The 57,671-nt window shown below is 36.7% G+C and carries 59 protein-coding genes and 1 pseudogene (2 of these 60 only partly in view); 23 read left to right on the top strand and 37 right to left on the bottom strand.

Annotated elements, in window-relative coordinates:
• The 9 genes from CUN60_RS03170 to CUN60_RS13295 form a co-directional block, all read left to right on the top strand.
• On the top strand, positions 1-485 hold the 3' portion of the coding sequence (locus tag CUN60_RS03170) for an SDR family NAD(P)-dependent oxidoreductase (protein ID WP_222593290.1). 244 nt of this gene lie to the left of the window's left edge; only the last 485 of its 729 coding nucleotides appear in the window; its start codon lies off the left edge, out of view; it ends in the stop codon at positions 483-485.
• 6 nt (positions 486-491) lie between these two features.
• Positions 492-1,730, top strand: coding sequence for an NAD(P)/FAD-dependent oxidoreductase (locus CUN60_RS03165; protein WP_102950639.1), 1,239 nt, complete (start codon positions 492-494; stop codon positions 1,728-1,730).
• The gene (locus tag CUN60_RS03160; protein ID WP_102950638.1) at positions 1,720-2,454 is read left to right on the top strand and encodes a DUF1365 domain-containing protein; all 735 of its coding nucleotides are present in this window, start codon (positions 1,720-1,722) and stop codon (positions 2,452-2,454) included. The genes CUN60_RS03165 and CUN60_RS03160 overlap by 11 nt, the downstream gene beginning before the upstream one ends.
• 172 nt (positions 2,455-2,626) lie before the next feature.
• On the top strand, positions 2,627-3,799 hold the full coding sequence (locus CUN60_RS03155) for an SAM-dependent methyltransferase (RefSeq protein WP_102950637.1): 1,173 nt from the start codon (positions 2,627-2,629) through the stop codon (positions 3,797-3,799).
• Complete coding sequence (locus tag CUN60_RS03150) at positions 3,780-4,337, top strand: chalcone isomerase family protein (RefSeq protein WP_102950636.1); 558 nt, start codon at positions 3,780-3,782, stop codon at positions 4,335-4,337. The genes CUN60_RS03155 and CUN60_RS03150 overlap by 20 nt, the downstream gene beginning before the upstream one ends.
• On the top strand, positions 4,338-4,862 hold the full coding sequence (locus tag CUN60_RS03145) for a DUF3833 domain-containing protein (RefSeq protein WP_102950635.1): 525 nt from the start codon (positions 4,338-4,340) through the stop codon (positions 4,860-4,862).
• 219 nt (positions 4,863-5,081) lie between these two features.
• Positions 5,082-6,452 (top strand): cytochrome ubiquinol oxidase subunit I, encoded by a 1,371-nt coding sequence (locus CUN60_RS03140; protein ID WP_102950634.1) that lies wholly within the window; start codon positions 5,082-5,084, stop codon positions 6,450-6,452.
• Positions 6,452-7,447: a cytochrome d ubiquinol oxidase subunit II gene (gene cydB, locus CUN60_RS03135; protein ID WP_102950633.1), complete on the top strand. Its 996-nt coding sequence runs from the start codon at positions 6,452-6,454 to the stop codon at positions 7,445-7,447. The genes CUN60_RS03140 and cydB overlap by 1 nt, the downstream gene beginning before the upstream one ends.
• A complete protein-coding gene (locus CUN60_RS13295; RefSeq protein ID WP_279639055.1) occupies positions 7,428-7,559 on the top strand; it encodes a hypothetical protein in 132 nt (43 codons plus the stop codon). The genes cydB and CUN60_RS13295 overlap by 20 nt, the downstream gene beginning before the upstream one ends.
• A gap of 81 nt (positions 7,560-7,640) precedes the next feature.
• Here CUN60_RS13295 and CUN60_RS03130 read toward each other — a convergent pair whose 3' ends face one another.
• Both CUN60_RS03130 and CUN60_RS03125 read right to left on the bottom strand, forming a co-directional pair.
• Positions 7,641-8,822: a patatin-like phospholipase family protein gene (locus CUN60_RS03130; protein ID WP_102950632.1), complete on the bottom strand. Its 1,182-nt coding sequence runs from the start codon at positions 8,820-8,822 to the stop codon at positions 7,641-7,643.
• A 67-nt stretch (positions 8,823-8,889) separates the two neighbouring features.
• Entirely contained in the window at positions 8,890-9,819 is a 930-nt protein-coding gene (locus CUN60_RS03125) for a S49 family peptidase (RefSeq protein WP_102950631.1), read from the bottom strand.
• 289 nt (positions 9,820-10,108) lie between these two features.
• Between CUN60_RS03125 and CUN60_RS03120 the strand changes: the two genes are divergently transcribed.
• On the top strand, positions 10,109-10,648 hold the full coding sequence (locus tag CUN60_RS03120; protein WP_158649268.1) for an acyloxyacyl hydrolase: 540 nt from the start codon (positions 10,109-10,111) through the stop codon (positions 10,646-10,648).
• A gap of 14 nt (positions 10,649-10,662) precedes the next feature.
• Positions 10,663-11,127 (top strand): hypothetical protein, encoded by a 465-nt coding sequence (locus CUN60_RS03115; RefSeq protein ID WP_102950629.1) that lies wholly within the window; start codon positions 10,663-10,665, stop codon positions 11,125-11,127.
• A gap of 2 nt (positions 11,128-11,129) precedes the next feature.
• Here the strand turns inward: CUN60_RS03115 and CUN60_RS03110 are convergent, their stop codons facing one another.
• The 18 genes and pseudogenes from CUN60_RS03110 to CUN60_RS03025 all read right to left on the bottom strand — a co-directional run bounded on the left by CUN60_RS03110 (position 11,130) and on the right by CUN60_RS03025 (position 30,461).
• Positions 11,130-11,654: a hypothetical protein gene (locus CUN60_RS03110; protein WP_102950628.1), complete on the bottom strand. Its 525-nt coding sequence runs from the start codon at positions 11,652-11,654 to the stop codon at positions 11,130-11,132.
• A gap of 270 nt (positions 11,655-11,924) precedes the next feature.
• Positions 11,925-12,119 (bottom strand): hypothetical protein, encoded by a 195-nt coding sequence (locus CUN60_RS03105; protein WP_102950627.1) that lies wholly within the window; start codon positions 12,117-12,119, stop codon positions 11,925-11,927.
• A gap of 11 nt (positions 12,120-12,130) precedes the next feature.
• A complete protein-coding gene (locus CUN60_RS03100; protein ID WP_102950626.1) occupies positions 12,131-12,346 on the bottom strand; it encodes a hypothetical protein in 216 nt (71 codons plus the stop codon).
• 74 nt (positions 12,347-12,420) lie between these two features.
• Positions 12,421-15,008 (bottom strand): annotated as a pseudogene (gene leuS / locus CUN60_RS03095) (leucine--tRNA ligase).
• A gap of 66 nt (positions 15,009-15,074) precedes the next feature.
• Positions 15,075-15,809 (bottom strand): type IV pilin protein, encoded by a 735-nt coding sequence (locus CUN60_RS03090; RefSeq protein ID WP_102950625.1) that lies wholly within the window; start codon positions 15,807-15,809, stop codon positions 15,075-15,077.
• Between the two features lie 15 nt (positions 15,810-15,824).
• Complete coding sequence (locus tag CUN60_RS03085; protein WP_158649267.1) at positions 15,825-16,307, bottom strand: type IV pilin protein; 483 nt, start codon at positions 16,305-16,307, stop codon at positions 15,825-15,827.
• Between the two features lie 28 nt (positions 16,308-16,335).
• Entirely contained in the window at positions 16,336-17,073 is a 738-nt protein-coding gene (locus CUN60_RS03080; RefSeq protein WP_158649266.1) for a type IV pilin protein, read from the bottom strand.
• 11 nt (positions 17,074-17,084) lie between these two features.
• The gene (locus tag CUN60_RS03075) at positions 17,085-17,855 is read right to left on the bottom strand and encodes a pilus assembly protein (protein ID WP_102950623.1); all 771 of its coding nucleotides are present in this window, start codon (positions 17,853-17,855) and stop codon (positions 17,085-17,087) included.
• The gene (locus tag CUN60_RS03070) at positions 17,852-18,877 is read right to left on the bottom strand and encodes a prepilin-type N-terminal cleavage/methylation domain-containing protein (protein ID WP_102950622.1); all 1,026 of its coding nucleotides are present in this window, start codon (positions 18,875-18,877) and stop codon (positions 17,852-17,854) included. Before CUN60_RS03070 ends, CUN60_RS03075 begins: the two co-directional genes overlap by 4 nt.
• Entirely contained in the window at positions 18,874-19,446 is a 573-nt protein-coding gene (locus CUN60_RS03065; protein WP_102950621.1) for a type II secretion system protein, read from the bottom strand. The genes CUN60_RS03070 and CUN60_RS03065 overlap by 4 nt, the downstream gene beginning before the upstream one ends.
• Positions 19,437-20,042, bottom strand: coding sequence for a GspH/FimT family pseudopilin (locus CUN60_RS03060; RefSeq protein WP_102952431.1), 606 nt, complete (start codon positions 20,040-20,042; stop codon positions 19,437-19,439). Before CUN60_RS03060 ends, CUN60_RS03065 begins: the two co-directional genes overlap by 10 nt.
• Before the next feature lie 161 nt (positions 20,043-20,203).
• A complete protein-coding gene (locus tag CUN60_RS03055) occupies positions 20,204-20,998 on the bottom strand; it encodes a peptidylprolyl isomerase (RefSeq protein WP_158649265.1) in 795 nt (264 codons plus the stop codon).
• Between the two features lie 87 nt (positions 20,999-21,085).
• Positions 21,086-22,423 (bottom strand): ATP-dependent protease ATPase subunit HslU, encoded by a 1,338-nt coding sequence (gene hslU / locus CUN60_RS03050; RefSeq protein WP_102950619.1) that lies wholly within the window; start codon positions 22,421-22,423, stop codon positions 21,086-21,088.
• A 128-nt stretch (positions 22,424-22,551) separates the two neighbouring features.
• Positions 22,552-25,938, bottom strand: a complete 3,387-nt coding sequence (locus CUN60_RS13055; protein WP_102950618.1) for a glycosyl hydrolase family 18 protein — start codon at positions 25,936-25,938, stop codon at positions 22,552-22,554.
• A gap of 402 nt (positions 25,939-26,340) precedes the next feature.
• Positions 26,341-27,471: an N-acetylglucosamine-6-phosphate deacetylase gene (nagA, locus tag CUN60_RS03040; RefSeq protein WP_102950617.1), complete on the bottom strand. Its 1,131-nt coding sequence runs from the start codon at positions 27,469-27,471 to the stop codon at positions 26,341-26,343.
• 62 nt (positions 27,472-27,533) lie between these two features.
• Positions 27,534-29,003, bottom strand: coding sequence for a C69 family dipeptidase (locus CUN60_RS03035; protein ID WP_102950616.1), 1,470 nt, complete (start codon positions 29,001-29,003; stop codon positions 27,534-27,536).
• A gap of 278 nt (positions 29,004-29,281) precedes the next feature.
• Positions 29,282-30,040, bottom strand: a complete 759-nt coding sequence (locus tag CUN60_RS03030; protein WP_102950615.1) for an alpha/beta fold hydrolase — start codon at positions 30,038-30,040, stop codon at positions 29,282-29,284.
• Between the two features lie 31 nt (positions 30,041-30,071).
• Positions 30,072-30,461, bottom strand: coding sequence for a YchJ family protein (locus CUN60_RS03025; protein WP_102950614.1), 390 nt, complete (start codon positions 30,459-30,461; stop codon positions 30,072-30,074).
• Positions 30,462-30,665: 204 nt separating this feature from the next.
• Here CUN60_RS03025 and CUN60_RS03020 point away from each other — a divergent pair, with 204 nt between their 5' ends.
• Together CUN60_RS03020 and CUN60_RS03015 are read left to right on the top strand one after the other, a co-directional pair.
• Positions 30,666-31,202, top strand: coding sequence for a hypothetical protein (locus CUN60_RS03020; protein WP_102950613.1), 537 nt, complete (start codon positions 30,666-30,668; stop codon positions 31,200-31,202).
• 336 nt (positions 31,203-31,538) lie between these two features.
• Positions 31,539-32,189 (top strand): disulfide bond formation protein B, encoded by a 651-nt coding sequence (locus CUN60_RS03015; protein ID WP_102950612.1) that lies wholly within the window; start codon positions 31,539-31,541, stop codon positions 32,187-32,189.
• A 171-nt stretch (positions 32,190-32,360) separates the two neighbouring features.
• On the opposite strand, the gene CUN60_RS03010 is transcribed toward CUN60_RS03015, so the two are convergent.
• From CUN60_RS03010 to ubiA, 9 genes are all read right to left on the bottom strand, one after another.
• Positions 32,361-33,296 (bottom strand): DUF4116 domain-containing protein, encoded by a 936-nt coding sequence (locus tag CUN60_RS03010; RefSeq protein ID WP_102950611.1) that lies wholly within the window; start codon positions 33,294-33,296, stop codon positions 32,361-32,363.
• 49 nt (positions 33,297-33,345) lie between these two features.
• Positions 33,346-33,768 (bottom strand): hypothetical protein, encoded by a 423-nt coding sequence (locus CUN60_RS03005; protein ID WP_102950610.1) that lies wholly within the window; start codon positions 33,766-33,768, stop codon positions 33,346-33,348.
• Positions 33,769-33,844: 76 nt separating this feature from the next.
• On the bottom strand, positions 33,845-34,699 hold the full coding sequence (locus tag CUN60_RS03000) for a bifunctional methionine sulfoxide reductase B/A protein (RefSeq protein WP_102950609.1): 855 nt from the start codon (positions 34,697-34,699) through the stop codon (positions 33,845-33,847).
• A gap of 41 nt (positions 34,700-34,740) precedes the next feature.
• Positions 34,741-36,165 carry a protein adenylyltransferase SelO gene (locus tag CUN60_RS02995; protein WP_102950608.1) on the bottom strand — a complete coding sequence of 475 codons (1,425 nt, stop codon included), beginning with the start codon at positions 36,163-36,165 and terminating at the stop codon, positions 34,741-34,743.
• Positions 36,158-36,514: a DUF2237 family protein gene (locus CUN60_RS02990; RefSeq protein ID WP_222593289.1), complete on the bottom strand. Its 357-nt coding sequence runs from the start codon at positions 36,512-36,514 to the stop codon at positions 36,158-36,160. The genes CUN60_RS02995 and CUN60_RS02990 overlap by 8 nt, the downstream gene beginning before the upstream one ends.
• 124 nt (positions 36,515-36,638) lie before the next feature.
• On the bottom strand, positions 36,639-38,765 hold the full coding sequence (rpoD, locus tag CUN60_RS02985; RefSeq protein ID WP_245866367.1) for an RNA polymerase sigma factor RpoD: 2,127 nt from the start codon (positions 38,763-38,765) through the stop codon (positions 36,639-36,641).
• Positions 38,765-39,331 carry a CDP-diacylglycerol--glycerol-3-phosphate 3-phosphatidyltransferase gene (gene pgsA / locus CUN60_RS02980; RefSeq protein WP_245866366.1) on the bottom strand — a complete coding sequence of 189 codons (567 nt, stop codon included), beginning with the start codon at positions 39,329-39,331 and terminating at the stop codon, positions 38,765-38,767. The genes rpoD and pgsA overlap by 1 nt, the downstream gene beginning before the upstream one ends.
• A gap of 35 nt (positions 39,332-39,366) precedes the next feature.
• Complete coding sequence (gene uvrC, locus CUN60_RS02975; protein WP_102950606.1) at positions 39,367-41,151, bottom strand: excinuclease ABC subunit UvrC; 1,785 nt, start codon at positions 41,149-41,151, stop codon at positions 39,367-39,369.
• Positions 41,148-42,017, bottom strand: a complete 870-nt coding sequence (ubiA, locus tag CUN60_RS02970) for a 4-hydroxybenzoate octaprenyltransferase (protein ID WP_102950605.1) — start codon at positions 42,015-42,017, stop codon at positions 41,148-41,150. The genes uvrC and ubiA overlap by 4 nt, the downstream gene beginning before the upstream one ends.
• Positions 42,018-42,310: 293 nt before the next feature.
• Between ubiA and CUN60_RS02965 the strand changes: the two genes are divergently transcribed.
• From CUN60_RS02965 to CUN60_RS02940, 6 genes are read left to right on the top strand one after another with little or no spacing between them, the layout of a single operon-like run.
• A complete protein-coding gene (locus CUN60_RS02965; protein WP_102950604.1) occupies positions 42,311-43,114 on the top strand; it encodes an ABC transporter ATP-binding protein in 804 nt (267 codons plus the stop codon).
• Positions 43,114-43,896, top strand: a complete 783-nt coding sequence (gene mlaE / locus CUN60_RS02960; protein ID WP_102950603.1) for a lipid asymmetry maintenance ABC transporter permease subunit MlaE — start codon at positions 43,114-43,116, stop codon at positions 43,894-43,896. Before CUN60_RS02965 ends, mlaE begins: the two co-directional genes overlap by 1 nt.
• A gap of 23 nt (positions 43,897-43,919) precedes the next feature.
• Positions 43,920-44,369, top strand: coding sequence for an outer membrane lipid asymmetry maintenance protein MlaD (mlaD, locus tag CUN60_RS02955; RefSeq protein ID WP_102950602.1), 450 nt, complete (start codon positions 43,920-43,922; stop codon positions 44,367-44,369).
• 13 nt (positions 44,370-44,382) lie between these two features.
• Positions 44,383-45,090 carry an MlaC/ttg2D family ABC transporter substrate-binding protein gene (locus CUN60_RS02950; RefSeq protein WP_102950601.1) on the top strand — a complete coding sequence of 236 codons (708 nt, stop codon included), beginning with the start codon at positions 44,383-44,385 and terminating at the stop codon, positions 45,088-45,090.
• Positions 45,091-45,095: 5 nt separating this feature from the next.
• Positions 45,096-45,329, top strand: a complete 234-nt coding sequence (locus CUN60_RS02945) for an STAS domain-containing protein (RefSeq protein WP_102950600.1) — start codon at positions 45,096-45,098, stop codon at positions 45,327-45,329.
• Positions 45,330-45,360: 31 nt separating this feature from the next.
• Positions 45,361-46,296 carry an MlaA family lipoprotein gene (locus CUN60_RS02940; RefSeq protein ID WP_102950599.1) on the top strand — a complete coding sequence of 312 codons (936 nt, stop codon included), beginning with the start codon at positions 45,361-45,363 and terminating at the stop codon, positions 46,294-46,296.
• Positions 46,297-46,303: 7 nt separating this feature from the next.
• On the opposite strand, the gene rph is transcribed toward CUN60_RS02940, so the two are convergent.
• The 5 genes from rph to CUN60_RS12865 form a co-directional block, all read right to left on the bottom strand.
• A complete protein-coding gene (rph, locus tag CUN60_RS02935) occupies positions 46,304-47,032 on the bottom strand; it encodes a ribonuclease PH (protein WP_102950598.1) in 729 nt (242 codons plus the stop codon).
• A gap of 30 nt (positions 47,033-47,062) precedes the next feature.
• Positions 47,063-47,731, bottom strand: a complete 669-nt coding sequence (locus tag CUN60_RS02930) for a hypothetical protein (protein ID WP_102950597.1) — start codon at positions 47,729-47,731, stop codon at positions 47,063-47,065.
• Between the two features lie 4 nt (positions 47,732-47,735).
• The gene (gene pncA, locus CUN60_RS02925) at positions 47,736-48,302 is read right to left on the bottom strand and encodes a bifunctional nicotinamidase/pyrazinamidase (protein WP_102950596.1); all 567 of its coding nucleotides are present in this window, start codon (positions 48,300-48,302) and stop codon (positions 47,736-47,738) included.
• 115 nt (positions 48,303-48,417) lie between these two features.
• The gene (locus CUN60_RS02920) at positions 48,418-48,930 is read right to left on the bottom strand and encodes a TVP38/TMEM64 family protein (RefSeq protein WP_158649264.1); all 513 of its coding nucleotides are present in this window, start codon (positions 48,928-48,930) and stop codon (positions 48,418-48,420) included.
• A 268-nt stretch (positions 48,931-49,198) separates the two neighbouring features.
• Positions 49,199-49,357 carry a hypothetical protein gene (locus CUN60_RS12865; RefSeq protein WP_158649263.1) on the bottom strand — a complete coding sequence of 53 codons (159 nt, stop codon included), beginning with the start codon at positions 49,355-49,357 and terminating at the stop codon, positions 49,199-49,201.
• 239 nt (positions 49,358-49,596) lie between these two features.
• Here CUN60_RS12865 and CUN60_RS02915 point away from each other — a divergent pair, with 239 nt between their 5' ends.
• The 4 genes from CUN60_RS02915 (at position 49,597) to rpsT (ending at position 53,922) form a co-directional block, all read left to right on the top strand.
• Positions 49,597-50,463 (top strand): PHP domain-containing protein, encoded by an 867-nt coding sequence (locus CUN60_RS02915; RefSeq protein ID WP_102950594.1) that lies wholly within the window; start codon positions 49,597-49,599, stop codon positions 50,461-50,463.
• Positions 50,464-50,475: 12 nt separating this feature from the next.
• Complete coding sequence (locus tag CUN60_RS02910; protein ID WP_102950593.1) at positions 50,476-51,825, top strand: amino acid permease; 1,350 nt, start codon at positions 50,476-50,478, stop codon at positions 51,823-51,825.
• Positions 51,822-53,177: an amino acid permease gene (locus CUN60_RS02905; RefSeq protein ID WP_102950592.1), complete on the top strand. Its 1,356-nt coding sequence runs from the start codon at positions 51,822-51,824 to the stop codon at positions 53,175-53,177. Before CUN60_RS02910 ends, CUN60_RS02905 begins: the two co-directional genes overlap by 4 nt.
• Positions 53,178-53,658: 481 nt before the next feature.
• A complete protein-coding gene (gene rpsT, locus CUN60_RS02900) occupies positions 53,659-53,922 on the top strand; it encodes a 30S ribosomal protein S20 (RefSeq protein WP_102950591.1) in 264 nt (87 codons plus the stop codon).
• A gap of 34 nt (positions 53,923-53,956) precedes the next feature.
• Here the strand turns inward: rpsT and CUN60_RS02895 are convergent, their stop codons facing one another.
• The 3 genes from CUN60_RS02895 to CUN60_RS02885 form a co-directional block, all read right to left on the bottom strand.
• Positions 53,957-55,168 carry an MFS transporter gene (locus CUN60_RS02895; RefSeq protein ID WP_102950590.1) on the bottom strand — a complete coding sequence of 404 codons (1,212 nt, stop codon included), beginning with the start codon at positions 55,166-55,168 and terminating at the stop codon, positions 53,957-53,959.
• A 4-nt stretch (positions 55,169-55,172) separates the two neighbouring features.
• Positions 55,173-56,957, bottom strand: coding sequence for a DNA helicase RecQ (recQ, locus tag CUN60_RS02890; protein WP_102950589.1), 1,785 nt, complete (start codon positions 56,955-56,957; stop codon positions 55,173-55,175).
• A 120-nt stretch (positions 56,958-57,077) separates the two neighbouring features.
• Positions 57,078-57,671: the 3' portion of an NAD-dependent malic enzyme gene (locus CUN60_RS02885; RefSeq protein WP_102950588.1), read on the bottom strand. The gene runs 1,122 nt beyond the window's last position; only the last 594 of its 1,716 coding nucleotides appear in the window; its start codon lies off the right edge, out of view; the stop codon is at positions 57,078-57,080.

Here is a 57,671-nt window from a genome sequence, read left to right as displayed (position 1 = left end):
GCGAATATATAGATTGTAAGGACTTTGATGCGCAGCTGATAAAACGTGTATTTGATGCAAATGTCATTACTCTTGCCAATAGTATTGAAGGTGTTTTACCACTTCTTAGGAAGTCAAGACAACCTCATTTAGCTGGTGTAGCGAGTATGGCTGCTTATTTACCATTAAGCCGCGCTGAAGCTTATGGCGCGAGTAAAGTTGCCGCCAATTATCTTTTAGAAGCCTTGGCTATTGATCTTATTGATGAAAATATCACCGTTAGTATAATAAATCCGGGATTTGTAAAAACCCCATTAACCGATAAAAATGATTTTCCAATGCCATTTGTTCTTGAAGCACATGAAGCAGCAAAAATTATAGTTAGAGGTATCGCAGCTAAGAAAATTGAAATTCATTTCCCTTTACGGCTAACAATTCCAATGAAACTATTAAGTCTATTCCCAAGAAAGCTATGGCGTAAAATTGGGCAAAAGTTTAAGAAATAAGGCATAATGAAGAAAAAAATAGCGATAATTGGTAGCGGTATTTCTGGTTTAACATGTGGCTATCTTCTACATAAAGACTTCGATATTGAGATCTTTGAAGCGAATAACTATATTGGTGGACATACCAGTACTATTGATGTTGGTGAACTAGCCATTGATACTGGTTTTATTGTATTTAATGATAGAACCTACCCTAATTTTCAGAAAATTCTTGATACGCTTGGAATTAAATATCGTCCAACCGAGATGAGTTTTTCAGTAAGAAATGATCAATGGGGGCTTGAATATAATGGCAATAACCTAAATAGCCTTTTTGCCGATCGCAAAAATATACTTAGTCCCAAATTTATCAAGCTTATCTATGATATATTAAAATTTAATCGTTTAGCAAAAAAAACCACCAGCTTTCAAAATGAAACACTAAAAGAGTTTATTGCTAAGAATAATTTTGGCAAATGGTTTGTCGAAGGATATGTTCTTCCGATGGGTTCAGCTATCTGGTCTATGGGTATAAAAGAAATGCTTGATTTTCCATTTGCATTTTTTGCTAGGTTTTTTAATAACCATGGCTTACTAGATGTAAATAATCGCCCACAATGGTACACTATCTGCGGTGGCTCGAAAAATTATATCCCCAAACTAACTAACGGATTTAGCGATAAAATTCACCTTAATGCCGAAGTTAAACAAATTATTCGTAATGAAGATAATGTAGAAATAGTATTTGCCGATGGAACAAAAAAATCTTTCGCCGAAGTAATCTGTGCTTGTCATTCAAATCAGGCTTTACAGATTTTAGCTAGCCCAACGAAGGAAGAAGTAAGTGTTCTAGGCGCTATCAAATATTCAAAAAATGAAGTTGTTTTACATACTGATGAATCATTACTGCCGAAAAGAAAACTGGCACATGCAAGCTGGAATTATCTAATGACAGGACAAAGCGATAATCAAGCGACGCTAACCTATAACATGAATATCCTACAAGGGCTACGAGCGGACAAGATTTATTGTGTAACCCTAAATAGTACAGAAATGATTGCAAAAGATAAAATTATCGCTACATTCAATTACGAGCACCCGATATATACAGAAGAAGCAGTTATTGCCCAAAAAAACTGGGCTAAAATCTCAGGGGTAGATAAAGTACATTATTGCGGTGCATATTGGGCAAATGGCTTTCATGAGGATGGTGTAAAAAGCGCTATTGAAGTATGTAAAAAGCTTGGAGTAGAATTTGCTGGCTAACTCGCTTTGTATTGGTAATGTCTGGCATAAACGATTTGAACCTAGAATCCATGAGTTTCAGTATAAGCTAAATATGTGGCTCATTGACATTGATAGATTTGAAGACTTAGCAGGTAATTCAAGGATCTTAAATACCAATAAAACAGCTTTATATCGTTTTAAACCAGAAAAGTATTTACGCGATGAGGGTAATTACCCTATTTCTGATAAACTGAAGAAAAAGCTAACTGAGCTTGGTGCAATTCTTGATAGCGGAGATAAATTTTATTTACTTGGACAATTAAGTAACCTAGGTTTATATTTTAGTCCACTTAATTTATACTTAGTAGTTAATGATATTAAGCAATGTAAGTATATTCTGGCAGAAGTATCAAATACGCCGTGGAATGAGCGTTACTATTATCTACTTGATAAAAGCCAGAAACAGATAATTAGCACGAAAAAATTTCATGTCTCACCGTTTTTTGGCATGAATCAGGAATACCACTGGAGCTTTGACTTTACAGAAGAAAAATTAGCATTTAAGATTGATACTTTTGAAAACGAACGTAAAGTTTTTAGTGCCGGATTTAGTGGAAAGCTTATTAACGCTAAGGAAAATAATTTTTATAAAAGAGTTTTCAGATCTCCGCTAAACGTTTATAAGATTATCGCAGGGATATATTTTGAAGCTTTTCGGTTGTGGTTTATCAAAAAGATACCATTTATTCCTCATCCGAAATAAACAATAGACCTCTTTCATAACCCATTATTTAGCTCTTAGACTAGGAATAAAGACTTTGAGAAACGGAATGCACACGTAGTACATGAGTATCGTAAAAGTCTTTATGACAACGGATAAGAGTTAAAGAAGCAGGTTAGGAAAAAGGTCTAATAACTATTTAAATAAGGTAAGTATGTTTGATAGGCTTGTTCGAACTAGGTTAGTTAAGTTATTGGATAAAATCCATCATGGGCAAATTACAATTACTACCCCTGAAGGTGATGTTATAACAGCAAAAGGGGCTAATGATGGTTATAAGGCAGATATCGTACTTCATGACTGGCGAGTAGTAGCTAATTTGGTGATAAAAGGCGATGTTGGCTTTGCGGCGGATTATCGGGATGGTTATTTTGAAACCACTGATTTATTAAACTTGATCAGTTTTGGTTTACAAAATGAAAGCTTCTTTGAAAATTACGCTTACGGTAACTCATTTTTTAAGCTACTTTCGAAATTACTTTATCTTACCAAGCGTAACACGTTAAAAGGAAGTCGCCGAAATATCCAAGCACATTATGATCTTGGCAATAATTTCTATCAACTATGGCTTGATCCAAGTATGACATATTCGGCAGCGATCTTCAAATCAGAGCAGGAAGATATTACAACTGCTCAGTACCAAAAATATGATCGCTTACTTGATAAAATTAAGGAACCGTCTGCCAAAATCCTTGAAGTCGGGTGTGGCTGGGGTGGATTTGCGGAACGAGCAGTTGCTAGAAATCATACTATCAAAGGCATCACATTATCTCAAGAACAAGCAAACTATGCACAAAAACGCCTTGAAAATACCAAGGCTGAAATTGCACTTGAAGATTATCGCTATCAACAAGGAAATTATGATTACATCGTATCAATAGAAATGCTTGAAGCCGTTGGTAAAAAATATTGGCCAATTTATTTTAAAAAACTAAAAAATCTGCTAAAACCGGGTGGTAAAATTTTGTTACAGACTATCACCATAGAAGATAAGTTTTTTGATCAATACGCTAAAAATGCCGATATGATCCGCACATACATCTTCCCAGGTGGAATGCTACCTTCGGAAGAAAAACTGCACAAAGAACTTCATAATGTTGGTCTTAAATGTGATGAAACATTCCGCTTTGGCAGTGACTATGCCTTGACACTAAAAATCTGGCTTGATAAATTTAAGTCAAAGATTAATGAAGTTAGAAATATCGGATTTAATGATAATTTTACCCGGCTATGGGAGTTTTATTTATGTGCCTGTATTGCTGGATTTAGTTCACAAAGAATTAATGTAGTTCAAATGGAAATTAGTCATGTTACGAGTAGTAGCTAAATATACCCTCATAATTAGTTATCTTCTTTTTGCTAGCTATAAGATTTTTGCAGTATCAGAAAATCTGGATAATTTTATAACTAATCCAAAAGAAGTTGGTAGTGGTGATTATAAATTTCTATTCATGAAAATATTTACTGCCACAACCTATGCACCGGAAGGTAAGTTTGACTTTAATCAACCCTATGCCTTGCAACTCAAATACGAAAGAGATCTGAAGGGTGAAGCGATCGTTAAAAAAACAATTGAAGAAATCAATCATCAATCAAATAAAGTTAGCGAAACTGAATTAAACCAGTGGCAACAAGAATTAAATAAAATTATTCCAAATGTAAGTAAAGGAAGTGTTCTTACTGGGATTTACACAAGTAAACAGCAAACACTATTTTTTGATAGTAGCTGGAAGCTCCTTGGCGTAATCGAAGGAAAAGACTTTGCCAAACATTTTTTTGGTATCTGGCTTGGACCTGACTCTAGCGATAAGAAGCTAAGGAGCAAACTTTTGGGACTCGCATCTAATGACAAAATGGAGAGATAAATGCGTAAATTGATTTTAGCCATACTTGCTATTGGCATTATTGGCTGCTCAGGAATGGATATTAATGACTATCGTGATACCACGCCAAAACTTGACTTACAGTCGTATCTTAATGGAAACATAAAAGGTTATGGAATAGTTCAGGATAAATCAGGGAATGTAACCAGAAGATTTAACTTTAGTGGACGGGCATTTTGGAATGGTGATAAGGGGGTTTTTGACGAGAAAATTGTCTATACCAATGGCAAAGTCGAAAGTAGAGAGTGGCTATTTAGTAAAATCTCAGAAAGTCAATATGAGGCAACTACGGCTGATGTAATTGGTAAGGCAGATATCCAAATAGCTGGCAATAGTATGAACTGGAAATACGTTATGGATGTCAAGGTTGATGATAGCACCTATCGGCTTGATTTTGATGACTGGATGTTCCTCATTGATGATAAACACCTAATTAATCGTAATTATTTTAAAAAATACGGCATTACTGTTGGTGAATTAACCCTATACATGGAAAAGCAGGATTAGATTCTTGGGAAAGATAAACCTTTAAGACTAGAACATTTCTAGGGTGTTGTATAATATTGCTAGCGTTATTATTGCTAGTTTTACAATCATACATTAGTTAGATAATCATAATATCGAATAGCACTCTCTACACAGCAACTGCATAAAGTAAAACTAGCAAACATTAGCTAAAATTTTTTACGATTAGCGAATGAAACTTTATTTATAAGAAGATTAAGAATGTTTACGGCACTAGAACTATCAAGAATACAGTTTGCTTTTACAGTAAGCTTCCACATCATATTCCCCGCATTTTCAATTGGACTGGCCATGTTCCTGACAGTAATGGAAGGACTATGGTTATATACCAAAAACCCACTTTACTATCAGGCAATTAGATTCTGGACTAAAGTCTTTGCACTTACCTTTGGGATGGGCGTAGTCTCGGGAATCGTAATGGAATTTCAGCTAGGGACGAACTGGGCTGGCTTTACCAAACAAATTGGTTCAGTCTTAGGACCGCTTTTTGTCTATGAAGTTTTAAGCGCATTTTTTATTGAAGCTGGTTTTATTGGTATTATGTTATTTGGCTGGAATAAAGTTGGTCCCAAATTACATTATTTAGCAACCATTCTAGTTACAATCGGGACCACAATTTCAGCTTATTGGATTATGTCTGCTAATTCATGGATGCAGCATCCAGTTGGCTATCAAATTATTGATGGAAAATTTATAACTACTGACTGGCTAGCCGTAGTTTTTAATCCTTATACTCTACCCCGCTTTATTCATATGATGTTAGCGGCTTATCTAGCAACTTCATTTGTAATTATAAGTGTAAGTGCTTATTACCTTCTGAATAATCAGTTTGTTGATTTTGCCAAGAAATGTTTAAGTTCAGCAATAATTGTAGTGATGATCATTATCCCAATACAGATATATATAGGCGATGAATCTGGAATTAAGGTTCATGAAGCACAGCCAATAAAAACAGCGGCAATCGAGGGAATTTGGGATACTCAAAAAGGTGCTCCATTATTAATCGTAGCTTGGCCTTCAAATGCAGAACAGCGTAATTTATTTGAGGTTGGTATTCCATACGGTGCAGCCCTTATCAACACCCATAAATTAGATGGTGAATTACAGGGGCTAAAATCGGTACCACAAGAAGATCAGCCCGAAGCATGGATCGTTTTTTACGCATTTAGAATCATGGTGGGAATTGGCTTACTAATGTTTACTTATGCCATTGTAGCTATATGGTTATTATTGCGTGGCAAGTTATTCCAATCCCGTCTCATGCTCCAAGCTAGTAAATACATGGCACCAACAGGATTTATTGCGATTATTACTGGCTGGTTTACAGCAGAAGTTGGTCGTCAACCTTGGGCAGTATATGGCTTAATTAGGGTAAATGATGCTGTTTCAAATGTTTCAATGCATGATGTATTAGTTTCCTTGGCTTTAATCATAATTGTTTATGGAATAATCTTTGGGGTATTTTATTTTCATTTCTTAAATAAAACCATCAAAAAAGGTCCGGCAGATTTTGACTCGGTAGAACCATTCTATTTTCTACGCGGTGCTCAACCTCAAGAAGGAGATAAATAATGGAACTCGCATTAACTTGGCTATTAATAATTGCTTTTATAATAATCATGTATATTCTTCTTGATGGTTTCACTCTTGGTGTTGGACTACTCTTCCCACTTATCAAAGAAGATTCAGAACGAGACATAATGGTAACTACAGTATTACCAGTCTGGGATGGAAATGAAACTTGGCTAGTTTTTGCTGGTGCAGCACTGTATGGAGCATTCCCACTCGCATTTAGTACCTTATTTCCAATCTGGTATATTCCTTTAATGCTTTTAATTTTTGGCTTACTCCTACGAGGAATAGCCTTTGAATTTAGACTAAAGGCACATGAAACTAGACGCTTATGGGATTGGTGTTTATTTGGCGGATCATTAATGGCAGTTATTGCCCAAGGTCTAGTTATTGGTAGCTTTGTATCTGGATTTCAGTTTAATCCAGCAACTGGTGAGGCTATTCGTAAACAATGGTTTAGTGGGTTTGGTTTATTTTGTGCGCTTGCATTAATAATTGCTTACGGACTATTAGGTTCGGCAAGGCTAATCAAAAAAACTAGCGGAAGCCTACAAACAAAATTCTATAAAATTTCTGCTAAACTACAATGGTTATTAATGCTTGCGGTTATTATTGTTGGTGTTTATTCACCGCAATCAAGTAGGCTACAAATGCGTTACTGGTTTGATTTGCAACACTCTGCTTTTATTTTAGTATTTTTGATAATTATGGCGTTCTTATTTGCTATCCATGCACTTGCAATCAAAAATAGATTTGAAAATCTTCCTTTTGCTAGTCTGATAATAATCTTTATCTTGGCATATCTGGCACTTGTAACCAGTAATTTACCTTATCTGGTACCAAATCAGATTACATTTATGCAAGCAAAGGCGGATGACGGGGCGTTACTATTTATGCTCGTAGGAGCTGCTATCCTTATCCCAGTATTACTATTTTATACTGCATATGCCTACAAAATCTTTGGAGGTAAAACCAATGAAAAAATCAGTTACTAATCCGGGACTAAAAAAGCAGATATTATGGTTTGTTGGTATTTATCTAGCATCTATTATGGCTCTAGGCATATTTCATGAATTTAGCCGCTGGCTGATTAATATTTTGAAATAAATTTTGATCTAACTGCTCCGTACTATTTCGCAATAGCTGTGTTGCAAGGCTCCTTATTTACTTTCTCATGTAATATTATTACTAATTTTTTACCTTGAGTACATCGGCGAGATATTTAATCTTATCATAGTTCTCGCTGATAACTTTTTCACCAAACTGTTTAATTCGCGCCATATTCTCATCGGAGGTATCACTTGTAGCAAGTTCTCTGCCGCCTGGCGAATTTATATGTATAAATTCGATATCAATGCCATATTCGCGGGCTTCATGGATATACTCATGTAGTAAATCAGTAGAAAATTTGGTATTAACCACTGGCGAATTTAATAAATACTGAAATAGACCATAAGCGCCAAATTCTGCCATATGCTCATGATTATAGACCTCAGCATCTGAACCTCCATTACCGATTAAAACTAAGCGTAATTTCTTACGGGGAAATAAAAACCAAGCATTCATAAAGGCAATTGTTGCAGGATTATTTAAAATCACTCCAGGATCTATAAAAACATGTTTTTTACCGGAAATAATAAAGGCGCGTGGCGAAAATAGCATAGGAGGATTGGATGCTCCATGCACCAGATCTTTGAGAACATAGTTAGTATGACGACCACCCTGTGGCAACTCCCAGTTTCTGATAATCTTAAGTGTATTCTCAGTTACATCATATACCGGAATTATAAGGTTTGATTCAATATCAGCAAGAGTACAAGTCCCAAAAAAACCGCGAAGAACCTCAAGCTTACCTTCAGGTAAATAACGTGGTCCAAGCATACCAAATAAAGTAAGAAACTTATGATACCAAGGAGCAGAAAACATTTTCCTACAGTTTTCAACATATTTAGCTAAAATATCAGTTGTGCAAAACTCAAATTGATGGTCAATTCCCGGAACGGCAAGAATGGCACAATTTATGGCTCCAGTCGATGCTCCTGACATTAAATCAAAAAGTTCTCCAGTTTTTTTACCACTAAGCTGCTCTATCTTTTCCAAGACTTGAAGGGGAATCATTCCCCGAACACCACCACCAGTTAAAACGAGAATATTAACCGTCTCGCGATGTTCAAGTTCCTGCCTAAGCTGGTTATTTGTTCGTAAACACCGGCGACTTAGATTAAGATCATGAGTTCGATCAACTGGGTTTAAATATTTTTTGGTTAACCAGCGCAAGTAAAAATAAATCGTAATGAAATAAATCCCCATTATTACAAAGAAAGCATTAAATGGGGTAAATATTTTTAAAATAATATTAATCAGATCCATTACTCATTTACTTGTTTAAATGAATTAAATAAAAAATGCCCATTTAAACACAGGCATTTTAACCAGTCTAATTTATACTTCCATTCATTCCTGAACCAAGAATAGCCTGTTTTGCAGAATCAACAATTTCGACACCAAACTTCTTGGAAATTTTGTCTAGTGGGTCATTATCCGGAGTAAAGTCTACAATATTATCAGATTTAAACTGATCTCGGGCAATACTAGCAACAGTGCCGTAACCATCAATAAGCCCTAGCTTCATAGCATCTGCGCCGATCCAGTACCGACCACTAAATAAATCAGGGTCATTTTTGAGCTTGTTCCCACGACCATTCTTTACTGCAACAATAAATTGCTCATGAATCTCATCTAGCATTTGCTGTTGCATAGCCATTTGTTCTTTAGATTCTGGCACAAATGGGTACCCCATCGCTTTGTTTTTACCTGAAATCATTAGTCTGCTATCAATACCCAGTTTTTTAATTGCCTCAGTAGCGCCAAAACCAGTATAAATAACACCAATCGAACCTACTATACTAGCTGGTGCAGCATAAATCTTATCTGCGGCTGCAGCGGCGTAGTAGCAACCAGAAGCACAAACTTCTTCGACAACAAATTCAATCGGTTTTTGAGGGTATTTTTTACGCAAACGACTAATTTCATTATTTACCATATCTGAATATACGGGAGAACCACCTGGAGAATTGGCACGAATTAAAACTGCAACAGTTTTTTTATCTTCAAGTGCAGCATTTATACCTTTTATGACTGTATCATAATTTTTACTATCACTACCGATAACGCCTTTAAAGTCAACAACAGCAACTTGCGGTCCATCTTTTTTGGCTACATCTTCCCCACCACTAGCCATATAAATTCCACCGCCAATCAGGCAAATTACTAATAATCGGAAGAATATCCTCCAACGTCTAGCCCGGCGTTGTTCCTTAATTGTTTCTAGCAACACCTTCTGTATTGTATCTTGTTCCCAAGTCATATCTGTCCTTTTTAGTGGTATAATTAATGGTTGTACTTATACTCTATAGCTTATGTGATTGAACTAAAGCCATTACCTATAGTTTTAACTGGCATTTCCTTCACACATAAACTTTATTTTGATATAAGTGTCAATGTTCAATATAGACAGATATTATATACTAAAGCCATTTGATAATTGGGATAAATCCAACACCCGAATCTAGGGTATTAGCCTCCTGATTATTATAATCTTTTGTGATTATTAAATGATTAAATTTGAGAAATTTTTCTTACCTATGAAAAAATTAATGTTAGCTTTAGCTGCAATTGGAATTAACCAAAGCTTTGCAGATGTTTCGGGGTTTTATCTTGGTGGTGGTCTTGGCTATGGAGTACAAAAACTTGATTACCAAAATAGCAGTACTAGCGATGGAAGTCTAGGTTTACGCATTCAGCTTGGTTATCAATTTGCGGATTGGATTGATGCCGAACTTGGCTATAATTATATTACCGAGGGTAGTAATTGGAATAATCTAGGTTCCCCATCAAGCATTATATATGATTTAAGCGTTACCCCTGGATTTACATTACCAGCCACACCAATTGGAGTATTTGTACGCCTTGGTGTAGATGCTGTATCAACTAACCTAAATAGTAGCTTTTACAATTCATCAATGAATTCATCTATAAATTTTGAATATGGTGCGGGAGTAAAAGTAAATATTCCCGATAGCAGAACTTTCATCCGAGCAGAATATATAAACTATGGTGGCGGACCAAACAATGGAAATTCCGGAGTTTTAACAACACCATCAGCCATAATGATTGACGCGGGTTATGTCTTTTAACAACTGGAGCTATTATGAATTTGATTAATCAAGAAAAAAGGCTTCTACTGGCTGTCAGCTACGCATTTGTGATGGGATTCGCTACTGTTGGGATACTATTGATCAGTGTATTTAATACCTCAATATTTATAGACCTCACATTCAAATTTTTACTGATTTCCGCCATTCCTGTTGTCGTAATATATCGAATTGATAGTTTCTATCATGAATCGGATGGAAATGAATCGTATGTGCAAAGTCATTTAGCTTGGATTGCTTACCATTACATTCTCTATTGCGTGGGATTCCTGATTGACTACCTGATAATAAACCCAATTCTCAACAACTATGGTTTTGAGCACGATTATTTTATCTTGATAATCTATATTTGGGCAATTATTAAATTTATTCGTGGCTTTAATAGTGCTATTGATCACAAAGAAGCCCCTAAACATTATGAGCTTCTGAATAAGGTTCGTTCTTTTCTAAGAAAAATATAAAATCAGCCTCCTGGATCTTGAACATAATTTATTGTAATCAGCACTTCTTGAATTGACGGATTCACCTGCGTAGCTTCTGTATAAGCATAAACATAAGCAATAGTGCCAGGGGTTATTTTACTATCATCACCAATTATTCTTAAGCTAGGACAACTAGCTGCCATAGAAGGTGGATTGCAAGTGCCCATAATAGTTACCCCATTTTGCCCCTGCCCTGTAGCTGGAATATAAATGCCTGATCCTGGATTGGAGTCATAACTAATGTTGGTAAGTTGTATAGAAGAAATCGGACTAACTTTACCTGTTCCACTTGTTCCAGTGTAACATGTATATGTCCGAGCAACGGTTGACTCCTGACAACGATAAAGTTTGGTGCTTTCAACTTCATAATTAGAAATAGCAATGGCTGGTGTGGGCGTAGGAGTTGGCACTGGAGTTGGAGTTGACGATGGACTACTACCATTGTTACATGCAACCAATGATAATGAACCTGCTAATGCAAGCAATAAGAGATTCTGACACTTCATAATTATAGATCTTTCATAAAATAAAATATTTTAAATCACATTAATTATTATAAGACAAATTACAAAGAATCGGACTACACCCTAATTATTAAACATCCCCCACACGACACACATTAACTCAACTACAACAATATATTAACAATAGAATTTCATCAAAATTAATTAGGTACCCCCTAAAATTTATAGAGGTAGATATAAGAAAAAAACGTAGAAAATAGAAACAGCTTATAGCTAAATTAGTAGAGAAAAAGTAAGGCTTATGCCTTACTTTTATTTAATACAAGAACCACCAATATTAAATGTTGTGATATTTTGAATACCAAGACTACCATTAAGTTGCAATTGAATCGGTGATATTGCAGTAGTTGATTCGTATATAAACGAATAAGTACACACCGGGGATCCTGATATCTGAGCAGCAGAACAATTCCCTTGGCTATTATATGATATTACGCCTGTTGGCATAACTGTAGTTCCTAGCTGAAAATATGCACTTGGACTAACTGTGGCAATACTATAGGTAACGCTTTCATAAACGATACCGCTGTCAGTTTGCGAACATGAGGATGAAATAGAATAACTGCTATATTGATAGCCACCTGAGCTACCACCACCCCTCCGCCACCACTATTACATCCTGCAATAATTCCTACACTTATCAGCAACAATGTAATTAACCCTATATTCTTCATCTTAGATACCTTTTATACAAAATTTTTACTTACCACTTTTTTGGTAATACTTACTCCAGCTCGCGCTAGCTCGCTTAAACTACAATATTTATCAATTTACCAGGAACAACTATCATTTTTTTTATTGCCTGTCCATCAATAAACTTCTGTACATTTGGATTCTGTTTTGCTAACTCCTCAATTTCTACTTTGGATAATGACTTAGCAACCATGATTTTGCCACGCAATTTACCATTAACCTGCACAATTACTTCAGCCTCATCAACTTCAAGCGCAGCGGCATCAACTATTGGCCAAGATTGATTAAGTAACTCAGACTCTGGAACCAATAAAGACCAAAGCACATCGCAAACATGTGGGGTAATCGGGGATAGCATAATCACCACTGTCTCAAGAAGCTCTTGTGCCAAAGCCTTACCACCAACATCAGTCAAATCAGTTTTAGCATAAGCGTTAAGTAGTTCCATCACGGCGGCAATTGCGGTATTAAATTGCTTACGAACTTCAATATCATTACTAATTTTCTGAATTGTTTGATGAAGCTGAGTACGTAATTTTTTCTGTTCGGTAGATAACTCGCCAGTGATATATCGTACAACTACTCCAGCAGTTGCATGCTCATAAACCATACGCCAGACTTTACTGATAAAGCGATTCGAGCCTGCAATCCCAGTATCGGACCAATCAAGTGTCTGCTCAGGAGGAGATGCGAACATAACAAATAGTCGAGCAGTATCAGCACCATATTTAGCTATGATTTCGTCCGGATCAATCCCATTATTTTTGGATTTTGACATTTTCTCAATGCCACCATAAATAACTTCTTTGCCATCAGCCTTATAGATGGCACTGGTAACATTACCCTTACCATCTTTACTAACTTCAACATCTAACGGACTAAACCAATCTTTAGAACCATTCGGATTTTGCCGATAGAACGTCTCTGCCAAGACCATCCCCTGAGTTAGCAGGTTTTTAAATGGTTCATCTCCAGCCACTAACCCCAGATCACGTAGTGCTTTATAGAAGAAACGCGCATATAATAAATGGAGAATTGCATGTTCAATACCACCAACGTATTGATCAACAGGTGCCCAGTAGTTAACTCGCTCATCAAGCATTGCCTTATCACTATCTGGACAGGTATAACGTAGAAAATACCAGCTAGAATCAACGAAAGTATCCATCGTATCAGTTTCACGACGTGCAGCTGCACCGCATTTTGGACAGCTAGTATCAGTAAAACGTTTGTCTTTATTAAGTGGATTTCCACTACCATCTGGGATTAGATCTTCTGGCAAGATTACTGGTAGATTTTCTTCTGAAACAGGAACATCACCACAGTGTTCACAATGAATAATCGGAATCGGACAACCCCAATAACGTTGACGAGAAATACCCCAATCACGTAAACGATAATTTACTTTAACCTGCCCGGCACTCTTGGCTTTCAGATCCTCTTCTAGAGCTGCAAATACCTGATCAAAATTTAACCCATCATATTTACCTGAGTTAATCAAAATACCCGATTCAGTATAGGCTGTAATATCAGGCTGATAACTATCATCTTCTTTAGCTGGCTTAATTACAGTCTTTTTAGCCAAATTATATTTGCTAGCAAATTCAAAGTCGCGCTCATCGTGGCTCGGTACTGCCATCACCGCACCAGTTCCATAATTCATAAGTACATAATTGGCAATCCAAACTGGAATCTTCTCGTTAGTCAAAGGATGAGTTACGTATAAACCACTAAAAGCACCTTTTTTCTCTTGGGTAGCCAATTCGGCTTCGGATACCCCCCCATTTTACATTCATGAATAAAATCTGCCAATTCTGGTTTCAATTTTAGTGCGGCATCGGCTAATGGGTGTTCCGCCGAAATTGCGACATAAGTAACTCCCATTAGAGTATCGGGACGAGTAGTAAAGACAGTTAAGCCATCATAACCATCACAGCCAGCAAAACTTACTTCCATCCCACGTGATTTACCAATCCAGTTTTTTTGCATTAGCCGCACCTGTTCCGGCCAGCCATCAAGTTTATCTAAATCAGACAATAACTCTTCTGCATATTTGGTAATTGCAAAATAATACATTGGGATTTCTTTTTTCTCGACCGTAGCCCCACTACGCCAGCCCTTACCATCAATTACCTGCTCATTTGCTAATACTGTCTGATCCACTGGATCCCAGTTAACAATCCCATTCTTACGATAAATAATGCCACTTTTATAAAGTTGCACAAATAACCATTGCTGCCAATGATAATAATCTGGTTTACAAGTAGCTATTTCACGTGACCAATCAAAGCTAAGCCCCATATTCTCAAGCTGGGCTTTCATATTCTCAATATTTTGATATGTCCATACTGCTGGCGCAACTTTAGATTTCATTGCCGCATTTTCAGCAGGCAAACCAAATGCATCCCAACCAATGGTATGCAGAACATTATAACCTTTTAGTTTGTAAAAACGAGCGAGTACATCAGTAATCGTATAATTCCGCACATGCCCCATATGCAACTTGCCTGATGGGTAAGGGAGCATAGGCATACAATACATTTTTGGCTTATCTGCCGATTCTTTTACTTCAAAAACTTTGCTTTCACGCCATTTTGTTTGGCATTTCTTTTCAATTTGACTATGATTATATGACTCTTGCATTCCTGATCCCAAATACTTATTTTATAAAATTTAAGCAATAATTTTAACACAAACCAGCTAAACTACCTAACAGCCATTTTGGTTCACTCCACTACAGTCACCGGAACAGCTACCACAAACGGTTGAATTTGAGCAATTTCCATCACAGTTACCGACAATGAAGCTCCCACTACAATCCCCACTACATGCCCCACCTATATAACTACCACTACATGAGCCAGGAAAACCATTGCCAGCTGAACAGCTGCCACAAATAGTATTGTTACTACAATTATCATCATAAGCGCAAGTAGCGACAGCTGGAGGTGTAGTTATATTACCAGCACATAAATCAGAGTTCCAGCTATTACCCGTAGTGGCACAATTCGCAGTCGCATTTTCCAAAATATTTCCAGTTTGATTTATACATAAACGACCGGAAGGATCACTACTTTGAATTGAATCTTGAACTGGGCTTGCTAAGATATTAAAGACCTGCTGATTTGCTAAGGTTGGCACAGCCGGAACAAAGCTGACACTATAAATTGCTCCGGTAGTCCCATTAATATAGCTTTCAATATAATTATCTGGCCAAGTATTGCTATTATCTAGATAAGAACCATACTGGCTATAATGTTGCTCCATTTTAGCTGCATCTTGCCTCAGTACGGTTTTAGCAATCTCTCGATTAGATTTTTGACTATAACTTTGATAGATAGAAATACCCAGCAAAGCTAAGGTAGCAACAATGGCAATCCCAATTACTATCTCAAGAAGCGAAAATCCAAAGATCATAGGTATCTTATTGTTTTTTAACCACATAATTAGCAACTCATTTCAATTGGTACAGCTGCATAATCCACCAGCATTACTACAACTTGCATTGGCATTCTCAGTAACATTTGAATCCTGATCCACACACACACAACCAGAATTAGCCTGAACTGTCCCACAAATCGGCGTTGCAATTAACCTAACCCCATTGAAATCACCTGGGTCTGTCGTATTTGGAGTTGCGGAAGTAAACCCAATCCTATATAAAGGAGTACCTGACTCTGGTGCTATCTGATATGGCAAAACAGGCCATGCAACATTACTAGCATTTGAAGCGCCAGTAAAACACTGTGGCGTTTGCGTACTTGTTGTATCCCTTGCATAGCTACCACATAAATTAAACCACTTCTGCATATATTGAGCATCTTTCAGTACCGTCTTAGCTGCTGAATGCATATTATTTGCAATAATATAATTCTGATAACTAGGAATTGCAATTGTAGCTAAGATTCCAATTACAGCAATCGTAATCATCAGCTGAATCAAAGTAAACCCCGAAGCTATAAAAGAATTCTTATTTTTTGGGACAGCTGCTACAATTCCCGTTTGTATCACAACAAGTACTACCCTTACAATTGCCACTACAACCACCGTATACAGTACTATCGAAACAATTTCCACTACAACCTCCAAACACTATACTATCCCAGCAATTTCCACTACAACCTCCAGCATGTATAATACTATTCCGGCAATTTCCACTACAACCAGTTCCCCCAGCACAAATTGTCACATTATTACAGTTACCAGAACATGCTGAAAATACCCCATTCGAACAATTACCAGAACAGGGAACAAAAGTTCCCCCTGCAGGACATAAAGAGTTTTGCGTATTACTTATTGAGCAGTTTCCTGGAGCAGCAGTACTAATATTTCCATATCTGTCAATATAAATAGTAATATAGTCTGAATGCATTTGATTCCCCACAGGGGTTGCAACCAGACAGTATGCTTGCGTATTTGCTGAAGTTGCCGAGGATGGATAAAAAGTCACCGAATAAACGGGTGCACCATATACTCCAACAACACTGGTAATGATACTCCCTGGCCAAGTATTACCACTTTCCAAATACCGCCCATTCTGGCTATAAAAATTCTCCATCCTATTTACATTTTGATGTAGTACCTGAATTGCAGTAGTTTTATTAGAGCGTTTGATTTGATCAAAATATAAGCTTACACCAAACTTTGCTAAAATACCAAGTATTGCAACTGCAATCATTAGTTCGATTAAAGACATTCCTTTTTTCACTCTCGCCTCCATCAATCATCATATAGCCAACGAATCGAAACTGGAATAATATGGTGGCTAACCGTATCAGCCCCATCTCCACGCAAATTTGTATTTCTGACTATTGCCACATATTCCTGAAGAGTAACGCGAGTATTCCCATTGCGCCCAAACGCTCTGACAGTAATCCGATATAACCTTGCTGTCCTCGCTCCATTACCATTGTGATAAAGCTGAATTGTTTTGCCATTTAACTGTGTGAGAACTCCAGTGTTTGCACCAGTTTGACGACCGATAAATGCAGGATTGACAAGTTCCATAAAGTATCTTGGCTGCGCGCACAAGCCACCGATACCAGTATTAAAAGCTAAAGCAAAACCTGAGCTGTGATCAATCCAAGGCAGCGCATTAGCACTACCATTAATACTAATGTCATAGCTATTACAAGGTCTGGAACTTGAATTTGCAGATTCTAGCCATGGCTTCCAGCTAGTTAATGTGGAGTAACACCAGCCATTGCTGCAATTGCTAACACCAACTGATTCAACCTTGGCTACTCTGGCAGCAATGCTTAGTGTTTCCATTCCATTAGTATTATCAAAATTATAAACAGTTTGCTCTGCATTTATCAACGCCATTTTAGCAGCATTTTGGGCTAAATCATAGTCACCAATATTTGTAGCAGAATTATGATATGATAGTACCAGCTTATTTAAAGTCAAAATAACGACCGCCATTAGGGATAAGCCCAAAAGAGTCATCGCTAATGCTGATCCTGATTGCCTGAAAATAGCTAATTTCATCTCAACCACCCAATATTATCAGAAATAGCTTGGGTAGTGGTATTAGCACCATTAGTAACTGAACTAGTTAAAGTTATGATAACAGACAGAACACGCCCCCAGCGATTAAAACAGCGACTATTTACTGAATTATTCATTTCAGAAGTTGTACAAATGGTATAACTATCATTTACCGAAGAGTTATTAAAATTAGGACTACTAGTGGTATAAATAATATACCTCAGACTAAGACTACTTATCGCTGTTGATATGAGTGCAGGCGAACTCAATGACACTCCGTTAAAAGCAACAACATAAAGCCCACTCTGTCCATTAACTGTTGCTACATAGTAGTATTTTGTATTAAGATTCATTAACTGCATAGTATATTGATCAGGATCATAGATTATTCCACTACTTTGTGATTCAATCTGGATAAAATAATTGGCACCAACCAGATTGCTAAATACTACACTAGTTCCATCAGCCGTTGGCACTCCAATCCCATTGAGAGAATATAAATGATTTGCAGAAGCCAAAATATATGAACTGGCAGTTAAATCAATGCTTCCATTATTATTAAATTGCATCCGGTTAATACAATTATTACTTGCACATACCATGGATTCAATAGCTGTCAGATAATTTACCTTATTTGTCCCATATTGTACCCTCAAGATCTCAGATGTCAAACCGCTTATTCCAGAACCAGATGGTGCAGAACTAATTCCCACTACCCCTACTCCCGCGGTATCTAGGGTACACCATTCGTTCCCACAACTTGTACCTATTGAATTATACATACTTGTAGCAGACATATTGTGAAGACTAAAGCTACCAAAAACTCCCGCATTCTGTATATCATGCCGAATCATTGACATAGCAAGCTTCAATGACTGCTGCGCATCAATTTTGGTATTATTAAATAGATAACCGCTAAAGAGGTTACTATACGAAAAAACGATAGCAGAAATAATTGAAGCGCTAATTGCAATTGCAACTAGAAGCTCAATTAGATTAAATCCGCGAATATAGTGTTTCATCTGTTTGCCAATGGTAAAAGAATGAAATTATTATCACCAATTGCAGCTGACTCAGCCGCTTCTATGTGAGATTGCCATACCATCTTAATTACAAGCCCACCACTACCGTTGCAGCCGCCATTATTCCCTGTAGTAGGTATTGTCATGCTAGTATCCCGACAAACAATTCCCTTTACGTTTGAGACAGGCATACTTCCAAACCCTGACTTCCATTGGTAAAGCAAAAACTGGGCAAATTGACTGTCAGAACAGGAGTTGGCACTACAATCAACTCCGATACTATTATTATCCGTATAGACCGTCTCGGTATAGTTATTCGCGCCGCTAGTTGCAGTACAGCCACTTAACCTCATGGTATTATTTGTTGCACAATAATTGAGATTAGTGTAAATTTGACTTGCAAGACTGGTAGCCGATTGCATCATTAACTGTTTAACCGTAATTTGCTGCGTCGCGGAAAGATCGGCTAATTGCAGACGATAAATCCCGGCTCCTAGTGCACCAATTACAGCTACAGCAATCATCACTTCTAGAATTGAAAACCCTTTGTTTCTCGAGTTTAGTTGCATGTTGCGTCTCCTGTCGAAGTGCAAGCACTAGTATCATCTTCATTTTTGATACATACATTTCCATAACCATTTATACAAATTTTTCTGGTATATGACATACCATATTTAGACTGACTAAATGTAAAGCTAAATGGCATGTTTGCAGATGTAAGCTGCCCATTTGAAGCTATTATAAAAGAACTAACTACAGCACTAGCTGAATTAATTGCAGAAATGGTAACATCAGCATCAAAACGGTATGCCCGTACTCTCTCCCCGGTATTATAGCTTCCATTTTGATTCAAATCTCTCAATACCAATACTCCTTCATTCCAGTTTTGGCTATTACAGGTATTATTTCCAAGATAGGTATGGTTTCCAGAAGAGTTGGTAAAAAAACTTGCAGCACATACAGTTATAGGTGTACCACGCCGGAATGCTTCCGCCTGCGCATACTTTAAAATTGCCTTTAGCTGAAGATAGGTGGCTTCATTATTCCGGCGCATCACCTGTTTGTACATTTGTGGCAGCGACATTGCTAATGCAATTCCAATTATAGTAAGAACAGCAATTAACTCGTAAAGAGAAAACCCAGACTGAAATTTACTTTGATTCATTTAGTTATGGCCAAAAAAATAAGGGTATGTATAAACACATACCCTTATTTTAACATGAGCCTTTTAGCTATTTCTTATAGATCACCTAATTGAATAAAATAAAACTTCTGTTTTAATTTTTACTGCAACATTAAGTAACACTATTAACTTTTTTGCTAAAATTATTTAACTTCTACTTTATGTTTAGCTTTTAAACCATCAAAGAAAGCTTTTGTTCTTTCCATTTGAATTTGCTGTTTGATTTGATCTTTGATCTTGTCATAAGCAGGGAAATTAGCACCACCAGATTTAGTATCATTAAGTTTAATGATATGGTAACCAAACTGAGTCTTAACTGGAGTAGTAGTATATTGACCTTTTTTAAGAGTTTTGATAGCTGCTGTAAATTCAGGAACATAATTAGAACCATCAGACCAGCCAAGCTCACCACCATTAGCTTTTGAACCAGGATCAGTAGAGTATTTTTTAGCTAAATCAGCAAAGTTAGCACCTTTTTTCAATTGAGCTTCGATATCATTAGCCGTTTTTTGATCTTTTACTAGGATATGCGAAACATCATATTGCTGCTGCTTAGCCGCATCTGCTTTCATTTGATCATATTTAGCTTTAATATCAGCATCGGTAATTGGTTTAGCATTAGCTTTTTCTTGCATAATCTGTGCATAAATCATTGGCTTAACTTCATTTAATTTAGCTTGATATTCAGCACTCTTATCCAATCCTTGTGCATTACCTTCTGCTAGTACCGCTTGTTGCATACCAATTGACTGTAACATTTCTTTTTTAAACTGTGGATTATTTAACTGTTGAGCTGCCATCGGATTCTTTTTCAATTGATCCATTGCCTGATTGATAACTTTCTGATCAACCGGCTTACCATCTACGTAAACTGTATCTGCATAAGCAACTGAAACCAAAGCTGAAGATACCAATAAAATTTGCACTAACTTTTTCATAAACATCCTTAAAATTAATAAAGTAAAAACGGTTAAAAATAAAATTTGTGGTATTATACAACAAAGTCTTTAATTACTCAAATTTTTTTATAAAATATAATGAGATAGATCCTCAGACTTAACTATTTCACCAAGCTTTTCAGACACATAACCAGAATTAATCTCTACCAAATTTTCGCTACCGGAATCAAATAAAAGATCCTCAAGTAATTTTTCGACAACTGTATATAAGCGTCGTGCACCAATATTTTCAGTTTTCTCATTGACATTAAATGCAATTTCTGCCATCTTCGCAATTCCATCATCAGTAAACTGTAGCTCCACTCCCTCTGTTGCTAGTAATGCCTTGTACTGCTGAGTTAAACTAGCATCAGTTTCAACTAAAATCCGCTTGAAATCTTCTTCCGTTAATGACTTCAATTCAACTCGAATCGGAAAACGACCTTGTAATTCTGGCAATAAATCAGACGGCTTTGCGACATGAAAGGCTCCTGATGCGATGAAAAGAATATGCTCCGTTTTTACCATTCCATATTTAGTTGAAACGGTAGTTCCTTCGACTAATGGCAGTAAATCACGCTGAACTCCGGAACGAGAAACATCGGCACTATTCCCGCCACTTTTGATCGCTACTTTATCAATTTCATCCAGAAAAACTATCCCATTCTCTTCAACATTCTGTAATGCAACATGGCGTAATTCATCTTCATTGACCAGTTTACCAGCCTCTTCATCAAGAATCACTTTATAAGCATCTTTTATTTTTAGCTTGCGCTTACGTTTTTTACCTTCGCCAGCACCTTCAAACATTCCCTGTAACTGACTGGTTAATTCCTCCATTCCTGGAGGTCCCATTAGTTCAACACGTGGTTTCTGCTGTATAACTTCGATTTCAATTTCTTTATCATCTAGTTTACCCTCATGGAACATTACTCGAAAACGTTCCCGAGTTGAATTTTCTTTAGCTACCGCGTCATCTTCATTAGATGTAGTTTCACCAAAAGTATCACGTGCGGGAGGAAGTAATACATCAAGGATTCGATTTTCAGCTGCTAATTTGGCTTTATCTCTGTTTTTTGCACGCTCTTCTTCACGCTGATTTTTTATAGCAACTTCTACCAAATCACGAATTATTGAATCAACATCTTTTCCAACATAACCAACTTCAGTAAACTTAGTTGCTTCCACTTTAATAAATGGTGCATTAGCTAATTTAGCTAAGCGACGAGCTATTTCAGTCTTACCAACACCTGTTGGACCTATCATTAATATATTTTTTGGCGTTATCTCACTCCTTAGTGGTTCTGCCACTTTCTGGCGTCTTACGCGATTTCTTAAGGCAATAGCAACTGCTTTCTTGGCATCTTTTTGTCCAATGATATACTTATCTAATTCCGCTACAATCTCTCTAGGTGTCAGGTTCATTCAAATTTACCTTAAAAAATAATATTTAATCTACTACTTAGATATAGCAACAAATTATAATAATTCAAGAGCAATAAATAAAAAAAGGCAACCACGATGGATTGCCTTCTTTGAGGGAATATTAACTATTAATTGTTATATTCATTTTTCACTGCCTGAATAATAGACTGCTGAGGATTCTGAGCATCACCATCAAGCTCCCAGTACATTGTTCCACCAAGACCAGTTGCTTTAACTGCTTTAGCTTTAGCCACAGCTGACCACTGGTCATCGTAAGTCATAAAGCTATTAGTTTGTGCACTATATGCCCATGGCTGCATTGCTTCTAAACCGTATTGATTGAAAGTTGCAACATTTGAAGTACTACTATAGTAAGTCAAACTCTTAACACCCGCAATTGGTTTATCGCTACCACAACCAGTTTCAGGATTATTTACTGGATTAATGATACATTTATAATCAAGAATTCCATTTTCATAATCACCAAAACCAGCACCAGTTACCGATTGGAATAAACCACCATTAGTAGCGCTAGCAACTGTCATAGTGCGAGCATATAAAGGAATCCCTGCAACCAATTTCTTAGCTGGAACACCACGAGCGATATAAGTATTCATTGAAGATTTGATTGACCACCCCTCATCTTTACCAACTTTATTGCTGCCAACATTTTGGAAGTCATAGTTAGCTTGAAAATATGCTGGACTATTAGTATCCCATGAACCATGATAATCATAATTCATTACGTTTACATAATCCATCAAACCACCAACTTGTGCCCAGAAATTACTTACTGCATTTGGATTACCATTGCTAGTACCATCTACATTTTTACCTTCAAGAGCCAAAGTACGATCAGTACCACCATTAACCGCAATCGTTAATGTATATTTCTTACCATCTTGTTGACCAGCAGTATCAAGAGCTGTTCTTAAAATCTGATAGAAAGCAAGCATTTTCTTAGCTGGAGCAACATTGTTACCGTAATCAGACCACCATTCCCAGTCAATATCTAGACCAGTAAAGCCTGTTTTACGCATTAACGCAATCGCTTGAGTAGCAAAATTATTCATACTTGCTGTAGATGAAGCTAACTGTTCAAACATTGGTGCAGTATTGATACCATTATTAGTCCAGCCACCAAATGATAAGTGAGCTTTCATGTATGGATACTGTAACATAGCACGACTAACAGCGCTCATACCCCAGCTATCAGCTGATGCATCAAGAGTTTTAACATCGCCAGTTGCTGGATTGAAGCCAACAAAAGCATAGATAATATCGTTGATGTTATTAAATGGCATATTATATGGATTGTATTTGCGTCCCCACACTGCCCATTGTGCATAGTAACCAGCATTTACATAACCATTACCTGGGTCTTTACAATTATTTGCAGCACATGGTTTTGCCATTGCCAATTTAGTATTATTAACTGTTACATCATATACGATTGGATCAATAACACCAGGTAAAACTTCAGCACCTGAATCAGTACCCATAACATCACAAGATTTTGTTAAATCAAGTGATTGAGAAGTAGTGCTACCATCCCAGTTAGTTTTTTCTTTAGCCGTAATAACATTCACATATTTGCTACCAGATTGTGTACTAGTAAAATCAAGATTGTCCGCAGACAAGCCAAAACATGTACCCCAACCAGCTTTTTGCTTGAAGTTAGAAGTAAAGCTTACTGATTTTGAGCTAGCAATACCATTAACACTCAGCACAATCTTATTATTGTAGTCTTTGAACGGTGCCATATAATCATAGCTGGCAGAAGTTGGAACTACCGCATTAGACTCAAACGCAGCATTAATAGTTACTGCACTTGTAACTGTTTGAGTTTTAACAATTGGATTAACTTTATAATTGTTACCAGCTGCATTTACAGACACTCCCAAATTCAGATTGTTTTCAACCTTATAAGTCTTATTACTATTTACCTGATTAGAATAGCCTACATAACTATATTTGTTCGCAGCATCACTGAAAGAAACCCCTGCTTTATCATTTGTAGTCAACCCGCTAATGGCAAGTACTACATCACTCAGAGCCACAGATGATTTAACCATTGGAATTGCCAATGCATTCGCATTGCCCTTAGCTATTGTCAATGTTGGCAAACCGTTTTCAACATAATACAAACCAGCCAATGGATCAGCAATACCACTTGATAATTTTACTTTATAATCATGCGTAGCATCACTCACAGGTAATTCTGCCGTAGTAAATGAACCACCCTGAGTAATTGTATAATTCCCAACTACTTCATTTGAGTTTTTAACATTCAGAATCTGCACCTGAAGTTGCCCGGTATAGTTTGGCACATTATTTGCTAGGCTAATTGTAGCTGTTCCAACTGTAGCAACAGGTGTAGTCTGGGTATATTTCACTGTTACTGTCGCAGTTGCTCCTGAAGCTACATTTGCTGTTGCTGCTGGAGTGTAACTAACAGTTGTATTATTGATTGTTGAACCAGCCACTGTATAGCTACCTGCAGTTAAATTATTTACTGGTTGAGTATAAGTTCCACCCAATGAGGCTACTGGAACAGTGAAGCTAGTCACACTAGCACCAGCAGAGTTAGTAACATTTACTGTTAATGTACCGCATGCAGATCCACTACAACCAGCGGCAGTTGTATCAACCACTACATTCATCTTTCCTGTTGGAGCTGGAGTAGGTGTAGGTGTTGGCGCTCCACCACAGTTACCAAGAATTGTCCATACTTTACCTGAACCTGCTGCTCCACTATTTTGGGCAGGATTATCGCCTTTTGTCCACCAACCATTACTATATTTAATATCCTGATACACTACTGGTGTCCCTGAATTAGCATAAGTTGTATCCGCACTCCACGTAGCTACACCATTACAATCAACTGACGGAGATGGGGTTGGGGTTGGAATCGGAGTAGGACTTGGCGTAGGAGTAGGAACTGGCGTAGGAGTAGGAACTGGTGTAGGCGTTGGTGTAGGTGCAGGTGTAGAACCATTCACTGTAAATGTACTTTGCGCTACTGCATTATCAAAGGTACTACCATTTAAATTTAAACCACCAGTGAATGATATTGTTTGATTTGACTTGATTACAGCATTACCATTATCCGCACTAAATGTACCGACTTGCTGATTACCATTACCAGCTGCGAAAACTACTTTATAACCAGTACCATTCATCCACCAATTATTTAGTGTACCGACACTAACTCTATTACCTTTACTATCTTGGGCCGTAAAACTGATAGTATTTGCTTTTAAGTCTATGTCTGTAGCACAAGTATTAGTAATATCAATACTGCCACCCACATACCAAAGAGCAGAACCAGAGAAATTTACTTTTCCAGTCAAACAACTATTAGCAGAAAATATCGTTTTTGCTGCATTAGCACTAATTGGGGCTCCGGTTAAATTTTGACCACCACTACTAGTACCACCATTACAACCACTGAGTGCCAGACTCCCTGCCACAACCAATGCTGCACTTACTTTTTTCATTTGATTTGTTTTCATGCCTATTTTCCCTCTAGAACCATTTTTCATGATTATTTTAACATTGTAATCATTCATGCCCAGATTCTAACAAATTAAGATACCAACTGGAAATAGACATTTTTGTATAATAATTATTCATTTTTGTATAAGTGGAATAATTAGCTCTTTATTTCTAAGTAACAAGCAAAATAATTACTTACGAAAGAAGTGAAATAGCACAACTGAAAGTAGCTAAACTATAACATTATAAAAAGTATATATTGAGAAGCTCTAACAATATATAAGAAGAAAAAGATTATTTGATGGACTAAAAGTTTCTGCCCAGATGGGATAAAGTAGGTTTTTAAATCGCGCATATACTAATGTCATTAACTTGCTAGTATATGCGAATTATCTAGAGTTAAGAATGAAGACTATACATTAGATCAGCTGGCAAGAATATGAATCCAGATCAATAGCTATCAAATCGGCGCGATAGCCCTCAGCAATCCGACCAATCTGGTCATCAACCCCAATTAATTGTGCAGGAATCAGTGTCGCCATAGTCAATGACTGTTCAAGACTCAGCCCACATTTCTCAACACAGTTTTCAATAGCCTCATTCATTGTCAGATATGCCCCACCCAAAGTCCCAGCATCATCAACACATTTACCATCACGAACATATAAGTGTTTTCCAGCAAAATCAAATTCTGTCATATCTGTACCAGTAGGCGTAACGGCATCGGTAACCAGATAAACACTAGTTGGCTTAAGATTAGTCATTAATCTTACATTTGCCTTATCTACATGAAGCATATCAACTATGAGCCCTAGATAGACCGGATTAGCTAAAACAGCACCGATTAGACCGGGGTTACGCCCTGTCATACCACTCATGGCATTAAACATATGAGTAACAGTCTTGGCGCCATGTTTAAATGCATTTTCAGCAACCTCATAACTAGCATTTGAATGTCCGATTGAGACAATGATACCATGTTTTGCTAAAAATTCAATCTGCTCAGGTTTGACATTTTCAGCTGCCATCGTCATTTTAATTGGAAATAATTTAGCATATGGAACTATTTTAGCAAGCATCTCGTCAGTTGGCTTAATGATAAACTCTTCTGGGTGTATCCCCCGCTTCTCTTTAGATAAGAAAGGTCCTTCCAGATGGATGCCAAGAACGCCACGAGTATTACCGTATTGCTTAAACCATTCTTTGACTACTTCCAAAGCCGTAATTGAATCATTAAAATCAGCTGTTATTAAGGTTGGCAAAAATCCGGTTGTCCCAAACTTTAGATTAGTCTGATGCATTGTTTCTAGTGTTTCCATACTGATATCTGCGTTAAAAAGTACACCACCACAACCATTTAGCTGTAAGTCAAGCATACCGGGACTAATCACACTATTCCCAAAATCCTCGAGCTGGCTTTTATCATAAAGTTTGTCAGAATCAATAACATCAACGATCTGATTATCTGCAAGAAGTACAATTTTATTAGTTAATAAATTCACACCATCAAAAATATATTTGGCAGTTATGGAACGCATTTCCGAAGACATAATATTTTCTTTCTAAAGGTAACTAGTTAAACAAATACCAGACATAGTCTGGTATTTAAAATTTATGCACCATGAAACTCATAGAGTTTACCAACATTGGTTGACTGGTCAGTCAAAATTTGATTGGTTAACTGATCCGTTACATCATATACGGCATCGAGAGTATTTTTGGTGAAGTCATCCAGCAACTTTTGCGCTTTTTTCGGGTGTTTAGCATAAAGTTTCACATACTCAGCCTCAAATTGCTTCTGATTATCCGCTATTTGCTGACTTAATAAAGTATAACTTTGCTGAACTGTAGGTGCATAACGTGGGAAATTCTGCATCACTAGCATTTGCAGGCGGCGGAATTTCCAATAAGCAGAGATATTATCTGCTTTATCGGTAGCGATTTTATATTCCTCTGGAATTGTTGCACCCTGGTAGAATGGAACATAAATGCCTGTTGCCGTCATTCCCAGATTCAAATATTCAACATTAGCTATTGGCATTGGCAAATTATCACGAACCTGTAATACATGTGATTGTTGAGTCCGGTAAACCGAAATTGGGCGTTTAGTAGCTTTAGGGTTCTGTGAAGTATATGGATCTTGTTCAGTTCCCTGATAGTAGCTTGATAACGCACTTTCAACATCTGCAACCGATAATTTATGATCTGGTTTCAAAAACACTGGGAAATCACCATCTTTTACTGGGTAATTTAAAGTTGATTTGGTAAATGAATTTTGTAAATATTTCACACGCGGGTAGTTATACTCTTTATCATTGTCATTGTTTTGTCCATAAACTTTATGGAAATTAAATGCCCCATCTTTTTTCGGATTATATAAGCCGTTTTGTTCCGCAAAACTAATCAAATTTGGTGATGATAAATAATTTTGAGTATCAGATAAATCAACGGTTCCTAATCGTGACTGATTAGCCGATACGAAGTAGCCATCTTCAGGTAAGCGAACCGCCAACCATTGGTGACCGCCAGCATTTTCAAGATACCAAGCTTCATCTTTATCAACGAACGCTATCCCAAATCCTTCTCCTGACCCATATGACTCAATAAGCTGCCCTAGCATTAACACACCTTCACGCGCCGATTTCATCTGTGGCAAAAGGATAGTTGGGATTGCTTCTTCTACAATTCCAGTACTTTCAACATAAGGATCAACTTTGAGCGTTTGTGGATTGCTAAAAATAGTTTCAGTTGCTGAAATACCTACACCAAGATCATTAAATCCAGCCTCTTCAAAGGTACTATTATTAGTTTGCCAGTCTGGGCTACCCGTATAACCCATTAAATTATCTGGCATTTGGTAAGTAAACTGATTCTCTTCTACATTTTTGTATAAATAGCCTGTTTTACGCGGAGGATGATACATAAACCGAACAGCTGCATTACCACTTTCACCATCTTCATTACGCGCAATAAGAATTGAACCATCGCTACTGGCATTCTTACCAACTAAAATGGTGGTGCAGGCATAGCTGGATGATATTGTGCCAGTAATAGCGGCTATAAGTAAGGCTATTTTTTTCATTTAGAGATATTCCTTATATAGAAATGCGAAAAAAGTAAAAATGAATTATAGCACAACAGATTAGTAATTACGATAAGTTTAGTTATGATTTTAGAGTAATTTTTTGCGATTACCTACTAGCAATTACTATCGCAATATATACTCAGCCAGACTGAAGAAGCCTAGTAGGCGTGAGCGACGCAGCTTATAAATAGTAAGTGAGAAGCCAAATAACGAGCTAGGAATTTCAATCGTTTTGAGTATAAGCAGATTATTGACTGATGAGCTGGAGGGGATATTTAAATTATGTTAAAGATAAACTTCTCGACAGTAAGATTCAAATCTTGTGGCAGATTATTCATAATAAAATGACCACAAGGCAGACTTTTAATTATTATATCACGCTTAATTTGCTGTAGCTTCTCGATGTCGCCACACGGTGGAGTTCCACCTAAGTACATTAATGGCATTTTTAAAATACGTAATGCAGCTTCAGAGTCAAATAATACCGCCTGATAAAGTAGTTGGTTAAAGCGCTCAGGAAACTTACTCCATTTATCTACCATCTCCTTTATAATCAAATTTACACGATCCCTATCATCCAATTGAAGATTATACATTCTTCTACTAATAAAGCCTCTTATCTGCTCTTCTTGATTACCCGTGGATAATGACGCGAGAAAATCACGAAAAACTTTCTGTTGCTTAATGGAAGAAGGCATCGTTGTATCAATAATAATAGACGCAAATGTAACCTTAATAAATCGTGCAGCAAGCTGTAATGCTATTATCCCACCCATACTATGACCGATAAAAATAACTTTAGAAAGATTTAATTGGCTAATACGTTTACTTATTCTCTCAACTATTTCTAATAGCAGTCTATCCTGACTAACTGACATATCGCCAACCAGCTCAGAATAATCAGGGGCTAAGATCGAATAATTACGACGAAAATAATTAATTTGCTCACGAAATGATTCCGGACTTAGGCACCAGCCATGCAAAAATATTAAAGTTATTTCTGAATCGGAATTATTAAGATAGATTTCTTTCATACTTAATGATCACCATAGTTCGACGATTATTTTAGCCAATTATTTCACCATCAATATAATACCATCGCCCATCCTTACGCCTAAATTGGCTAATCTCATGTAAGATAACATTGCGATTAGCATCATTATAATATGCTTTAAATTCAACTACCCCCTGATCATTATTCATTGAGCTATTTAAAACTTCAAGCTTTTGCCAAATTACGCTCTGTGCCCATAGTGTAGATTCTTTCTGATCATAAGCAACTAGTGGTTTACCTTGCATAGTTTTAACAATATAATCAATATTAGCCATCGTATATGCCGTATAACGAGAGCGCATCAATTGTTCTGGTGTATCTGGTAGCTTATTATCATTAATATAAATACCGCAACAAACCTGATAATCTTTATTACTTCCACATTTACATTTAAAGCTCATTGTATTATCCTGATAAATTTCCACACACAACTATTAGATTACTTGTAGTAGCTAATTATAACTAAAGATGAGCTCTTATTTGAAGATAAGTTTATTTTAGATGGTAGAATCATTTCTTCACACAAAATCTTTAAAATATAGTATTCGACTAACCATAGAGCTAAATATCATTAGATAAGACTAAATTAAGAAAGCTATACGAGAATGAATAATGAAATAATCCTCTTTAACGCTGCTGGAAACTATAAAATAGAAACTGAAAAATTTATTCTAGGCTTCAAGAATGAAGTAAATATTAGTATAGAACCAAATTTCACTTCAACCCCAGACGCAATTGTTTTTCGCTCTTGGTACGGTGAAGAGGAGTGGAGACCAAGCCCAGAAGCAAGCATTAGTCTCACTGTAACTCCCATCTCAGGCGATAGTATCTGGCTAAAGCCAATGATACTAGAAGGGACATCATTATCCGATGCAAAAATAAAAGCTACTCGAATTGAATCACCTTTGGTTTACTCAATTAATAATAGTCAAAAAGAGTCATTACTTTCAAATATTCATAAAATAGTTTTCAAGAATCGTCAGACTGGAATAATATTTGAAATCGAACTACCTCGTAGAGATATTTCACCAATATTTCAAGAGTCAATCCAAATAACAATAAAGATTAAAAAAGAAGCTAACATTTATCCGCACGGAATAATCTGCGAGCCCAAGGCAGCAAATTTGTGGGTAATCAGATGAGTAAATTGCTAACTTACCGTTGAACAAGTAGTTAACATCCGATAATTTACTTCCCTTATTTATATTGATTAAATAATGACTCAACTGGTTTATATAGTAAATTTTTAGTGTGATAAAATTCATACTATATATAATCCAAACCAAAGGAAAAATTTTGTTTGCAGGAATCATCCCCTTCTTTGCTGTTTGCATCTCAGCCTTTGGGATTGTTTTTATAAAAAATCCTAGGTTAAAATATAGTTTGGTGATTATCTCAGTCATCATTTATGGTATCTGGATCATTCACTATGCAAATTTTCATATTTCAGATTTAAAAACCTATTCGTGGTAAAGAGTATGAATTTCCAACAGCTTAGAAAACTAAATCTTATTGCATTAGTAGTAGTCTCTGGAATATTGCTAACTGCATTATATTATCAGCTATTTATTGACACTATACTGCCATGCGCCTTATGTAATTTGCAACGCATTGGATTTTTATTATTTGGCTCTGGACTACTAATCAACATTAGATCGAATAACTTAAAATGCGGCTACTTATTGTGTTTCATCAGTAGTATTCTTGGTAGCTATGTTTCTTTACTCCATATTCTGGTAGAAATCCCACCAGGTATGCCACAAATTGGCTCAACAATTTTTGGCGTCCATATGTATGGCTGGGCATTTGTAATGTTTAATCTATTAACAATCTATATTGTAATAGCAAGGTTTCTGCTTGATTCATCAGCTAATTATTCAATACCGAAAAATAAAGGTTGTGTAAATTATTTAACTGGACTATTCCTCGCTATAACAATTACCTGTTTAATGTCGGTATTTCTAGAGACTGGTTTACGTCCAATAGGGTTTGGACAGTATCATTATTGGGTTATTTGTAAATATCAGGGACAAACAGATGCAGAATGTGAGCGGCCAACGATTACAGAGATCATTAACCAATATAAGCAAAATCTTGAAAAAATCCATAATGGGTGGCAGCAAAAGTAGGCTACTGCCAATTTAAAAGTGGATTTTTGTATAACTGTTATACAAAAATATTAGTAGCTATTTTGGCAATTAAATAATAAAATATATACTTGGATATTCTTTATTAAACCAAAAGTCTGCATCAAACCAACAACTATTCTTCCTCATGTTTCTATGGTGCAGACTGCGGTTTTACGCGAAGTTATTTTTTATGTCTTCATTTGCATATTCAAGTGCCCACGGGTGATACTTGATAGCTTCAGCAACAACTTCTTGATCAGATCTTAGTCTATCACTTACATAACGAAGTACTTGTCCACCAATAGCCAGTAATGGCAGGATGAATTCCTTATTATCCCTAAGATCATTATTTGCATATTCAAGCGCCCAACGGTGACTTTTTATGGCTAGCCCTACTATTTCTGGGTCTGATTTAAGATGCTCATCTACATATTCTAATGCACGACCGGCAGTAGAAACAATATTTTTAACAAAATCACGGTTAGACTTTAATCCTTCTGATGCAAATTCAAAAGCATAAGGATAGTTCATGATTAAAGGACGCATGAAATCACTATCTGAACGTAAATTTTTACTCGCAAACTGCAATGAGCTTGCCCGTAAACGATATGCTTCAGCAACAATATCTCGATCTGAGCGTAAGCTAATATCAGCATATGCTAACGCATATGGATCATGAGTTATCGCAGCAAGGACAATTTCTTTATCCCGCTTAAATTTATCATCAGCAAAATATAGGCTAGTTACTTCCTTACCCACCATACGTAAAATAAAATCACGATTGGCTTTTAAACCATCACTGATAAAATTCCATGCTAATGGATCCTGTAATATTGCAACCTCAGCAATGTCCATATCAGACTTCAATGCTTCCGCTGCATAATAAATGGCAATCCCACGCTGATTAACTGCTGACAATACGATTTCTTTATTTGCCCGTTTTTCCTCTGGCATAAATTTTAGTGCACAACCATCTTTGCCCAAAGTCTCATCAATCTCTTCCCAATCGATTATCAGATTTTCTGGTTCAAGGTGTTTTGCATGAAAGCCAAAATCAATAATATCTTCGTCATTGATATCAATATCTAGCGTAAATAATTTTTCCATCCCGCGTGCCTCCAAGCGTTAAATAAATTAGCGGCTTATCTTATAAACGTTACACCTTAATCTTTCGTTTTTGAATCAAAAATATCAAATAAGTTAGCCCACAAATGGCAAAATAGACAAACATCATATAACGGCCATTAAAAGTAGCATCTGCATGAATACCATTTAATCGAACCCCAACTAGTCCAATCAGATAAGCCAGCGGAATTAATAATAACACTTGTGGAGAGATCTCACGAGCCTTAATTGCAACCAAGATATTAATAAAGCCAGTAACAAAATTTGACATCCCAAAAACACCAAGCATAAAGATTTGATCCATCGGTACCGTTGCCAAATCAAACTTAGCCACATGACTTGCTGAGTAGTTTAATAAAAACGTATGTGCAATACCCCGCAATAAATCGCAAATACCTACTCCCAAAAGTACCCTAGAAGGTAGCGTATAAATATCTTTTTGCTGATTATTCAAAATATTCTCCTATTGTATTATCCAAATAAATAGTAATTATTGCGATATAGTCCGAGCAGTTATAATAAATATCTTATTAAAAGCGTTTAGTATAACCATGACAGTAAGGCAAAGACCCTTTATGATTATAATAATCACGGTGATATTCTTCGCCGATCCAGAAAGGTTCAACAGGTCTTAACGCTGTAGCAATCTGATAGCCTTTTTCCTGAAGTATCTTAATTATACCTTCTGCAATTTCTTTCTGCCGTTGATTATAATAGAAAATTGCGCTTAAATATTGGTTTCCAATATCTGGCCCCTGTCCATCAGTTTGGGTTGGATCATGGATTTCAAAGAAATACTTAATCAGGCGATCCAAATCAAGTTTGCTACTATCGTAAATCACTCTTACTACCTCAAGATGTCCAGTTGTTTTAGTACATACTTCTTGATAAGTAGGATTATCTTTATGTCCACCACAATAACCAACTTCAGTCAGTAAAACTCCAGGTAATTTTTGCAAATAGTATTCTACGCCCCAAAAACAGCCAGCTGCAAAAATAACTTCATCGGTTTTTGTTACTTCAGTATCCGCAACAAAATCTAGTGATGCTGAATTTACACAATGTCTAGTATTTAAGGAAGTAAACCCTTCTCCATGAAAAACATGCCCTAAATGTCCACCGCAATGATTACAAATAATTTCAGTTCTCCGCCCATCACTATCGGGAAGCATTTTAACAGCACCAACGATTTCCTTATCAAAGCTTGGCCAGCCACAGCTTGAATGGAATTTATTTGTCGCACGAAATAAAGCCTGTCCACACATTCGGCACAAATACGTGCCATCAACTTTGTTATCTGTATATTCGCCAGTAAAAGGATGCTCGGTTGACTTATCAACCAAAATGGAACGTTCAAAGGGTGTTAGTCCTGCTTCTTTGTACATTTTATCCTCGCAAAAATGATTTTCAATTTATGATGAACAACTCAAATGAATATGCTCTGCCCATGCTGGGGCAGCTTATAATAGTCTTGGTATTTTTCAATTTCCTGATATGGATCATTTAACACCTCAATTAACTGTGCTAGCTCTTCATAACTACCACTTTGCGCTTTAGTTATTACTTCCTGCAATAGATGATTTCTCGGCACAATTGCTGGATTACTTTCCTGCATCAGTTTAAGCGCTCCATCTAAATCTATCTTATTATTTAGCAATGCCTGTTGCCATTCAAAATACCAGTTAGAAAAATCGTCGCCAAAATTATATAGCTTTTTTAACCGATGATATCCAGACTCACCATAGCTAAGCTGACGCCAACTATACGTCCAATCCATCTGATACTGCTGCATTAATTTAAGTAATTTTTCACCCAAAACAAAATCAGTCGGTTCAAATACCTCAAAGCCAAGCTTTTTACCAATTAATTCCGTATATCGGGTATTATAATAGTCTGCATATGTTTCTAAGCATTTTTCAAGTTGATCAGCATCCGGATAAATTAAGACTAACGACTCAGCCAGACGATACAAATTCCACCAGCCAATATAAACCTGATTAGCATAGGTATAACGCCCCTCACTATCGGAGTGATTGTATATCTGACTAGGAATAAATTTATCCATAAACGCATAGGGTCCATAATCAATAGTCAATCCTAAGATCGACATATTATCTGTATTCATTACCCCATGAACAAAACCAACTGCTTGCCAACTAGCAATCATCTGTGCAGTTTTCTTCACTACCGCGTCAAGAAATTTTAGTATGTAATCAGGAGAATCTAGCTCAATCTCTGGATAATAATTGGAAATTGTAAAATCAATTAATTGTTGTAACTCCTGAAGTCTCTTTTGTTTAGCAAAATATTCAAAATGACCAAAACGGATAAAGCTAGGTGAAACCCGTAAAATAACCGCGCCAGTCTCAACTTCCTCACGATAAACCTTCGTATCTGAGTCACACATCCCAAGCGCTAAGGTAGTTGGAATATTTAAAGCTGCCATTGCTATTGAAGCAACATATTCACGAACTGTCGAACGCAAGACAGCACGACCATCGCCCATTCGCGAATAAGGTGTTAACCCCGCTCCTTTTAATTGAAGCTCCCAAATACTACCCTCATCATCCTCGTGTTCAAATATTAACATCGCTCGACCATCACCTAATCTTGGTACCGGCACACCAAATTGATGTCCAGCATAAACACTAGCTAAAGGCTGATAATCAGGGAAAATGTGCTTGGCAGATAAAATTGTATCCCATTCCTTATTATCCACCTCATTAAGTCCAAGTTTATCAATAAGTGGATAATTTAAATGAACCAATCTACTATTATCTAGTGGCAGTGGAGAAACAAATGAATAAAATCCTTCACCCAATAAAGCAAAGTTTGCTTTTAACTTAAACATCACATGCCATTTGTTGAAGTATTGGTAGAGGAATATAATTTAATACTTCGATACTGGTTGATTTGATAAATATTTTTGGTGCCATATCTTGATTGAATGCCTGCATCCAGCGCGCAGTACATAAACACCATTTATCCCCAGGCTTTAACCCAGGAAAATGCTCATTGGCAGTAGTTAAATCATTACCATTTTCTTTACTAAACTCAAGAAATTCAGCCGACACTTGCACACATACATGATGCATACCAACATCATCTTCATACATATCACAAAAACCATTGCGCATCCATCCGGTTACCGGGTCAAGGCAACAAGGCTCCAATGGTTCACCGATCACATTTAGCTGCATACATAACTCCATAAAATCCGGGTAAATTAATCAGCTATTCTAACAAATAGTCGATTACAGCGTGAATAAAAGCATAAAAAAATTGCCAAACATTTGTTTGGCAATTTTTTATAAGAGGCTTGATTTATTCTTCATCTAAATAATCATCAAACTCTTCACCTAGACCTTCTTCATCAAAGTTTTCAACTTCACTGAAACTATCTAGGAAACTGCGTAATTTCTCAGCACGGTTCGGCTGCCGCAATTTTCTGATTGCCTTAGCTTCAATCTGGCGAATCCGCTCACGAGTAACATCAAACTGACGACCAACTTCCTCAAGAGTATGATCTGTAACGGTATCAATCCCAAAACGCATACAAAGTACTTTAGCCTCACGCGGGGATAAAGTATCAAGAACTTCACGCACTGTACGTTTTAAACTATAATCAACTCCGTGATCTGATGGAATTACGGTCGATTTATCTTCAATAAAGTCGCCATAACTAGCATCATCCTCATCACCAATTGGTGCATCCATTGAAATTGAATCATAAGCTACCTGATAGATTTTACGGACTTTCTCTTCACTAATATCCATCCGCTCGGCAAGCTCCTTAGTCAGTGGCTCTCCTGACTTCTCCTGCAATAACTTACGATGCTCCTTACTCATCTTATTAATAGTCTCAATCATGTGTACCGGAATCCGGATTGTGCGCCCCTGATCCGCAATTGCGCGCGTGATCGCCTGGCGAATCCACCAAGTAGCATAAGTGGAAAATTTAAATCCTTTTCGATACTGGAATTTATCAATTGCTTTAATAAGACCAATATTACCTTCCTGAATCAGATCAAGGAAATGCAACCCACGGTTAGTATATTTTTTAGCAATTGAAATTACTAGGCGCAGGTTTGACTCAACCATATCCGTTCTGGCTTTTTTTTGCTCTTTCTCAGCACGCATTAATTGCTTGTAAAGATTTTTAATGACCGAAACATTAATTTTCAAATCACTGGCAACGGCTTTGATTTTATCTTGACGCTCTTTTATGTCAAATTTCATGCTTTCAAATAAATCAGCATATTTTTTATTTGCAATATGAGTATCAACCCAATTAACCTCATTACCGATAAACTCTTTACGGAATTTGTCTTCAGGAACTTTAATTACTTCACAAGCCAGATGAAAAATTTCACTCTCATATCGCTTAATTTCCTTATGTGCTTCACGCAAGATATCACAAAAAACCTCAATTTGGCGATTGGTAAATCTGATTTGGCTAAGCTTTTCGGTCAACTCAGCAAGAATTGCCTGATATTCAGGAGATTCCGCAGTATACTTATCAATAATCTTGTTTTGTTTTGCAACTAAAACATCAAATTCTTTAAAAAACTCTTCCGTTGCAAGCCGCAGCTTTTCAAGTTCAATCCCTGAAAGCCCCTCTTCATCTTCCTCAAAACCACCTGTAGCGGTTTCAAGATTTTCTGCCTCCGTCACAACTACTTCTTCAGCAGTAATTATTTCATCAACAAAATTTTCAAGTTTAATCTTACCAGCCAGTACGTCCTGATAAGCTGTAGAAATATAATTAACAATCTTTGGACAATCCGCAATTGCAGAAATCATTAACTGAATACTTGATTCAAGCTTACGGGCAATTTCCGCTTCATCTGTCTTATCAAGCAAGTCATAGGTACCAATTTCACGCATATACATCCGTACCGGATCTGTCGTACGTCCAAACTCATTTGAGGAGGTGGTACTAGTCAGAATTTTTTCTGCTTCTTCAACTGCAAACTCATCATCATTTACCGTCGCAGATGAAGTTCCCGAAATTAAAAGCTCTTCCTGACTTGGTTCATATTCAAAGACTTTGATCCCAATTGTCTCAATCATCATTATGATCTGTTCAATAACTTCGGGATCGGTCACATGGTCCGGTAAATGATCATTTATTTCAGCATTGGTTACATAACCACGCTCTTTACCCTTACCAAGTAGATAATGAAGTTTACTTTTCTGCTCTTCAAGCTTTTTTTGTTCCTCTGGGCTAAGATTTTCTATCCCAACGCTAACCAGACGCATTAATTTACTTACATCTTGTCCGTCTTCTTTACCCGGTTTACGCGGTCCACGACTTTTACGACTTTTCCCACGCTCCAGCTCATCACCGCTTAAACTCTCACCATCAAATTCATCCAACATCATTTTTTTTCTGGGGGTTGCTCCAGCTTTGGATTGGTTATTGACTTCAAGATTCTCTTTATTTGACATTATGAATTTCTTTCTTCAGTAATATGCTTCTTCGCCTGTTCAAGATAGTAAAACATTGATACTACAGTTAAAATAACCGCCACTAACATACACAGATTACCCAGTATATTGCTATGCCAGTCGAGTAAAAGCAATGAGATCGCTGTCATCTGAAACGTAGTTTTAATTTTACCTATATACGCAACAGCAGTACTCTTTATTTCACCAATTTGCGCCATCCATTCACGCAGAGCAGATATTGCAATTTCACGTACGATTATGATGATCGCAGCAAAAACAAAAGTACGCCCTAAATTCACCAGCACAACTAGACTCGCTGCAACCAATGCTTTATCCGCAACGGGATCAAGAAATGCTCCAAACCTAGTTTCCAAATTCATCCGGCGCGCAAGGTAACCATCAAAATAATCAGTAATTGCAGCAAATAAGAAAATAACCGTCGCCAACATATTTTTAAGTGGCATACTAATCAAATAATCTGGAAAGTAATATACCCCAACAAAGAATGGCACTAATGCAATCCTAAGCCAAGTAAGAATGGTAGGTAACGGAATTTTATTTGCCATATACTTAAGCAACTCAACTTTATTTTTGGTTATTGTTAATGGAAATATGAGTAGATCTGCACTGCCAGTTCCGGTCCAATACCCGTTACCTGACATAAATCCTCAACTGTAGCAGCAGCCACCAATTGGCTACTACCAAAAAATGCCATCAATGCTTTTCGCTTTTGCACACCTATCCCAGGTATATCCTCCAACCGTGAATGCTTCATTTTATTAACCTGCTTTTTACGATGACCTGTGATTGCAAAACGATGGGCTTCATCCCTTAATGTTTGCAGCAATTTAAATAATTGGGGTTCATCGTGGTAATTTAGCTCTAGGTTCGTATTAATTATTACTCTATCAAGCTCCGGTCGCCGATTTTCACCCTTATAAATGGCAATAGCTTTTATTTTATCATGAAAGCCTAGTTGCTCAAGTATGTTTTTCGTTTCCTCCAGCTGAGTTTTACCACCGTCAACCAAAATCACCTCAGGGGTTGGAAGAGTTTTATTTACCAAACGGCGATTTAAAACAGTGGACAAAGCCAGAAGATCATTGCCATTAATAGTTGCTGGCAGATTAAATTTACGATATAAATTGTTGTTTATTAATCCACCTTCATAAACAACCATAGAGGTAACTGCACTACTACCATGGTGATGACTAGTATCATAACACTCAATCCGATTAATATCTCGCCCAAGTAACTGTGATAATCTAGCAACACCTTTTCCATACTGATTATCTTTACCATGGTTTTCAATGATGATCTGCAAATTCGTCTGCGCCATTTTAAATAATTCATTTATCCGTTTATTGGCTTTCACTTCCTGAATTTTTATATTTTTGGCTTCAAGCATAAATTTGATAAATCTCTCATCAATACTAAAATCACAATATACGGTTGTTGTATCCTGCCTTAACGCATAGTATTCCTCAAAAAATGCTTCAACCGTATTTATTTCGTCAATCACCTTTATTTCAAAATGCTTGTCACCAATATAAATTCCATTACGAAGCATTATCAGATAAATAAAAACTACACCACCATGTTCGACAAATGAAACCAAATCTCCGTTAACAGCTTCTGAGCTACTACTAATAATTTGCCGATCCTGAACCTGCTTTATCGCAGCAATTTTATCGCGTAAACCAGAAGCCTCTTCAAAGTTTAGTAATTCAGCAGCCAAGTACATTTCCGAACTCATTTTGTTAACAAGTTCCGTATAGTTCCCAGACAAAAATGTTACTGCATTTTTTATCAGCCGTGAATACTCATTTTCTGAAATTTTACCAACACATGGCGCGGAGCAGCGCTCAATCTGGTAAAGCATGCATGGACGCGAACGATTGGCAAACACCGGATCAGCACAAGTCCTTAGTTTGAACAATCGCTGTAGCAGTTCAAGTGCTTCCTTAGCCGCATAAGAATTAGGATACGGACCAAAATAACTAGCCAATTTATCCGGCTTATGCCGCGTATATTCAATCAACGGAAATTGATGTTGTGAAACGCGAATATAAGGGTAGCTCTTATCATCACGAAAGACTATGTTATATTTTGGTCGCGCATTTTTTATCAAATTATTCTCAAGGATCAATGCGGAGGCTTCATTCTCGGTAACCGTAACTTCAATACTGGCAATTTTTGCAATCATTAAGCTTATTCGTGGCGAAATGCTATTATCCCGCCTAAAATAAGAACGCACCCGCTTAAAAAGACTCGTTGCCTTACCGACATATAGCAAAGTACCATCGCTAGCAAAAAAACGGTAGACCCCCGGCGCATTTGGTAATTGCTTAAGAAAAGACGTGTCTGCTGTTACATTCAATATCATTTGAAGCTCAAATACTCAAGAAAGATTCCGATAAAAACTACCATCCCGATGTAATTATTAAAAAGAAAAGCCTTAAAACACCTTTGTCGATCGAATCCTTTTATTTCGCGATAAACATAGGCTATCATTATTAGAACGAGTAAAGTTGAAAATAGGTAGCAAAATCCATAGTCAAATTTCATCGCCAAAAGTAAAAGCAAAACATAAAACCCAAAGTAACAAAGCATAATTGCCAGAATTACATACTTACCAAAGGTAATAGCAGAAGTTTTAATCCCAATTTGTAGATCATCATCAAGATCTACCAATGCATAAATGGTATCATAAGCAAGAACCCAAAAGCAATTAGCGACAAAAATCATTAGTGTGGCTAAAGTTAGCCCCATCCCAGACTCGATAAAAGCCATAGGAATACCAAAACTGAAAGCAAATGAAAGATACAGCTGCGGAATAGGAAAAAAGCGTTTAAAGAAGGGATAAGTGATAAATATTAATAACGCAGGAATAGACCAAAGAAGAGTCTTACCTTGAAGACAAATTGCAGCGAGAATAAATGCCATCAAACTAAGAACTCCAGTTGCAACAATGGCTTGTAATCTGGTTAGTTCACCACTAGCAACAGGTCGCGAAATAGTTCTTTTCACATGACTATCAAACTCAGAATCGGCAGCATCATTAATCGCACAGCCTGCAGCCCGAGTAAGAAAAACACCCACAACAAACGTCATCAGCACCTTTAATGGCGGAATCCCACCATATGCAACCCAAAGCCCCCACAGTGTTGGCCAAAGCAATAATAAGGTTCCGATTGGTTTATCAAAACGAATCAAACGTAAATATGGGTTTTTTAATATATCATTTAACATTGGTATTTTTTACCTCTTCTAAAAAAACCTGACCGAATAAAAGTCATAACCATAGGGAGACAGAAAAATAATAGCGTCATACTCCTTCAGCAATAACTTTAGGCAGCTTATTTTCATGCGAAATTTTACCTGATTACGTTAACAAGGAAGAATAAAAGCAACAAAAAACCAGATTGACTAGCTAAGTTGACTGGCTAAAATTTAAATAAGCCAGTAAATAGAATGCTAATTACCCGAGCTTTTTAGTATAATACTGGAGCAATTAAACATTGATTGATTAAAGTAAACCTAAAATGAAAAATAATTTAGTCAGTCTTTCTGACGTATCCTTTGCTTACAGCGAAGATAAACCAATTTTAAAGTCGGTTAACCTTGATATTGAACAGGGGAAAATTACCGCTATTATGGGCGGTAGTGGTAGCGGAAAAACTACAGTTTTACGCCTAATCTCTGGACAGATTACCGCCAACTCAGGAACGAGTCGTGTATTTGGTCAAGACATGGCTAACCTACCAAAGAAAGATGTCTTAAAATTACGCCAAAAGCTTGGAATGCTGTTTCAATTTGGTGCACTTTTTACCGATATGACTGTGGCAGAAAATGTAGCATTTCCTCTTATAGAGAACACTGATTTACCCACCAGCATCATTCATAAAATGGTGGCAATGAAACTAGAAGCAGTTGGTTTAACCGGAACACAGGAAATGGCTCCAAATGAGCTTTCTGGAGGAATGGCACGTAGAGTTGCCCTAGCCCGAGCAATAGCACTGGATCCGGAACTTATGCTTTATGATGAACCATTTACGGGACTAGATCCAATTTCATTAAATATCACGGCAATGCTAATAAAAAAGCTAAATGATAATCTTGGGCAAACCGCTGTTTTAGTAAGCCATGATATAGAGGCAACTATGAAAATTGCTGACTACGTATATTTTATGGCAAATGGAGAAATTATCGACCACGGGACTCCGATTGAGGTTGCAAATACGACTAATCCGGCCGTTAGACAATTTATTCGCGGTGAGTTAGGTGGTTCATTCTCATATAAATATCCAGCCAAAAACGGCTATGAATATTATCTTGGCAGAAATTAATGAAGAATCTTAGAAAGTTTGTCGAAAAAATTGGGAGCCCATTTAGCTCCTTTATTTTCATGCTTGGCGAACTAGGTAAATTACTTGGCATGATTATCTTGGGCTTAGGCTATGCAATCAAACGTCCATACTTGATCATTAAAGAAGTTTTTTTTAGTGGCGTATTATCCATCCTGATTATTGCCGTATCAGGCTGGTTTGTTGGAATGGTTTTAGGCTTACAGGGATATAATACTTTACAAAGGTTTGGCTCTGTTAGCGTACTTGGTTCGCTTGTTGCACTAGCACTATTGCGTGAACTTGGCCCGGTCTTAAGTGCAATTTTATTCGCATCACGTGCTGGTTCAGGAATTACGGCCGAAATTGGCTTAATGAAAGCAACCGAACAGCTTGATGCCATGGATGTAATGGCAGTTAATCCAATCAAACGGGTAATAGCTCCCAAATTCATTGGTGGGATTATCGCAGTTCCTTTACTAACAGCCCTATTTGATAGTAGCGGCATCCTCGGTGGACATTTTGTTGGGGTTACATTACTGCAACTTGATAAGGGCACTTTCTGGTCACAAATGCAGGGTAGCGTATCACTTCATGATGATGTAATTAATGGATTGATCAAAGCCGCTATCTTTGGAGTAGTAGTCAGTTTAATCTCGGTATATCAGGGGTTACAAGCTAAGCCAACTGCTGAAGGTGTTTCATCAGCAACCACACGTACAGTTGTTCATTCTGCACTTGCGGTACTGGCACTTGATTTTGTATTAACTGCATTTATGTTTTGATTTTATAGGTTAAAAGGTATCTAATGAAACGTAGCATGATTGATTTTTGGGTTGGTATTTTCGTTCTAATTGGCATAGCTAGCATGGTATTTTTATCATTAAAAGTAGCAAATATAACCTCCTTTGGTAGTACCAATAATAGTAGTTATACTCTTTATGCAAATTTTAGCAACATAGGTTCACTAAAAAGTGGAGCTCCAGTAAAGATATCTGGCTTCACGGTTGGAAGAGTAACAGCTATTGGACTCAATTCTAAAACTTACCAAGCTCAGGTAGTTATGAGCATCGATAACAACTATCATTTTTCAAGTGATAGCTCTGCCCAAATTCTTACTACAGGCTTATTAGGGGAACAATATGTTGGGATACAATCCGGAGCGGATGACACCATGCTCAAAAATAATGATACAATTACGCTTACCTCTTCAGCAATGGTATTAGAACAGTTAATCGAAAAATTCATGACTAAATAAAGGTAATAAGAGAATGAAAAAAATTATTCTGGCGATCAGCCTCCTTAACTTAATGTCAATAGTAAATGCAGCAACGACAAGTAGTGCTCCTGTAGCAAGCTCTCCTGCAAAATCTGCCAAAGCAGGTAAGGATTCGGCAGTTGTTACCGTTAATACAAGCAACTGTGATGCAGACACTCCATGTTATGTAATAAAAACTAGCGCAACCCAGCTAAGCCAAGCGGTCAATCAGAATCTTAGTGATAAAGATGCAATGACAATGATACAAAATAGCATAGTTCCGCAAATTGACTTTAACCTTATGACAAAATTTGCTATGGGAACTTCATGGAAACAGGCATCACCTAAACAACAAACTAAAATTACGCAATTATTTCAGCAGCTACTAATTTTTCAGTACTCTTCAGCACTATCCAAATTCAAAGGTGCACAAGTATCAATTGATAGCAGCAATATCAGTGGAGAAAAGCAGAATAAAGCAGCAGTAAAAGGTACTTTTAAACTGCCAAGCAATGGTAAAAGCACAAATCAGCCAGTAAATATTGAATGGGATCTAGCAAAAATAGGCAGCAACTGGAAGATTTATGATGTCAAAATTGAAAATGTCAGCATAGTAACAACTTACCGGACGCAGTTTAATGACACTGTTCAAAATGAGGGAGTTGATAGCTTAATCAAACAGTTACAAAACAAAATAAATAGCCTACAAAGCAAGAGTTAAGCACTATGTCTATTTCACTGCCAAAAGAATTGAACAAATATAATATCCCTAAATGGATTAAAAATGGTGGGGATTTTAGCAATTTGAATGGTAAAACTGTCGATATCAGTATGATAGATAAAATAGACTCTGCTGGCATTGCACTTCTTCTTGAATTAAAACAGAAATATCAGGTTAGCTATTGCTCTATAAGTGATGCAGTAGCTAAATTGGCTAATTTATATCAAATTAAGCTATAAAAATGCACCTGAAATGGCAGATTAAATAGTAATGCGCTTTATAAATAGGATAAAAAAGCTGAAAAATTGCAGCTTGGCTGTTTTTGCTGCGACATTAATAGCATCATGTGCAACATCACAAAACCCGAATGACCCCTATGAAGTAGTAAATCGCAAAATTTTTATTGCTAATATGACAGCCGATCACTTCATCTTACGACCAATTGCGATTGGCTACACTTACGTTCCTGAACCACTTCGAGATGCAGTTAGTAATTTTTATAACAATCTACGGGATTTCGTAACACTGGCAAATGATATACTACAATTAAATGGTAGTGATACCATGCATAACACTATGCGAATTGCAATTAACTCCACTTTTGGTATCTTGGGTTTAATTGATGTTTCTTCAAGTATGGGATTGCCACAGACACAAACTTCTTTTGGTGAAACATTTAAACGCTGGGGATGGACAAATAGTAGTTATATTGTATTACCATTCTTTGGTTCTACAACATTTCGTGATGGTCTTGGTTTTGTACCTGATCTTTATTTTAACCCGCTGTTCTGGATTACCACCGATGCATGGTTCTCTTGGGGTATCTTTGGTCTAAACCTAATCAACAAACGAGCAATGCTTCTAGACCAAGAAAAACTGCTTATGTCTTCACTTGACCCATATGCAACTATTCGTGATATTTATCTGCAAAAAAATGGTGAATATATTTACCCACAAGAAAGTGGCACAATGGAAAGTGAATCAGAGTCACTAGATGAACTAATCGATGAAGAAAATGGCGAGTCCACGCCTAAAACGAGAAGAGTTTCGTCACAGTCAAGTCAAATAGATGAGTTAATTGATGAAGAAAATAAACTACAGGCAAAAGTTGGCATAATACCAGTTGGAGGAGCAGCAGCAATAGCTACTACCTCCAGTAGAGGAGAAAGCATAGAATCAGCCGCCGTAAAACCAGAATCCAAATAATTTATAATTATTTACTATTTAAACTTGCTTGCTGAATGATAAATAATTGATTAATTCCCTCCTCAGCAATGTCAAGTAGCTTATTCAATTCCTGCCGATTAAATGGTGTGCCTTCTGCGGTTCCCTGAATTTCAACCAGTCCCTCACTAGACATTACCACATTCATATCAGTATCACAATTACTATCTTCAAGATAGTCCAGATCTAAAATGGGAACGCCTTTATAAATTCCAACAGAAATTGCGGCAATAGAAGCTTTTAGCGGATTTTTAGTAATTAGAGAATTACACAAAAGATATGAAACAGCATCAGATAGTGCTACATACGCACCCGTAATACTAGCAGTTCTGGTACCACCATCAGCCTGAATAACATCACAATCAATAATTATTTGCCGCTCACCAAGCAACTCAAAATCGAGCACACTACGCAAACTTCTACCTATTAGCCGTTGGATCTCCTGTGATCTGGCGTTTGGCTTACCCTGAGAAACATCACGTTTATTACGGCTATTAGTTGCGCGAGGAAGCATTGAATATTCAGCAGTTAACCAGCCCTTACCCTGCCCTTTTAGGAACGGGGGAACACTTTCATCGATGCTAGCGGTACAAATCACCTTGGTATCACCAAACTCAATTAAGACTGAACCTTCAGCATGTTTAGTATAATTACGCGTTATTTTAACATTACGTAACTGATTATTTTCACGTAGTGACGGTCGTACAGAATTTGTCATAAAGTCTTTCTATTAATTGTACATTATTTATTATTTCAAAATCAGTTCGGTATGCATAAACTTAATAAATCTGGAAATAAAACTCACCACCGCACCACCAGTAGCCCCGCCAATAATACCAGAAATAACGGCTAGACTGAATCTATGTTCTGGATAAGGAATCCAAAGTCCGGTTATAGGACAAACCACAAATTCATAAATACCAAAAAGAAATGATAACTTTATAATAGCACTCCAGTCAATATCAAGCAGATACAGACTCTCATTTATCCCATTTAACCGAATTCCCAGTCCTCCGCATATACCAAGTTTGTAGAGCAATAAAGTACTACCAACGCTTAGAAAAGCCGAAAAGAAGCCTGCACTGAAATCACCAAAACCATGCAAAAACAGGAAATCCTGCACAACAAACATGATCATAAGAAGAATACCAGCAAGTAAGGCAATATACCAAATTCCATATATATCGGAAATCTCAATACCAATAATCTTTTGAGAGTTACGAATTAAAAATCTTTTTATCAGGCGCAATAAGAAATATACACAGATTAATGCTACAATAAAACCCATTATTGCCATATACCAGATATTCTGAATAACTATACTATTACTCATTGCAACTGGGGGAACAGTAAATAACTCCAAGAGAAGAAAAAAAATTATTGTACGCCAACCAAATCTCAAAGGAATTTTTTGCATGACTTTATTTTCCTTCCCGAAGAAATTTTAGCTGTATTTGCTTATTAAACGAAGCCAATAAACTATCGCTATTATTTACTGCCCTACAATAATCAACCAAAACTGAAGTATTAAACCCTAATGATAATGAGTCTTCTGCGCTATATTTCACACAATAATCCAGCGCAAGACCAGCAATTTCAACACAGCTAATGCCATTCTCAACCAAATAATCTTCAAGTTCAGTTTTTGAAATTTTATCATTGTCATAAAAAGCACTATAGGAGTCGACCTTAGGATTTGCACCCTTCCTAATAACTCTATCAATCCTATCCAGATTAAATGCTGAATGAAATTCAGCTCCATATGTATTCTGAACACAGTGCACTGGCCAAATGCCATTTTTACTATTGATTATAAAAGAGGAGTGGTTTTCTGGATGCCAGTCTTGGGTAGCAACGATTAAATCATAATCAGCTGATTGCATTAGCTGATTAATTGGTCTAATTATATCATTTGCATAAGGAATAGCTAATGCCCCACCACTACAAAAATCATTTTGAATATCTACCACTAAAAGCGCTTTTTTCATCTTATCTGTCAAATCAGCAATTAATTATACTCTTATAAAGCAAAAAGCCCCGGGGCATTACTCCGGGGATTTGGCTACTACAATCACTGTAGATACGATATAATACCTCTAAATTTTATATATTGTCAAATATATTTCTGGTAAATTTTTTCAAAAATATAGACAATAGCGGAAGTAGTGCTAAAAGAAATAGTGCCCACAACATCTTTCCATTAATTATTCCACTTATTGAGAGATTATTATTTTCGATCAAAATAGCAAGATTGGTACCAATATTGGCATAAATAAATGTAGCAGGTGCAATTCCCCAAAAAGTACCCCAGAAGAAATCTTTTAGTCGAATATTTAGGATTCCAACCGCCAAATTGATCATAAAAAATGGAATTATCGGTAGCAGTCGTAAACTCAAGATATATAAAAATGCATTTTGCCGAAAAGCCTTCTCCATAAATCTGACTCGATGCCCCACCCTTTTATGAATGAGCCCCCCAAAGCCCATACGAATTATAAGCACTAAAACTAAAGCGCCAACACTGGCAGAAACAAGAACCAGAAACGTAGCAAGCCAATTACCAAAAAGAAACCCACCCAATATTGTAAGGATAATCCCTCCAGGTATTAAAGTCATGACCACCAGAATGTAAGCTAAACAAAAATAAATAATAGATACAAAAAAATGCTGGCTTACATAGTGTGCAAGCTTCTGGTAGTACTGATATAGAAAATCAACTTTTAAATATATCCAAAAGTGAAAGTGACACAAAATGACTATTAGGCTTAGGAGTAACAATAGTGGCAATTTTTTTAGAATTTTATTTGTCATAAAGCAAGGAAGAAACACTCAAACAATTGTTAGCCTAAACTAGATACAGCCAAAATAAACACTAAACTGGGGATCAGTTTTTAAATTCTTTTATTTTAGGCTTACTATCTATTGTACAGCCATTACACAAAGTTGCACCTTTTTTTGACTTTATACGATAAGCAACCCGAATAATCCAAGCCACTGCAACAGCAACTATACCCAAGCTTAACCACAAATCATTACCACTCATAACCTCAAACTCCTATTGTTTAATTGAAGATTATAACAAATAAATCAAATTCTAACTACAACTATCTAATATAGGTGTAAAATTACTCCATTACACGCCATATAAATTCAGGGAAAAATAAACTATACTAAATCTATCTTTCTCTATTAATTAATAATATGGATTATTTATTTTTATAAGCCCCGTAATAACATCATATTACGAATATCCAATTTTATAAGTTCCTAAATATAACTAAGATGTACAAAACATATATACCTATTGACCTTCACTGCCACAGCACTTACTCGGATGGGTCATTGACTGTAGAAGAAGTTTTAACCCTTGCTAAACAAAACGGTGGAATATATCAAGCCCTTACTGATCATGATACGGTAGATGGAATTAACGAAGCAAGAAGCATAGCAGCAAAGCTTGATTTAAACTTGATTGCTGGAGTAGAAATCTCAGTTACTTGGCATGCAAATACCTTAATCCATATCGTGGGACTTGGAGTTGATGAAAAAAACCCTCAATTATCAGAGCAATTACAGTTATTAAGAAGCTCTCGCCTCACTCGCGGAAAAAGAATTGGTGATAATCTGGCTAAGGCTGGAATCCCAGGCGCATTTGAAGGCGCTCTTGCTTTATGTAAAAATCCACAGGCGCTTAGTCGGACTCACTTTTCACAGTTTCTGGTAAATAATGGATATGCCAAACCGGGAAAAGCGTTTGAAAAGTTTCTAGCACCGGGTAAACCGGGGTATACCCCACAAATCTGGGCATCCCTAAAGGATGCTGTCAGTTGGATTACTCAAAGTGGAGGGGTCGCAGTAATTGCTCATCCAGGGCGCTATAAATTCACCCGAACAAAGCTACTTAAACTGATTGAAGAGTTTAAAGAATATGGTGGACAAGGAATTGAAGTAATAAGTAGCTCACACGCTCCTAGTGATGAAGAAAATATTGCCCAGATTTGTAAGCGAACTGGTCTTTTTGCTAGTGTGGGAAGTGATTTCCATCAAGAAGAAAGTTACAGAATAATTAAGCCGGGAAAAAATAGAGCCTTACCCAATAGTGTTGAGCCAGTCTTCAAACTATTGGGAATAGATCAACAATACTACTAAAACTGGAAATATATGTCGCAAAATAAGCTAGCACATTCATTAAGTAGCCGCCATATTCTGATGATTGCACTGGGTAGTGCCATCGGTACAGGATTTTTCTTCGGTGCGGGCGAATCGATAAAACTCGCTGGACCGGCAATATTGCTATCCTATGCACTAGGAGGAATAATGATGTATATTGTTGTTCGCGCTCTTGGCGAGATGGCGGTTGCCGAACCAAGTTCAGGTTCTTTTAGCTACTATGCCTATAAATACATTGGTAATTATGCCGGGTTTGTGTCAGGATGGAATTACTGGTTTAACTACATCATAGTTTCCATGCTTGAACTCACTGCTACAAGTATTTTTATGGATTACTGGTTTCCAAATGTTACTCACTGGATAGTAACATTGATAGTAATGATTATTTTTACAATTATAAACCTTCTGCATGTCAGAATCTTTGGTGAATTTGAATTTTGGTTTGCCGGAATTAAAGTAACGACTGTTATTTGCTTGGTGTTATTTGGAATTTATATTATTGGTTTTGATCATAATTCAAACCAAGGTGTTTCAAATATTGGCAACTTATGGCAAAATGGTGGTTTTTTTGCCAATGGATTACAAGGATTCCTCTTTTCATTTGTAATTGTGGTTTTTTCATTCGGTGGTACAGAATTGGTTGGAATTACGGCAGGCGAAGCTGAAAATCCAGAAAAAACGATTCCCATGGCAATTAATGGAATTATTGTGAGAATTATTCTTTTCTATATTGCAACATTGGGCATTGTAATGTGTCTTTACCCTTGGAATAAAATTGATGCCAATGTCAGCCCATTTGTGGATGTATTCCGGCAAATTGGGATAAACAAAGCTGCTAGTTTAATGAATTTAGTAGCAATTAGTGCTGCACTATCATCATTAAATAGTGGTATTTATGGTACTGCCAGAATGGTATATAATTTGGCAGACCAGCAAAATGCGCCTAAATTCATGAAAAAAACTTCTGAAAAAGGAATTCCATATAACGCAATTATATTTTCAGTAATCTGCATAGCAATTACAGTACTACTAAACTACCTTTACCCGAAGAAGATTTTTAATATTCTACTAGCTATTGCCACCATCGCTGCAATTATCAACTGGTTAACCATCCTTGTAACTCATGCCTCTTTTAAAAAGAAAGCTAAAAATACGGGTAGCTACCCAAGCCTCTTTTATCCATGGAGTTCAATATTTGCCGCTATCTTTCTGATTACAGTTGCAAGTATAATGTTTTTTATGCCAGACATGAAACTGGCAATCATGATTGCACCAGGGTGGCTTTTATTACTTAGTATTGGTTATTTTATAAAAACCAGAATCAGGGGAAATTATAAATGAGTAAAAGACCAGATGAGCTAAAACACAAGCTTAAAAACCGCCATATTCAAATGATTGCACTTGGTGGTGTTATTGGTACTGGATTATTTTTCGGTGCTGCAAAATCAATTCAATCCACCGGACCTTCAATTATTCTTTCATACATCCTTGGAGGAATAGTTATCTATATAATTATGCGTGCTCTTGGTGAAATGACAGTTTTCAAACCATCTTCAGGTTCATTTAGCGACTATGCTAATACCTATATCAATAATTATGCTGGTTTTATTGCTGGTTGGACAGCATGGTTTGAATATACTGTTGTTTGCATGGTTGAACTAACTGCCGTTACATTTTTTCTTGATTACTGGATTCCTGGATTACCACACTGGTTAATCTGCCTTGGACTGCTGGTATTATTTACCCTTATCCAGTTAATAAGCGTAAAAATGTTTGGTGAATTTGAATTCTGGTTTGCGGGAATCAAAATAACTGCTATCATTTTTATGCTGTTATTTAGCGCCTACTTGGTTGTATTCAATCCTAAAATTCACGCAGATACAATTAGTAATATTCATAGTTACCAAAGTCTAGATGTCTTTTTTGCCAGTGGAGTAAAAGGTTTTCTGTTTTCACTTGTAATCGTAATCTTTTCTTTCGGCGGAACTGAATTTGTCAGCATTGCCGCAGGAGAGGCTGAAAATCCAAGAAAGAGCATTCCCAAAGCGATCCAAGGTGTAATTGCCCGAATTATTATCTTCTATGTTTTGACAATTCTAGCTATCATTTGTTTATATCCCTTTAATAAATTAAATGGTAATATTAGTCCATTCGTTGATGTTTTCAAAGAAATCGGGATTAATCGGGCTGCTGATGTTATGAATGCAGTTGCAATTACTGCTGCGCTATCTGCATTTAATAGCTGCCTTTATGCAGCATCACGAATGTTATATAGCCTTGCTCAACAAGGTTCTGCCCCGAATAAACTAAATCAAGTAAATCGGGTAAATATTCCCAGCAAGGCATTATTATTTACCAGTTTCTGTATTCTAGTAAGTGTCGTGATAAATTACCTATTTCCAGAAAAAGCAATAATGTATCTACTAACTATTGCTACCTGTGCCATTCTTACCTGCTGGTTTATTATTTTATTAACCCAAATTTATTTTCGTAAACAGCATGATGAAAAGAGCATTGACTATAAACTTATTTTATATCCATTTAGCAATCTGTTTGCAATGGCTGTTTTGATACTGGTAATGCTAATCATGCTCTGGATGGATGATATGCGAATGAGTGTTATCGTTACGCCAATCTGGATTATGGCACTATCAATTTTCTACGCCCTACATCAGAAAGTAAGAAGAAATTAAAAAAACCTTGCATCAAAGCAAGGTTTTTTAATCAGAAAATTTAAACAGTTAATAATTGATTTTAAGTAGTAGCATTCCACCTTAGCCAACACACTGCTAACGTATGTTTCCAAACGCCCCAAGAAAGCAGAAGCTCCCAAGGTGGAGGACCCCTTTGCAGCTACATCAAAAATATTAGTTGCATGTTGTTATTTTACACTATTAAAGCACTAAAAATAAAATATTGAGTTAACTCTGACAACATAATTGCAGAACAATTCACACCACAAAAATAAATTTCATTTAAATCAGATAGTTAATAAAAGAAAAAATAAGATATAAGTTGCATTTTTACAACACCGACATCATTCCCTTACTGCAAGAAATATTTAAATTCAAATATTCATAACCAATATGTTATAATCACGCGCTAAGTGTCTCATAGAAATTAATAAAACTTCCTCTCTTATTAATTCGCGTTTTAAATATTAAGGATATAAACATGGCAAATACAGCACAAGCTAGAAAGCGTGCGCGTCAGGCGATTAACCGCCGCAATCATAATTTTTCACTAAGAACTGAATTTAGAACTGCTATTAAAAAAGTTCTAAAAGCAATTCAGGCTGGTAATAAAGAAACAGCAAAATCCGAGTTTGTAAGTGCTCAATCAACTATTGATAAGATCGCTCGTAAAGGAATCTTTCATAAAAATAAAGCAGCACGCCATAAAAGCAAACTATCTGCAAAAATTAAAGCTATGGCTTAATAAAAAAACCGGATTTTATCCGGTTTTTTTATTACTACTGGTTATTACCAAGTAAATGTCGATTGCCTACATAGACGAGCACACAAATAATTATATAAATAAAAGATAATACCACCAAGCTTGCAAATGGAAAATCAGGAAATAGCGTTACCAAATAGGTGGCAAGGCTACTAAAACCAAAGCCAAAGCACATATTTAACCCTAAAGCCTGCGCGCTATTGGGATAAAAATAGTTCATAATCTTTATCTGAGTTGGCGGATTAATTAATGCATTGGCAGCTCGCATAAATAAAACACCACACGAAACAGAGATTACAAGAATTTCATGATGCCCATGCCAGATAAGGTATGAAAATAGGATCACCACCATTCCAATAAATGTTGAATAAACGCCAATTCCGATAATTTTAACTGGAGGATAATTCCGCTTATTTAAACGTTGCATAACCTGATTCCCAAGCATATATGCTACTGACAACCCAAGGAAAATGTATGCATAATTAACAGCTAAAACATGCCAACGATTAATATACAAATAACTGGAAACACCAATAAAACTAAAATAAGCAGCAACGCCGCAGGCATATATTAGCGTTAAAGCAAGAAAAACTCGATTGGTCATTAATCTGCCATAAGCTCGGATATAAACCATAGGTGCTTTGAATTTTTTGATAGGTTCTTGGATAGTCTCTGGCAATATACTGTATGCCCAAATAACAATTATTAATGCCATTAATGCCGTAAAAAGAAAAGTACTCCGCCAGCCAAACCATTCCGCAAGGTGTGCCCCAACTACCGGAGATATTGCTGGTGATAAAATAAGTCCAGTCAAAAGCATACCATTTGCCCGAATTTGCTCTTGCTCATTCATTGAGTCGTTTAAGATAAGGCGCGGAACAATTAATATTACAGCAGCACCAATTGCTTGTATTGAACGAAGTAATATCATTAACCATAAATTATTAATAATTGACATTAAAAAAGCTGCTACCCCAAAGATGGTTACCCCTGTAATTAAAACCCGACGCCGTCCAAAACGATTACTTATTTCGCCAGCAAAAAGCACAAAAAAAGCAATACTCATACTGAAGCTAGAAATAGTCAAATTAACATTACTGGGAACAGTATTAAAATCTTTTACCATTTGAGGTAGTGAGGGTACATATATATCTGTAGCTGACACCCCAACAAAAAATAAAATTGTCATTAGGATAATAACTTGACGCTTTTTTTTCTTATCTAACATGATTTTAGTTTAAAATGGTTAAAATTTCATTGCCAAACCGACGGAGTTTGGTTGTACCTATTCCATAAATATCTTTTAACTGAATCTCGTCTTGTGGCTTTTGTTCTATGATCTCTCTTAGTGTTCGATCTGATAAAATTGCATGATGCGACACCTTATGACGAACAGCCATCTGATGACGCCAACTAATCAAATTATGGTACAGCCGCTCTTCCTGCTCGGTACGTAGCCAAGTTAATTGCTTAAATTCAGGAGCAACTTTTAAAGCGGTGGCTTTTATCCAGACTTGCTCCAAACCACGCATTACAGGAATTGATTTGGCATTTACTTTCAGTGCTCCAGTATTAAAATCAATATCCAGTAACCCTTGACTGTAAAGCTGCCTGATAATCCGACGTAACTCCTTTTCGGTATATTCAGAGGCTATTCCAAAAGTTGAAAGCTTATGATGCTCCCAAACCTGAACAGTAGCAGTAGCTCGCCCACGCAATACATCAATTACTTGAGTTACCCCAAAACGCTGCTGCATCCGATAAATAGCTGACATAATTTTTTGGGCAATAACTGAAGCATCAACAAGATTGGGAGAGTTAAGACATAAATCACAATTGCCACAAGGATCTGATTTCTCACCAAGGGCATCCAAAAGTACCTGTCGCCGACAAACTAGACTATCGCAATAAGCAATCATTCGTTTTAATTTATCTAACTCATATCTTTTTTTTAGATCGCTAACTTCACTATTAAGTACCATTTGGGATAACTCATAGATTTCTTTGAAACCATAATTAACCACACTAATCGCAGCCATCGAATCACGCCCCGCTCGCCCTGACTCTTGATAAAAATGGTCGATACTCCTTGGCATATCAAAATGATAAACATAACGCACATCAGGCTTATCTATTCCCAAGCCAAATGCAACCGTGGCAACCATCACCGAGGTAGAACTTTGCAAAAATTCAGTCTGATTTTTATTCCGGACATCACTGGCAAGTCCGGCGTGATAGTTAATTGCATTTATACCATTTGAATTTAGAAACTCAGTTAATTCATCAACCCGTTTTCTTGAATTACAGTAAACTATTCCACAGCCACTCTTATTTTTGCCAATAAAGCTTAGCAACTGTCCCTTGCCATTATTTTTCTCAAGAGTTGAATAATAAATATTTGAACGATTAAATGAGGTTGCAAAAACTGGGGCATCTTTTAAACCAAGAAAATGAATAATATCAATTCTGGTATAGTAATCTGCGGTAGCAGTGAGCGCCAAACGAGGGACTTTTGGGAAATGCTGTTTTAGAACCGATAGTCGCTGATATTCCGGTCTAAAATCATGTCCCCAATGAGAAACACAATGTGCTTCATCAATCGCAAACAAGGAAATTTTAAGGGTCATTATAAAATTAATAAACCACTGATTACACAGCTTTTCCGGGGTAATATAAACTAACTTAACTAACCCTGCCTTAATTTTCCTTATACTTTCGTAATTTGTTTCTTCATCAAGAACCGATGAAAAATAAATTGCAGACACACCTAATTCATCAAGGGTGGCAACCTGATCTTGCATGAGTGCAATTAATGGTGAAACTACAATCGTAATACCCGGCACAAGTAAAGCTGGGATCTGATAACAAAGCGATTTACCTCCGCCAGTTGGCATCAATACTAGTCCACTACCACCATTAAGAACATGGGTGATGATTTTTTCTTGCTCACCGACAAATGCGGGATAACCATAGAGCTGATTAAGTACAGTTAGTGGGGAATTATCAGTAAAAATCATAAATACTACAATCAGACCTAAGCTAAATTATTAAAATTGCTATCAATCAGCCACATTCAAAGCAGACTAAAACCAGATGACAGGCTCTACCCCAGCATAATCTGCTTGAATAATTTAATCCTATTTTTTTAAGTAATAAGGGAGATAAACTGGTTCCCAAATATAATCATCGATTATTTCTTCAATTTCAACTCGATTTAAATCATGACCATAAGTAGTTAAGCCTTCGCGAATAGCTTCTTCAGCAACAGCAATTGCGATATCTCGTGAAACATTCCTAACTTCACTTAATGGCGGTAATAAATTGCCATCTTTATTATGATTAACTGGTGAAATTGCGGCTAATGCTTTAGCAGCAATCAAGAACATCCGATCAGTTACACGAGTAGCACCAATAGCTAAGACACCCAAACCAAGCCCCGGGAAGATATAAGAATTATTTACCTGATCAATCCGCTTTGGTCCATTAACCGTTTCATACGGGGAGTAAGCCGTACCAGTACCAACAATAGCCTTAGCATCAGTCCAGTCAAGCACATCATGCGGATTTGCTTCACACTTTTCGGTAGGATTTGATAATGGAAATACAATTGGACGCTCAGTATTTTTTGCTAAAGCTTTGATAACCTCACGAGTAAATATACCACCTTGAGCACTGACACCAATTAGCATGGTAGCACCTGAATTTATAACAGTTTCAAGTAGGTTAATATT

Origin of the sequence: Aquella oligotrophica, assembly GCF_002892535.1 — a bacterium.
GTDB classification, from domain to species: domain Bacteria; phylum Pseudomonadota; class Gammaproteobacteria; order Burkholderiales; family UBA11063; genus Aquella; species Aquella oligotrophica.
The sequence above is the reverse complement of the archived record's forward strand: the minus strand, read 5'-3'. Positions and strand labels throughout refer to the sequence as shown.

Bases quoted from the DNA above. Each gene is read 5' to 3' on its own strand.
- CUN60_RS03115 (WP_102950629.1), top strand. From the start codon at position 10,663: ATGAATTTGATTAATCAAGAAAAAAGGCTTCTACTGGCTGTCAGCTAC.
- CUN60_RS13055 (WP_102950618.1), bottom strand. From the start codon at position 25,938: ATGAAAACAAATCAAATGAAAAAAGTAAGTGCAGCATTGGTTGTGGCA.
- CUN60_RS03120 (WP_158649268.1), top strand. From the start codon at position 10,109: ATGTTAGCTTTAGCTGCAATTGGAATTAACCAAAGCTTTGCAGATGTT.
- CUN60_RS02895 (WP_102950590.1), bottom strand. From the start codon at position 55,168: ATGTTAGATAAGAAAAAAAAGCGTCAAGTTATTATCCTAATGACAATT.
- rpoD (WP_245866367.1), bottom strand. From the start codon at position 38,765: ATGTCAAATAAAGAGAATCTTGAAGTCAATAACCAATCCAAAGCTGGA.
- CUN60_RS03065 (WP_102950621.1), bottom strand. From the start codon at position 19,446: ATGCAACTAAACTCGAGAAACAAAGGGTTTTCAATTCTAGAAGTGATG.
- hslU (WP_102950619.1), bottom strand. From the start codon at position 22,423: ATGAACCTGACACCTAGAGAGATTGTAGCGGAATTAGATAAGTATATC.
- CUN60_RS13295 (WP_279639055.1), top strand. From the start codon at position 7,428: ATGAAAAAATCAGTTACTAATCCGGGACTAAAAAAGCAGATATTATGG.
- pncA (WP_102950596.1), bottom strand. From the start codon at position 48,302: ATGAAAAAAGCGCTTTTAGTGGTAGATATTCAAAATGATTTTTGTAGT.
- CUN60_RS03165 (WP_102950639.1), top strand. From the start codon at position 492: ATGAAGAAAAAAATAGCGATAATTGGTAGCGGTATTTCTGGTTTAACA.
- CUN60_RS03155 (WP_102950637.1), top strand. From the start codon at position 2,627: ATGTTTGATAGGCTTGTTCGAACTAGGTTAGTTAAGTTATTGGATAAA.
- CUN60_RS02930 (WP_102950597.1), bottom strand. From the start codon at position 47,731: ATGCAAAAAATTCCTTTGAGATTTGGTTGGCGTACAATAATTTTTTTT.
- CUN60_RS03090 (WP_102950625.1), bottom strand. From the start codon at position 15,809: ATGTGGTTAAAAAACAATAAGATACCTATGATCTTTGGATTTTCGCTT.
- CUN60_RS03070 (WP_102950622.1), bottom strand. From the start codon at position 18,877: ATGAAACACTATATTCGCGGATTTAATCTAATTGAGCTTCTAGTTGCA.
- CUN60_RS03100 (WP_102950626.1), bottom strand. From the start codon at position 12,346: ATGAAGAATATAGGGTTAATTACATTGTTGCTGATAAGTGTAGGAATT.
- CUN60_RS03015 (WP_102950612.1), top strand. From the start codon at position 31,539: ATGAATTTCCAACAGCTTAGAAAACTAAATCTTATTGCATTAGTAGTA.
- CUN60_RS03130 (WP_102950632.1), bottom strand. From the start codon at position 8,822: ATGGATCTGATTAATATTATTTTAAAAATATTTACCCCATTTAATGCT.
- cydB (WP_102950633.1), top strand. From the start codon at position 6,452: ATGGAACTCGCATTAACTTGGCTATTAATAATTGCTTTTATAATAATC.
- CUN60_RS03055 (WP_158649265.1), bottom strand. From the start codon at position 20,998: ATGAAAAAGTTAGTGCAAATTTTATTGGTATCTTCAGCTTTGGTTTCA.
- CUN60_RS03125 (WP_102950631.1), bottom strand. From the start codon at position 9,819: ATGACTTGGGAACAAGATACAATACAGAAGGTGTTGCTAGAAACAATT.
- recQ (WP_102950589.1), bottom strand. From the start codon at position 56,957: ATGATTTTTACTGATAATTCCCCACTAACTGTACTTAATCAGCTCTAT.
- CUN60_RS03140 (WP_102950634.1), top strand. From the start codon at position 5,082: ATGTTTACGGCACTAGAACTATCAAGAATACAGTTTGCTTTTACAGTA.
- CUN60_RS02910 (WP_102950593.1), top strand. From the start codon at position 50,476: ATGTCGCAAAATAAGCTAGCACATTCATTAAGTAGCCGCCATATTCTG.
- CUN60_RS03060 (WP_102952431.1), bottom strand. From the start codon at position 20,042: ATGAATCAAAGTAAATTTCAGTCTGGGTTTTCTCTTTACGAGTTAATT.
- CUN60_RS03000 (WP_102950609.1), bottom strand. From the start codon at position 34,699: ATGTACAAAGAAGCAGGACTAACACCCTTTGAACGTTCCATTTTGGTT.
- rpsT (WP_102950591.1), top strand. From the start codon at position 53,659: ATGGCAAATACAGCACAAGCTAGAAAGCGTGCGCGTCAGGCGATTAAC.
- mlaE (WP_102950603.1), top strand. From the start codon at position 43,114: ATGAAGAATCTTAGAAAGTTTGTCGAAAAAATTGGGAGCCCATTTAGC.
- CUN60_RS03030 (WP_102950615.1), bottom strand. From the start codon at position 30,040: ATGAAAGAAATCTATCTTAATAATTCCGATTCAGAAATAACTTTAATA.
- CUN60_RS02915 (WP_102950594.1), top strand. From the start codon at position 49,597: ATGTACAAAACATATATACCTATTGACCTTCACTGCCACAGCACTTAC.
- CUN60_RS03035 (WP_102950616.1), bottom strand. From the start codon at position 29,003: ATGAAAAAAATAGCCTTACTTATAGCCGCTATTACTGGCACAATATCA.
- CUN60_RS03010 (WP_102950611.1), bottom strand. From the start codon at position 33,296: ATGGAAAAATTATTTACGCTAGATATTGATATCAATGACGAAGATATT.
- rph (WP_102950598.1), bottom strand. From the start codon at position 47,032: ATGACAAATTCTGTACGACCGTCACTACGTGAAAATAATCAGTTACGT.
- ubiA (WP_102950605.1), bottom strand. From the start codon at position 42,017: ATGTTAAATGATATATTAAAAAACCCATATTTACGTTTGATTCGTTTT.
- CUN60_RS03075 (WP_102950623.1), bottom strand. From the start codon at position 17,855: ATGAAATTAGCTATTTTCAGGCAATCAGGATCAGCATTAGCGATGACT.
- CUN60_RS02990 (WP_222593289.1), bottom strand. From the start codon at position 36,514: ATGCAGCTAAATGTGATCGGTGAACCATTGGAGCCTTGTTGCCTTGAC.
- CUN60_RS02920 (WP_158649264.1), bottom strand. From the start codon at position 48,930: ATGACTTTAATACCTGGAGGGATTATCCTTACAATATTGGGTGGGTTT.
- CUN60_RS03025 (WP_102950614.1), bottom strand. From the start codon at position 30,461: ATGAGCTTTAAATGTAAATGTGGAAGTAATAAAGATTATCAGGTTTGT.
- pgsA (WP_245866366.1), bottom strand. From the start codon at position 39,331: ATGGCAAATAAAATTCCGTTACCTACCATTCTTACTTGGCTTAGGATT.
- CUN60_RS03110 (WP_102950628.1), bottom strand. From the start codon at position 11,654: ATGAAGTGTCAGAATCTCTTATTGCTTGCATTAGCAGGTTCATTATCA.
- CUN60_RS02945 (WP_102950600.1), top strand. From the start codon at position 45,096: ATGTCTATTTCACTGCCAAAAGAATTGAACAAATATAATATCCCTAAA.
- CUN60_RS03020 (WP_102950613.1), top strand. From the start codon at position 30,666: ATGAATAATGAAATAATCCTCTTTAACGCTGCTGGAAACTATAAAATA.
- CUN60_RS02905 (WP_102950592.1), top strand. From the start codon at position 51,822: ATGAGTAAAAGACCAGATGAGCTAAAACACAAGCTTAAAAACCGCCAT.
- nagA (WP_102950617.1), bottom strand. From the start codon at position 27,471: ATGTCTTCGGAAATGCGTTCCATAACTGCCAAATATATTTTTGATGGT.
- CUN60_RS02965 (WP_102950604.1), top strand. From the start codon at position 42,311: ATGAAAAATAATTTAGTCAGTCTTTCTGACGTATCCTTTGCTTACAGC.
- CUN60_RS02940 (WP_102950599.1), top strand. From the start codon at position 45,361: ATGCGCTTTATAAATAGGATAAAAAAGCTGAAAAATTGCAGCTTGGCT.
- CUN60_RS02995 (WP_102950608.1), bottom strand. From the start codon at position 36,165: ATGTTTAAGTTAAAAGCAAACTTTGCTTTATTGGGTGAAGGATTTTAT.
- CUN60_RS03150 (WP_102950636.1), top strand. From the start codon at position 3,780: ATGTTACGAGTAGTAGCTAAATATACCCTCATAATTAGTTATCTTCTT.
- CUN60_RS03145 (WP_102950635.1), top strand. From the start codon at position 4,338: ATGCGTAAATTGATTTTAGCCATACTTGCTATTGGCATTATTGGCTGC.
- mlaD (WP_102950602.1), top strand. From the start codon at position 43,920: ATGAAACGTAGCATGATTGATTTTTGGGTTGGTATTTTCGTTCTAATT.
- CUN60_RS12865 (WP_158649263.1), bottom strand. From the start codon at position 49,357: ATGAGTGGTAATGATTTGTGGTTAAGCTTGGGTATAGTTGCTGTTGCA.
- CUN60_RS02950 (WP_102950601.1), top strand. From the start codon at position 44,383: ATGAAAAAAATTATTCTGGCGATCAGCCTCCTTAACTTAATGTCAATA.
- uvrC (WP_102950606.1), bottom strand. From the start codon at position 41,151: ATGATATTGAATGTAACAGCAGACACGTCTTTTCTTAAGCAATTACCA.
- CUN60_RS03105 (WP_102950627.1), bottom strand. From the start codon at position 12,119: ATGCCAACAGGCGTAATATCATATAATAGCCAAGGGAATTGTTCTGCT.